The 44,563-nt window shown below is 71.0% G+C and carries 40 protein-coding genes and 2 pseudogenes; 22 read left to right on the top strand and 20 right to left on the bottom strand.

The genetic code is table 11. The features are described from left to right. The 3 genes from zwf to tkt form a co-directional block, all read right to left on the bottom strand. A partial coding sequence (gene zwf, locus D474_RS28885; protein WP_017614454.1) for a glucose-6-phosphate dehydrogenase occupies positions 1-1,329 on the bottom strand: 1,329 nt, incomplete at its 3' end. Between the two features lie 132 nt (positions 1,330-1,461). Then, positions 1,462-2,571: a transaldolase gene (gene tal, locus D474_RS0115465; protein ID WP_017614455.1), complete on the bottom strand. Its 1,110-nt coding sequence runs from the start codon at positions 2,569-2,571 to the stop codon at positions 1,462-1,464. 100 nt (positions 2,572-2,671) lie between these two features. Beyond that, complete coding sequence (gene tkt / locus D474_RS0115470) at positions 2,672-4,765, bottom strand: transketolase (RefSeq protein ID WP_017614456.1); 2,094 nt, start codon at positions 4,763-4,765, stop codon at positions 2,672-2,674. Between the two features lie 655 nt (positions 4,766-5,420). Between tkt and D474_RS0115475 the strand changes: the two genes are divergently transcribed. Then, complete coding sequence (locus D474_RS0115475; protein ID WP_017614457.1) at positions 5,421-6,395, top strand: heme o synthase; 975 nt, start codon at positions 5,421-5,423, stop codon at positions 6,393-6,395. A 168-nt stretch (positions 6,396-6,563) separates the two neighbouring features. Here the strand turns inward: D474_RS0115475 and D474_RS0115480 are convergent, their stop codons facing one another. Then, a complete protein-coding gene (locus tag D474_RS0115480; RefSeq protein WP_017614458.1) occupies positions 6,564-6,962 on the bottom strand; it encodes a hypothetical protein in 399 nt (132 codons plus the stop codon). 125 nt (positions 6,963-7,087) lie between these two features. Between D474_RS0115480 and D474_RS0115485 the strand changes: the two genes are divergently transcribed. Continuing rightward, positions 7,088-8,374 (top strand): PrsW family intramembrane metalloprotease, encoded by a 1,287-nt coding sequence (locus tag D474_RS0115485; protein WP_017614459.1) that lies wholly within the window; start codon positions 7,088-7,090, stop codon positions 8,372-8,374. On the opposite strand, the gene D474_RS0115490 is transcribed toward D474_RS0115485, so the two are convergent. The 6 genes from D474_RS0115490 to D474_RS0115515 all read right to left on the bottom strand — a co-directional run bounded on the left by D474_RS0115490 (position 8,310) and on the right by D474_RS0115515 (position 13,132). Then, positions 8,310-9,425, bottom strand: a complete 1,116-nt coding sequence (locus tag D474_RS0115490; RefSeq protein WP_026118520.1) for a COX15/CtaA family protein — start codon at positions 9,423-9,425, stop codon at positions 8,310-8,312. The genes D474_RS0115485 and D474_RS0115490 overlap by 65 nt on opposite strands. Positions 9,426-9,652: 227 nt before the next feature. After that, positions 9,653-10,405: a metal-dependent hydrolase gene (locus D474_RS0115495; RefSeq protein WP_017614461.1), complete on the bottom strand. Its 753-nt coding sequence runs from the start codon at positions 10,403-10,405 to the stop codon at positions 9,653-9,655. A 246-nt stretch (positions 10,406-10,651) separates the two neighbouring features. Further along, positions 10,652-11,272: a hypothetical protein gene (locus tag D474_RS0115500; RefSeq protein WP_017614462.1), complete on the bottom strand. Its 621-nt coding sequence runs from the start codon at positions 11,270-11,272 to the stop codon at positions 10,652-10,654. Positions 11,273-11,477: 205 nt separating this feature from the next. Then, positions 11,478-11,678, bottom strand: a complete 201-nt coding sequence (locus D474_RS0115505) for a hypothetical protein (protein WP_017614463.1) — start codon at positions 11,676-11,678, stop codon at positions 11,478-11,480. Between the two features lie 134 nt (positions 11,679-11,812). Continuing rightward, entirely contained in the window at positions 11,813-12,757 is a 945-nt protein-coding gene (locus D474_RS0115510) for an EamA family transporter (protein WP_017614464.1), read from the bottom strand. Between the two features lie 6 nt (positions 12,758-12,763). Beyond that, positions 12,764-13,132, bottom strand: a complete 369-nt coding sequence (locus tag D474_RS0115515) for a hypothetical protein (protein ID WP_017614465.1) — start codon at positions 13,130-13,132, stop codon at positions 12,764-12,766. 127 nt (positions 13,133-13,259) lie between these two features. On the opposite strand from D474_RS0115515, the gene D474_RS0115520 reads away from it, so the two are divergent. Next, on the top strand, positions 13,260-14,051 hold the full coding sequence (locus D474_RS0115520; protein ID WP_026118521.1) for an RICIN domain-containing protein: 792 nt from the start codon (positions 13,260-13,262) through the stop codon (positions 14,049-14,051). A gap of 45 nt (positions 14,052-14,096) precedes the next feature. Here the strand turns inward: D474_RS0115520 and D474_RS0115525 are convergent, their stop codons facing one another. After that, positions 14,097-14,927, bottom strand: coding sequence for an ABC transporter permease (locus tag D474_RS0115525; protein ID WP_017614466.1), 831 nt, complete (start codon positions 14,925-14,927; stop codon positions 14,097-14,099). After that, a complete protein-coding gene (locus D474_RS0115530) occupies positions 14,927-15,853 on the bottom strand; it encodes an ABC transporter ATP-binding protein (protein ID WP_017614467.1) in 927 nt (308 codons plus the stop codon). Before D474_RS0115530 ends, D474_RS0115525 begins: the two co-directional genes overlap by 1 nt. 324 nt (positions 15,854-16,177) lie before the next feature. Here D474_RS0115530 and D474_RS28890 point away from each other — a divergent pair. The 8 genes and pseudogenes from D474_RS28890 to D474_RS0115575 all read left to right on the top strand — a co-directional run bounded on the left by D474_RS28890 (position 16,178) and on the right by D474_RS0115575 (position 22,764). Continuing rightward, positions 16,178-16,929 (top strand): annotated as a pseudogene (locus tag D474_RS28890) (helix-turn-helix transcriptional regulator). Between the two features lie 19 nt (positions 16,930-16,948). Next, entirely contained in the window at positions 16,949-18,361 is a 1,413-nt protein-coding gene (sufB, locus tag D474_RS0115545) for a Fe-S cluster assembly protein SufB (protein ID WP_017614470.1), read from the top strand. A gap of 1 nt (position 18,362) precedes the next feature. Next, entirely contained in the window at positions 18,363-19,523 is a 1,161-nt protein-coding gene (gene sufD / locus D474_RS0115550) for a Fe-S cluster assembly protein SufD (RefSeq protein ID WP_017614471.1), read from the top strand. After that, entirely contained in the window at positions 19,516-19,851 is a 336-nt protein-coding gene (locus D474_RS0115555) for a non-heme iron oxygenase ferredoxin subunit (protein ID WP_017614472.1), read from the top strand. The genes sufD and D474_RS0115555 overlap by 8 nt, the downstream gene beginning before the upstream one ends. An 8-nt stretch (positions 19,852-19,859) precedes the next feature. Further along, entirely contained in the window at positions 19,860-20,621 is a 762-nt protein-coding gene (gene sufC / locus D474_RS0115560) for a Fe-S cluster assembly ATPase SufC (RefSeq protein WP_017614473.1), read from the top strand. A 3-nt stretch (positions 20,622-20,624) separates the two neighbouring features. Beyond that, positions 20,625-21,908: a cysteine desulfurase gene (locus tag D474_RS0115565; RefSeq protein ID WP_017614474.1), complete on the top strand. Its 1,284-nt coding sequence runs from the start codon at positions 20,625-20,627 to the stop codon at positions 21,906-21,908. Positions 21,909-21,928: 20 nt separating this feature from the next. After that, the gene (sufU, locus tag D474_RS0115570; protein WP_017614475.1) at positions 21,929-22,402 is read left to right on the top strand and encodes a Fe-S cluster assembly sulfur transfer protein SufU; all 474 of its coding nucleotides are present in this window, start codon (positions 21,929-21,931) and stop codon (positions 22,400-22,402) included. After that, positions 22,402-22,764 carry a metal-sulfur cluster assembly factor gene (locus tag D474_RS0115575; protein ID WP_017614476.1) on the top strand — a complete coding sequence of 121 codons (363 nt, stop codon included), beginning with the start codon at positions 22,402-22,404 and terminating at the stop codon, positions 22,762-22,764. Before sufU ends, D474_RS0115575 begins: the two co-directional genes overlap by 1 nt. A gap of 64 nt (positions 22,765-22,828) precedes the next feature. Here the strand turns inward: D474_RS0115575 and D474_RS0115580 are convergent, their stop codons facing one another. After that, entirely contained in the window at positions 22,829-23,578 is a 750-nt protein-coding gene (locus D474_RS0115580) for a DUF2470 domain-containing protein (protein WP_017614477.1), read from the bottom strand. 139 nt (positions 23,579-23,717) lie between these two features. Continuing rightward, on the bottom strand, positions 23,718-25,955 hold the full coding sequence (locus tag D474_RS0115585; RefSeq protein ID WP_017614478.1) for a hypothetical protein: 2,238 nt from the start codon (positions 25,953-25,955) through the stop codon (positions 23,718-23,720). Between the two features lie 679 nt (positions 25,956-26,634). On the opposite strand from D474_RS0115585, the gene D474_RS0115590 reads away from it, so the two are divergent. Beyond that, positions 26,635-27,525 carry an SGNH/GDSL hydrolase family protein gene (locus D474_RS0115590; protein WP_026118523.1) on the top strand — a complete coding sequence of 297 codons (891 nt, stop codon included), beginning with the start codon at positions 26,635-26,637 and terminating at the stop codon, positions 27,523-27,525. Between the two features lie 76 nt (positions 27,526-27,601). Here the strand turns inward: D474_RS0115590 and D474_RS0115595 are convergent, their stop codons facing one another. The 5 genes and pseudogenes from D474_RS0115595 to D474_RS0115620 form a co-directional block, all read right to left on the bottom strand. Continuing rightward, positions 27,602-29,041 (bottom strand): acyl-CoA carboxylase subunit beta, encoded by a 1,440-nt coding sequence (locus D474_RS0115595; protein ID WP_026118524.1) that lies wholly within the window; start codon positions 29,039-29,041, stop codon positions 27,602-27,604. 91 nt (positions 29,042-29,132) lie between these two features. Then, positions 29,133-30,344, bottom strand: a pseudogene (fabF, locus tag D474_RS31080) (beta-ketoacyl-ACP synthase II); the annotation flags it as partial. Between the two features lie 161 nt (positions 30,345-30,505). After that, positions 30,506-30,748, bottom strand: coding sequence for an acyl carrier protein (locus tag D474_RS0115610; RefSeq protein WP_017614483.1), 243 nt, complete (start codon positions 30,746-30,748; stop codon positions 30,506-30,508). Positions 30,749-30,843: 95 nt separating this feature from the next. Next, positions 30,844-31,800, bottom strand: coding sequence for a beta-ketoacyl-ACP synthase III (locus D474_RS0115615; RefSeq protein ID WP_017614484.1), 957 nt, complete (start codon positions 31,798-31,800; stop codon positions 30,844-30,846). 1 nt (position 31,801) lies between these two features. Further along, positions 31,802-32,710, bottom strand: coding sequence for an ACP S-malonyltransferase (locus D474_RS0115620; protein ID WP_026118525.1), 909 nt, complete (start codon positions 32,708-32,710; stop codon positions 31,802-31,804). Between the two features lie 333 nt (positions 32,711-33,043). On the opposite strand from D474_RS0115620, the gene D474_RS0115625 reads away from it, so the two are divergent. Next, the gene (locus D474_RS0115625) at positions 33,044-34,297 is read left to right on the top strand and encodes a PucR family transcriptional regulator (RefSeq protein ID WP_017614486.1); all 1,254 of its coding nucleotides are present in this window, start codon (positions 33,044-33,046) and stop codon (positions 34,295-34,297) included. 296 nt (positions 34,298-34,593) lie between these two features. Next, entirely contained in the window at positions 34,594-35,589 is a 996-nt protein-coding gene (locus tag D474_RS0115630) for an MFS transporter (protein WP_026118526.1), read from the top strand. 81 nt (positions 35,590-35,670) lie between these two features. Here the strand turns inward: D474_RS0115630 and D474_RS0115635 are convergent, their stop codons facing one another. Further along, positions 35,671-37,323, bottom strand: a complete 1,653-nt coding sequence (locus tag D474_RS0115635; protein WP_017614488.1) for an alkaline phosphatase D family protein — start codon at positions 37,321-37,323, stop codon at positions 35,671-35,673. A gap of 141 nt (positions 37,324-37,464) precedes the next feature. On the opposite strand from D474_RS0115635, the gene D474_RS0115640 reads away from it, so the two are divergent. The 8 genes from D474_RS0115640 (at position 37,465) to D474_RS0115675 (ending at position 44,267) form a co-directional block, all read left to right on the top strand. Beyond that, positions 37,465-37,872, top strand: a complete 408-nt coding sequence (locus D474_RS0115640) for a YjbQ family protein (RefSeq protein ID WP_017614489.1) — start codon at positions 37,465-37,467, stop codon at positions 37,870-37,872. Positions 37,873-38,077: 205 nt separating this feature from the next. Further along, complete coding sequence (locus D474_RS0115645; RefSeq protein ID WP_017614490.1) at positions 38,078-38,503, top strand: DUF3052 domain-containing protein; 426 nt, start codon at positions 38,078-38,080, stop codon at positions 38,501-38,503. A gap of 101 nt (positions 38,504-38,604) precedes the next feature. Then, positions 38,605-39,069 carry a peroxiredoxin gene (locus D474_RS0115650; protein WP_017614491.1) on the top strand — a complete coding sequence of 155 codons (465 nt, stop codon included), beginning with the start codon at positions 38,605-38,607 and terminating at the stop codon, positions 39,067-39,069. A 93-nt stretch (positions 39,070-39,162) separates the two neighbouring features. Continuing rightward, on the top strand, positions 39,163-40,116 hold the full coding sequence (locus tag D474_RS0115655; protein WP_017614492.1) for an ABC transporter substrate-binding protein: 954 nt from the start codon (positions 39,163-39,165) through the stop codon (positions 40,114-40,116). After that, the gene (locus D474_RS0115660; RefSeq protein ID WP_017614493.1) at positions 40,113-40,970 is read left to right on the top strand and encodes an ABC transporter permease; all 858 of its coding nucleotides are present in this window, start codon (positions 40,113-40,115) and stop codon (positions 40,968-40,970) included. Before D474_RS0115655 ends, D474_RS0115660 begins: the two co-directional genes overlap by 4 nt. Next, positions 40,967-41,773, top strand: a complete 807-nt coding sequence (locus D474_RS0115665) for an ABC transporter permease (RefSeq protein ID WP_040703694.1) — start codon at positions 40,967-40,969, stop codon at positions 41,771-41,773. The genes D474_RS0115660 and D474_RS0115665 overlap by 4 nt, the downstream gene beginning before the upstream one ends. After that, complete coding sequence (locus tag D474_RS0115670) at positions 41,770-42,585, top strand: ABC transporter ATP-binding protein (RefSeq protein ID WP_017614495.1); 816 nt, start codon at positions 41,770-41,772, stop codon at positions 42,583-42,585. Before D474_RS0115665 ends, D474_RS0115670 begins: the two co-directional genes overlap by 4 nt. Positions 42,586-42,593: 8 nt before the next feature. After that, positions 42,594-44,267 carry a thiamine pyrophosphate-binding protein gene (locus D474_RS0115675; RefSeq protein WP_051050989.1) on the top strand — a complete coding sequence of 558 codons (1,674 nt, stop codon included), beginning with the start codon at positions 42,594-42,596 and terminating at the stop codon, positions 44,265-44,267. The last annotated feature ends 296 nt before the right edge of the window (positions 44,268-44,563 follow it).

Raw genomic sequence — 44,563 nt, forward strand, 5'->3', positions numbered from 1 at the left:
GGCCTCGGTGAAGGACTGCCCGTAGGTGAAGTCCATGCTCACGTCGCGCACCTCCATGCTCGCCCCCGGCACCTTCGACCCGAAACGCAGCGTCACACCCTCGTCGGGCTGGATGCGCAGCACGAGCGCGTTCTGTCCCAGCTCGCTGATGTCCGAACGCGGGAACATCTGCTGGGGCGCGGCCTGGAAGACCAGCGCCACCTCCGTGACCCGGCGCCCCAACCGCTTCCCGGTGCGCAGGTAGAACGGCACCCCGGCCCACCGGCGGGTGTCCACCGCCAGCTTGAGCGCCGCGTAGGTCTCGGTGATGGAATCGGAGGGGATCCCCTCCTCCTCCAGGTACCCGGGCACCTGCGAACCGCCCTGCCACCCGGCCGCGTACTGCCCGCGCGCGGTGCCGGTCGACAGGTCCTCCGGGAGGGAGACCGCCGAGAGCACCTTCTCCTTCTCGGCCCGGATCGCGTCCGCGCTGTAGGAGACCGGTTCCTCCATCGCCACCAGCGCCAGCAGCTGGAGCAGGTGGTTCTGGATCACGTCCCGGGCCGCACCGATGCCGTCGTAGTACCCCGCTCGCCCGCCGACACCGATGTCCTCGGCCATGGTGATCTGCACGTGGTCGACGTAGCTACGGCTCCACAACGGCTCGAACAGGGTGTTGGCGAACCGCAGCGCCAGGATGTTCTGGACCGTCTCCTTGCCCAGGTAGTGGTCGATCCGGAAGACCGACGAGGGCGGGAAGACCTCGTCCACGACCGCGTTGAGCTCCTGGGCGCTGGCCAGGTCGTGTCCGAACGGCTTCTCGATCACCACCCGCCGCCACGGCGTCGTCCCACCGGGGCCCTCCCCCTGGCGGGGTTCGGCCAGACCGGAACGCTTGAGCTGGGTGACCACGGTCGGGAACAGCTTCGGCGGCAAGGACAGGTAGAACGCGTAGTTGCCGCCCGTGCCGCGTGCGGCGTCGAGCTCGTGCACCGTCGAGGCCAGCTCCTCGAAGGCCTCCTCGTCGTCCAGCTCGCCCTGGACGAACCGCACACCCTCGCTCAACTGGCGCCACACGTCCTCACGGAACGGCGTGCGCGCGTACTTGCGCACCGCCTCGTGCGCCTCGTGTGCGAAGTCCTGGTCCTCCCACTCCCGGCGGGCGAACCCCACGAGACCGAACCCCGGCGGCAGGAGTCCCCGGTTGGCCAGATCGTAGATGGCGGGAAGCAGTTTCTTGCGGGCCAGGTCGCCCGTGACACCGAAGAGCACCAGCACGCTGGGGCCCGCGATACGCGGCAGTCGGCGGTCCAGGGCGCCTCGGAGCGGGTTCGGTACCGCTCCCGGCATCACCGGTTCTTTCAAGCTGACTCACGCTTCCTGTCGAGAGTGGCCGGTGGACGGTGATCGGCCCCCGTGCCCGTGCCCCCGCGGTCGGGGACACGGGCACGGGGCGGGTACGGGAGGCGGTCGCCGAGAGGGTCAGGACAGGCTGTCGAGCTTGTCCGAGACACCCTTGAGCAGGCTGTCCCAGGAGTCGACGAACTTCTCCACGCCCTCGTCCTCCAGGACCCCGAACACCTCGGTGAGGTTGATCCCGGCGGCCTCCAGCGCGGCGAAGTCCTCCCGCGCCGACTGGTAGGTGCCCAGGACGGTGTTGCCCTCGATCACACCGTGGTCGGCCACCGCGTCCAGCGTCGCCTGCGGCATCGTGTTGACGGTGTCGCGCGCAACCAGCTGGGTGACGTAACGCGTGTCGTCGTAGCCCGGGTCCTTCACACCGGTAGAGGCCCACAGCGGGCGCTGCGGCTTCCCGCCCAGGTCGGCCAGAGCGCGCCACTCCTTGGAGTCGAAGGCCTGCTCGTGAGCCTCGTACGCCAGGCGGGCGTTGGCGATGGCCGCCTTGCCCTTGAGAGCGAGTGCCTCGTCGGTGCCGATCGTGTCCAGGCGCTTGTCGATCTCGGTGTCGACACGGCTGACGAAGAACGACGCCACCGACTGGATACGCGACAGGTCGTGGCCGTTGGCGCGGGCCAGCTCCATGCCTTCCATGAACGCGTCCATGACCTGGCGGTACCGGTCGAGGGAGAAGATCAGGGTCACGTTCACGCTGATGCCGTGGCCCAGCACCTGGGTGATCGCGGGCAGGCCCTCCACCGTTGCCGGGATCTTGATCATCACGTTCGGACGGTCCACCAGCCACCACAGGGCCTTGGCCTCGGCGACGGTGCGTTCGGTGTCGCGGGCCAGACGCGGGTCGACCTCCAGGGAGACCCGGCCGTCGACGCCTCCGGTGGAGTCGTGGACCGGGCGCATGAGGTCGGCGGCCCACCTGATGTCGTAAGCGGTCAGCATGCGCACGGCCTCGTCGACCGAGACCCCTCGCGCGACCAGGTCCTGGACCTGCTCGTCGTAGGCGTGGCCCTCCGACAGGGCCTTGTCGAAGATCGTCGGGTTGGAGGTCACGCCGACCACGCTGTGGGTCGACATCAGCTCGGCCAGGTTGCCCGAGCGCAGACGCTCGCGGCTGAGGTCGTCCAGCCAGACGGACACACCCGCCCGGCTCAAGGACTCCAGTGCCTCGTTGCTCATCTTTCTCGCGCCTTCCTCAACGGGCGGTGTCCGCCCTCGTCACAGGGGCGGGCCCCGCCGGAGTCCACCCGGGCGGGGCCCGTTACGGGCCGGTGCCGGGCTAGCGAGCGGCCTTGGCCGCGCTGTCGCGGACCGCCGCGACGACCGCCTCGGAGGTGATCCCGAACTTCTCGTACAGGGTCTGGTACGGGGCAGAGGCACCGAAGTGCTCCAGGCTCACCGACGAACCGGCATCGCCGACGTACTCGCGCCAGCCCAGGGCCACACCGGCCTCCACGGACACGCGCGTGCGCACCGATGCCGGCAGGACCTGCTCGCGGTAGTCCTCGCCCTGAGCCTCGAACCACTCCACGGACGGCATGGAGACCACACGGGTGGGCGTGCCGGCCTCCTCGAGCTCCTTGCGGGCCTCGAGCGCGATCGGGACCTCGCTGCCGGTGGCGATCACGATCGCCTCGGGGGAACCCCCGGAGGCCTCGGCCAGCACGTAACCGCCCTTGACGGCTTCCTCGGCCGGGGCGTACTCGCCGCGGTCCAGGACGGGCAGGTTCTGGCGGGTCAGCGCCAGCGCGGAGGGGCGGTCGGAGGTCTCCAGGACCTTGCGCCAGACCACGGCCGTCTCGTTCGCGTCGGCCGGACGGATCACGTCCAGGCCCGGGATCGCCCGCAGCGCCCACAGGTGCTCGATCGGCTGGTGGGTGGGGCCGTCCTCACCCAGGCCGATGGAGTCGTGCGTCCACACGTAGGTCACCGGAAGCTGCATGATCGCGGCAAGACGCACGGCCGGACGCATGTAGTCGCTGAAGACCAGGAACGTGCCGCCGTAGGGGCGCGTGGGGCCGTGCAGGGCGATGCCGTTGAGGATCGAACCCATACCGTGCTCGCGCACACCGAAGTGCAGCACCCGCCCGTGCGGGTTGCCCGGGAACATCGTGCTGGCCCGGTCGAAGGGCAGGAAGGAGGGCTCACCCTTGGGCGTGGTGTTGTTGGACCCCGCCAGGTCGGCCGAACCGCCCCACAGCTCCGGCAGCTCCGGCGCCAGGGCGCTGAGCACCTCGCCGCCGGCCTTGCGCGTGGCCATGCCCTTGGCGTCGGCCTCGAAGGAGGGCAGCTGCTCGGTCCAGCCCTCGGGGAGCTTGCCCGACTGCAGGCGGTCGAAGAGCTCACCGTGCTCGCCCGCGCCGCGGCGCCAGGCCTGGAAGGCGTTGTCCCACTCGCTGCGCGCCTCGCGGCCCCGGTCCAGGGCCTTGCGGGTGTGCTCGATGACCGCGTCCTCCACGTGGAAGGGCTCGTCGGTCAGGCCGAGGATCTCCTTGGTGGAGGTGATCTCGTCGGCCCCGATGGCCGCGCCGTGGATCCCGCCGGTGTTCTGCTTGTTGGGCGCCGGCCAGCCGATGACGGTGCGCAGGCGGATGAACGTGGGGTGCTGGGTCTCGGCCTTGCCGCGCAGGATCGCGCGGTAGAGCGCGTCGACGTCCTCGACGTACTCGCCGGTGGCGGTCCAGTCGACCTCCTCCACGTGCCAGCCGTAGGCGCGGTAGCGCTCGGCCACGTCCTCGCTGTGGGCGATGCGGGTGTCGTCCTCGATGGAGATCTGGTTGTCGTCCCAGATCATGATGAGGTTGCCCAGGTTCTGTGTGCCGGCCAGGGCGCTGGCCTCGTGGCTGACACCCTCCTGGACGTCGCCGTCGGAGCAGAACGCGTAGATGTGGTGGTCGAAGGGGCTGGCACCGGGGCCGGCCTCGGGATTGAACAGGCCCCGCTCGCGGCGGGCGGCCATGGCCATGCCGACGGCGTTGCCCACGCCCTGGCCCAGGGGGCCGGTGGTGGTCTCCACGCCGGGGGTGTGGCCGACCTCGGGGTGGCCGGGGGTGATGCTGCCCCACTGGCGCAGTTCCTTGAGGTCGTCCAGGCCGACGCCGTAACCGGCGAGGTAGAGCTGGATGTAGAGGGTCAGGCTGGAGTGGCCGACCGACAGTACGAAGCGGTCCCGTCCGACCCAGTCGGGCGCCGCCGGGTCGTGGCGCATGACCTTCTGGAAGAGGAGGTAGGCGGCGGGAGCGAGGCTCATGGCGGTGCCGGGGTGTCCGTTACCCGACTTCTCTACCGCGTCCATGGCCAGGGCGCGGACGGTGTTGACCGCGCGGAGGTCGAGGTCCGACCACTCCAGTTCTTGCGGGGTGTGGGCGTTCACGGACTGTCGTCTCCTTCTCGGGCACCCGTTCGCCCGGTGGGCGGGGTGGGTCGTGTGCGGGCGTGTCGGGGCCGTCGCCGCGCCGTCGGGGCCCGGGACCGGTGTGGACCGCGGGTGACGAGAGGGGTGTCGTCGAGGAGGGTGGGGCGCCTGTACCGCCGAGCGCCGCTCAGGTGCCCTGTCGGACGACGCCGCCGTGTGCGACGGCCGCCGAGGTCGGCGAAACCACGACGGGTTCGGCCAACTGTGAGCCTATCGTTCGTGGTCGGTGATGTCGTTGCCCGACACCTTGCTCTACCAGTCAGTAATATTGGCAGGGCCGCTCCACACGGTCCTGCCGGGGCTCTCCCAGCGCGGCGCGTGGCACGCTGGCAGCCGCTGGGGGCCTGTGCGACCCTGCTGTACACCCCGGGCCGCCGGACCAGGGTCTTTGGTTGTCGGGGGGCTGGTCCTCGGCGCGCGAGAAGTAGTACTACAGTATGTCGTTGACGGGGTTTTCCGCCGGTCCGGGCACCGCGCGGCCGTTCGACCCCGCGTGGCGAGCAGTGTCGAGAATCCCTAGAGTTGTCGAGGTATCCGCGTGTCTGAATCCGAGCCGGTACCCCCCGTGGGGCCCCGACTGCGGCGTAGCCGTCCGGCCGTGAGGACACGGTAGATGGCCCTCGCAGACCGAGCCCAGCACACGGCCCCCGCCGGCACTGACGACACGAGCCCCGAGGCTTCCCGCAAGGCCTCCCTGGGCGAGTACGTACGTGCCTACGTGGCCCTGTCCAAACCCCGCGTCATCGAGCTGCTGCTCATCACCACCATCCCGGTGATGTTCGTCGCGGCCGGGGGAGTGCCGCCGTTGTGGACCGCGGTCGCCACCCTCCTGTTCGGGACGATGTCCGCGGCCAGCGCGAACGCGATGAACTGTTACATCGACCGCGACATCGACCGTGAGATGCGCCGCACCCGGCAGCGTCCCGGCGCGATGCAGCTGGTCACCCCCCGCGGTTCCCTCGTCTACGGCCTGGTGCTGTCGATCGGTTCCACGGTCGGGTTCGCCCTCTTGGTCAACTGGCTCGCGGCGGCCCTGTCGGCCTTTGCGATCCTGTTCTACATCTTCGGTTACACGATGCTGCTCAAGCGGCGCACGGCGCAGAACGTCGTGTGGGGCGGCATCGCCGGGTGCATGCCCGTGCTCATCGGCTGGGTGGCCGTGACCGGGAGCCTGGCTTGGGCGCCGTTCGTGCTCTTCCTCGTGGTGTTCTTCTGGACACCGCCCCACACCTGGGCCCTGGCCATGCGCTACCGCGAGGACTATGCCGCCGCCAACGTGCCCATGCTGCCCGTGGTGGCCACCGACCGCCGGGTGCTGCTGGAGTGCGTACTGTACAGCTGGGCGACCGTGGCGGTCTCCCTCGTCTTCTGGCCGGTGGCCGGTACGACCGTCGTCTACGGCGGCGTCGCCCTGGTGCTCGGAGCGCTGCTGCTGGTACAGGCGCACCGCATGTACAACCGTTCCCGCGCGGGCGTGACCGGTGCCAAGCTCAAGACGATGGGCTTCTTCCACCTCACCAACGCCTACTTGGCCCTGCTGTTCGTGGCGGTGACGGTCGACCCGATCATCGCGGGCCTGATCACCTGAGCCCTTCCGCGCGCTTGCGTGTGGCCGCCGTCCGGGCCCTTCCGGAGGCGGCCACACGTGTGTACGGGGACGGTCACCGATGGGGACGGTGAACTCACCGAAGGGGTCTGACTTCGGGTGGACGTGCACCTCGTGGGCGGCGTCGACGGCCGCCTCCCGGGCCGTCCCTCAGCGGCGCCAGGCGAGCGCTGCCGACCACGCCACCAGGCCGGTCAGCACCACAGCCATCGGCACGTGCGCCTGCAGTACCCCGAAGGTGCCGGTCGCCGCCTGCGCGAGCCCCAGCAGGAGGGCCGGCACACTGATCACCAGCAGCGCGGGCGCACCCCTGCGGGCACGGCCCGGCCCCCACCACAGCCACGCAGCCGCGCCCAACTGCACGGCGGCGACCGCGTGCATCACGAACGCGCCGTAGTAGTGCAGGTACAGCGCCTCCATGCTGATGGGCGTCGTGACCAGGTTTCCGGCGGTCACGCCCTCCCACAGGATCACGGCCAGGTGCGCGAGCACGGCCGTCCGCAGCAGGGCCAGGGCGGCCGGGGTTTTCGAGGGTGCGTTGGTCTCCATCGTCTGCCTTCCGGTCGGGTGCGAGCGGGGTCCGACGGTCCCGCGGAGGCGGTGTGGCCCGGACCACCGTCGGGGTACGGGGTCCGGGCCGCTCACCAGGGTCCTTCCTACTACGATCGGTGCCCATGCCCCGTCTCGACACCAGAGCCATTCTGCAGGGACGCAACTCCCGGCGCTCGACCGCCCTCCTGGTCGGTACCACCGTCAGCGTCGTGTGCATGGCCGGAATGTTCGTCTATCTGTGGATGCTCGCCATGGCCGGGGGAGCGGCCGCCGGCATCGACGGGGCCACCGGGTTCGTCGTCAGCCTCCTGGCGGCCGTCGTCCCCGTCAGCGTGCTGATCCCGCTCATCCTGCTGCTGGACCGCCTGGAACCAGAACCCCGTTCCGTGTTGTTCTTCGCCTTCGCCTGGGGAGCCGGTGTGGCTGTCGTGGCCTCCCTCGTGCTCAACGCCTGGGGGCTGCGCAGCGTCGCGGTGCCGCTCTTCGGTCCCGACACCGGCGGCATGATCGCCACCTCGGTCGTCGCGCCGGTCGTGGAGGAGAGCGCCAAGGGGCTGGTGCTGCTGCTCCTGCTCTGGCGGCGCCGCCACGAGATCGACACGTACACCGACGGCGTGGTCTACGCCGGCATGGTCGCCACCGGCTTCGCCTTCACCGAGAACATTCTGTACTTCCTCGGCGCGTTCTTCGAGGGCAACCTCGCCGCGACCTTCGTGCTGCGTGGGATCGTCTCCCCCTTCGGCCATCCGGTCTACACCGCCATGATCGGGATCGGGGTGGCCTACGCGGCGATGCACACCGCGCGGACGCGGGCGCTCGCCCCGGTCGCCGGCTGGGCAGCGGCCGTTGGCCTGCACGGCATGTGGAACGGTGCTGCCCAGACCGGGTGGACCGGGCTGGGCCTGGCCTACGCGGTGGTTCTCGTGGCGGCCCTCGGGATCGTGAGCCTGTCGGCGCGCGACCGGCGGGCCCAGGTCGCCGCGATCGGGCGCTACCTGCCCCCGTACATGTCGACCGGTCTGGTCACCCGGGCCGACATCACCATGCTCGGCTCCATGCCCGAGCGGCGCGAGGCCCGGGAGTGGGCCTCGCGCAACGCCGGTCCGAAGGGGCGTGCGGCGATGAAGGAGTACCAGCTCGCCGCGACGGAGCTGGCCCTGCTGCACCAGAAGATCGACGCCGGGCGCCCCCGCGGGGACTGGAAGGTGCGGCGCGATTCCTACCTGGCGCTCATGCACGTCTCCCGGGACACGTTCCTGGGCCGTATGCACCAGCCGGTCACGCCGGGGTGGGCGGAGAGCCCCACGGACTCCGGGTTCCTGCGCCGCTCCGACTTCGCTCAGGTCATTGCCCAGGCGCGGGCTCAGCAGGGGTACGAGCCCCGTCATGCTCCTCGGGGGGGTTCGTGACGGTTCCGCCGGGCGCTTCCAATCGGGTGGTGGAGAAGTACAGGCGCGCGATCGCGATCCAGGTCAGGGCCGAGCCGAGCACGTGCAGCACCACCAGGGACTCCGGGAGGGCCAGGGCGAACTGGGTGTAGCCGATGGCGCCCTGCACGATCACGAGCCCGACCAGGGTCAGGGAGGCCACGCGCACCGGGCGGGCAGCGCCGGTGCGCAAGGCCAGGAACGCGGCGACCACGGCGGCCACCAGCGTCAGCCAGGCCAGGCCGGAGTGCACGGGCGTGATGATCTCCAGGTTCAGGTCCCAGCGGGGCGCCATGGCGTCGCCGCCGTGCGGGCCGGTGCCGGTGACCACGGTTCCGGCGATGAGCAGCAGGAACCCGACGACGACCAGGGCGACGGAGATCGCGTGCAGGAGCGGGTTCACCGTCACCCGCGGCTTGCCTTCCGGCTCGAGGATGCGCACGTAAAGGGCGACGGTGATGAAGACCATCACCATCGACAGCAGGAAGTGGGAGGAAACCGCGGCGGGGTGCAGGTCGGTCCAGACGGTGATGCCGCCGACCACGCCCTGGCCGAGCACGCCGACAGGGATGATCCCGGCCAGGATCGTCAGGTTGCGTCGGCGCGGGACCGAGCGGAGTACGGCGACGAGGGTGATCACACCGACCGCGAGAACCAGGAAGGTCAGTGTGCGGTTGCCGAACTCGACGGCGGCGTTGAAGGCCGCGTGGCCGGTGTTGACCGGCACGAAGCTGTCCGGTGTGCAACGGGGCCACTCTGAGCAGCCCAGTCCCGACTCGGTGACGCGCACGGTGGCGCCGGTGACGGCGATCCCCGCGTTGACCGCGATGTTGCCCAGGGCCCAGGCCCGCAGGGACCGCGTGGTGGGGGTCCAGATGGTGCGTGCGAGGAAGACCAGGGCGATGACCCCGGCGGCCGCCAGGGCGATCTGCCAGCCCCACAGGGGCATGCCCAGGACGACGATGTCGTCGAGGTCCACCGCTGCCGGGGGAAGGGTGCTCTGGGCCGTCGCGGCCGCCGGGGAATCAGACATACGACAGACTGTAGTACACCGAGTGCGCGTCAGTGACGCGGCCCTACCGTAGTCGCCACCTGCAAGGACGTGGAGGCTCCACGCGGGATCTACGACGTAAAGAAGAGGCTTCGGTTCACCCTGGCCACACAGGGGGGCGGGCGCTGATGTGATGTGGGCTCCTCGACCGGACCAGACCCGGTCGCAGAACACTCCGCCCCGATCGGGGCGCTCCCCGGCCGGGCGGGTCAGGCGGGCGCGGTGGCGGCCACCGCGAGCACGACCGGCAGGCCCGCGGTCGAGGCCCAGGCGATGCCGGTCTCCACCCGGCTCCGTCCGGTGTGGAGGGTGAGCGGGGCGTGGAACATCCACCAGCGTTTTCCCCGCACTCCGAACGGCCACGCCAGCGGCACGCCCGACGGGGTGAGCCAGTCGCCGAGCACGTGGGTCAGCGAACCCACGAACACCACCAGGCCCACCAGCCAGAAAACGGGGCCGGAGCCGGTCGCGAACAGCAGGGTCGCCGCGGCCGGCACGAACGCGGTCACCGTCGCCACCCGCTTGCGCAGACGCGCTGTTCCGACGAACGTCCACGCCCCCGTCACCGTCGCGAGCCCGAGCGCGGACATCGCCAGGACCACGAGCGCGGCGCCCCACGGCACGAGCGAGATCAGCGCGGCGAGGACACCGAAGGCCAGGCACCCGGGGAGCGTGTGCGTCAGGAACCGGTGACCCCCGTCCTGCGGTCGCCGCCGCTCGGTGGGGGTGGAGGTCCCCCGGTACACCGCGCGCGAGAGGGCCTGCACACCCACCGCGACCCACTCGGTCACCCAGCCCAGCGACCGGCCCACGGCGCTGCCCGGGGTGTCCAGGTCCGGCAACAGGGCCGCACCCGCGCCGACCGCACCGCACACGAGTCCGTGCACGGGGTCGGAGGTGACCAGGAGCCCGGTGACCCCTCCGGTGAGCAGGCCGGTGGCGGCGTGGCTGGTGCCCATCATCTCGGCAGCACTCTCCAGGAAGGGACGCAGGGGCGGGGCGAACTCCGGAGATTCTCCCGGATACGCCGACCCGCACAGAACGGAGGTGCCACAGGCCTCCGGAACGCGGATGGTCGGCCTCCCGCCCATGGAAGCCAGGAGATCCACCCCCGAGGGGCAGTCGGACCGGGAGGCGGCGTGCTCGCGCTGCCTGGAACCGTCCGGGGCGCGCCGCCCGGCCGGGGTTGACCGCCCCCGGAAACCCCGTCAGTGCTGGACGGGCGCCTCGTGCACGGTCTCGCCGTGGGGCGCCTCGAGCAGTTCCACGGAAGCGGGGGTGAACGAACCGGGGACGCTGATGGTGCCCGACGTGGTCTGTCGGGGCAGCAGGGTGAGGGTGCTGATCTGGTCCTCGGCGGCGCCGGCTCCGTCGGCGGAGCCGTGCCGGTCCCCGGAGGCGTCCACGAGCACGAAGTGGGAGGGACTCACCTCGAGCTCGCCGTCGGTGCGGTTGGCGACGGCCACGTGCACGGTGGTGTGTTCGGCGACCTGACCGTGCTCACCGTCCCGACCGGCACCTGGCGTTGCCACGGTGGTGTAGCCGGGGCTCTGAGTGCTGTCGGTGCCGCTGTCGGGGGTGGCGGGGACGAACTCGGCCGGTGCCACGGTCAGGCCGACGGGCGCATCGGGGTCCTCGGTGGGCACGGCTTCCTCGCCGAGGCTGCTCTCGGCCCGCTCGGGGGTGTCGTGGGAGCCGGGGAGGGGCGGGGGCCAGGGATCCGTTGCGATCGAGGCCAGGGAGACCGTGCCGAGCGCGACGGCGCCGGCGAACGCGGTCAGGCCCAGTGTGCGGCCCGGGGCCGCGGTTCGGCGTGGTGGCTTCGGCACGGTTGCGGGCCCTCCTGGTCGGAGCGCCTCTGGCGCTCCGTCTTCGACCGGATCTTCACAGAGAGTAACGACGGTGCCTGTGGGTGTGGGGGAGGGTGCGGAGGTTCGGCGGGGCGTGGGAGCGGCGGTCCGGCGGGAGGGGCCGTGGACACGAAGAGGGGACGGCGGGTCGAACCGCAGGACCGCCGTCCCCCTTGGACTGCTCTTAGGTGTTGGCGTTGCTGATGCACTGGTTGAGCAGGTCCAGGTCGAGGTTGATCAGACCGAGGGTCTGCTGCTCCTGGACGCAGGCCTGGACCACGTCGGTGTCCCATTCCTTCTCGTGGGCGGAGGCGGTGCCGATGCCGGCGCCGACGAGGCCCGCAGCGAAGAGACCGGTGATCGCGAACTTGGCGGCCTTGCGCATGTCATCCCTCTCTGGGTTGCTACAGCGATGTGGGCTCGATGCCCACACAGCAGATAACCGTTCGGTTACGGTTCGAAACCCTCAGTGAGAAAATGCAGGTCCGACGGGGTCAGAATTTGGGAGAGCATGCCCTGTTATGTCGCCCGGGAAGGCGGCGTCCCGGCGTCGGGAGGCGGGGTTTCGGCCGTGCCCTTCGTTCCCTCGTCGTCGTTCCGTGAAGAGGTCCGGGTCGAACCGGCGCTGGCCGCGATCACACAGGCCACCGCGATCCACTGCCACACGGTCAACATCTCGCCGAGGAGTACCAGGCCCACCAGAGCGGCCGCGGCCGGCTGGAGGCTCATCAGGATCCCGAACACCCGCGGGGGCATGCGGCGCAGGGCGGTCAGCTCCAGCGTGTAGGGCACGACCGAGGACAGCACGCCCACGGCCAGTCCGATCAGGACCAGGCGCCAGTCGAGCAGAGCGGCCCCGCCCTCGGCGATCCCGGGCGGGCCCAGCAGAATCACGCCCACGACGCTGCCGATGGCGAGCCCGGACGCGCCGCTGAAACGCTGTCCGGTCGCCGCGCTGAGCAGGATGTACCCGGCCCAGGCCACCGCCGCGAGGGCGGCGAACAGCACGCCCACCGGATCCAGGTCGGCGCGTTCCATGCCCAGCGCGACCACCCCGGTCCCGGCCAGGGCCGCCCAGAGCAGGTCCACCCGTCGGCGAGAGCCCAGGATCGCGATCATGAGCGGGCCCAGGTACTCGATGGTGACCGCGATACCCAGGGGGATGCGGGCGAAGGCCTGGTAGATGAAGACGTTCATCAGTGCCAGTGCTGTGCCGTAGCCGACCACGACCGTCCAGTCCCCGCGTGTGCGCGCCCGCAGGGCCGGCCGCACCAGAACCACGAGGAGCACCGCCGAGGTGACCAGTCGCAGCCACACCACCGCCGTGGGCGGAAGCTGCTCGAACAGGCCCTTCGCGACGCCGGCGCCGGTCTGCACGGACACGATGCCGATCAGCACGAGCCAGGTCGCGGGGACGGCCTCGGCGGCCGAGCGCAGGGTCAGGGGTGTTCCGGAGGAGCGCATCACGAGTCATCCTACGTTTTCGGTGACCCGGTCCTCCTCCTGCCCCGTGGTCTCGTCGGTCGCGCGCCGCCGGCCCGAGCTCGGGTCCACCAGCGCCCACAACAGCATCAGCCAGGCCAGTGCCACCACCCCCGGCTGCAGGAAGGTCATGACCAGCCCGATCGCGGTCAGATCGCCCGCGCCCGAGGTCACCTGTCCCGCGATCCACAGGAACGGCAGGGCTGCGGCCAGCAGGTTGGTCGCCAGTGCTGCCCAGGCCAGGACCCGGCGCCGCGGTGGGCGCCACAGCAGCAGGGCACCGCCCGCGGCGAACAGGAACAGGGGTGGCCCCAGGTGGCGGACCAGTACGAACCAGGGGACTCCGATGGCTTCCATGGGGCCCGAGGCTACCGAGCGCACGCGGCCCACACGGATCACGGCAGAAGCCGCGAAAGGGCGCAATTACAGTGAGATGGTCCCGGTGTGCCCGAGCCCGTCCGTTTCCCCGCTGGAGCCCCCGCCGATGTCCTCACCCCACCCCAGTCCCGACGACGCCGAAGAAGAAGGCCGGGTCCCGCGCTGGCCCATGGTGGCCGGCGCACTGGCCCTGCTGCTGGGTGTGACCGTGGGCGGCTACACGGCAGGGGCGGCCGTCAACGAGCTGGAAGCCGTCGAGGAGGAGGAACTGGAGGTCTCCTCCGGCATCCTCGTCGATCCTCCCGGCGGCCCCGAGGAGGACGATGAGGTCGAAGAGGAGCCCGGCCCCGAGCCCTTGCCCGAGGGGGTCGAACCCGGCACACCCCACGTGCTGCAGAACGTGCACGGCGACCGCGTGATGGACGTGGCCGGCGGTTCGACCGACTCCGGTGCGCACATTCACCTGTGGGACCGCCACGACGAGGAGAATCAGCAGTGGCGCCTGCACCCGGTCGACGACACCCACGTGGAGATCGAAGGGGTCGAGAGCGGCCTGCTCCTGGAGATCGCCGAGGCCGAGGACGATCCGGGCGCGGTGCTCGAGGAACGCGACGGTGAACCCCGCCAGCACTGGATCGCGGTGGAGATGCAGGACGGGGCGGTGCGCCTGGTCAACCGGGAGTCCCGCAACGCCCTGGAGGCCGAGGCCGGCGACCCGGAGAACCGTTCGCCGGTCGTGGAGGCCGCTGACGCCGGCCGGTCCCACCAGCAGTGGCGCCTGCTGCCCCTGGACGCCCCGCCGGAGGACGGCCCCGGCCAGGACGGCGGCGGTGACGGGCGCGGAGGCCAGGGAGAAATGGACGACGACGGGGGCGACGAGCGCCGCACACCCCGGTAGGCCCGCCCCCCCGCGGGGCTTTCCCGGCGGAGGGGCCCGCCGCTGTCACTCCCAGCGGAAGAGCCGTGCGGCGAGCAGCCCGCACACGGCAGCCCACACGGCCAGGACCACGAACACGCCCAGGGACGGCAACGAGCCGTCCACCAGGGCAGTGCGCAGACCGGAGCTGAGTGCGGTGATCGGCAGGGCGGAGACCGCCTGCTCCATCGGCCCGGGGAAGGTGCTGGTGGGGAACAGGACGCCGCCCAGGCCCAGCATGAGGACGTAGACCAGGTTCGCGCCGGCCAGGGTCGCCTCGGCGCGCAGGGTCCCGGCCATGAGCAGAGCCAGCGAGCTGAACGCGGCTGTGGCCAGCAGCACCGTCACCAGAGCGCCCGCGACGGACCCTGGGGTGAGTGCGGGCGACCACCCCAGGGCCAGCGCCACCGCGCACAGCACCACGGCCTGGATCGCCTGGATCACCAGGACAGCGAGGGTCTTGGCGGCCAGCAGCCCGAACCGGGACAGCGGTGTGGCCCCCAGGCGCTTGAGCACGCCGTAGCGGCGTTCGAACCCGGTTCCGATGGCCAGGCCGGTGAAGGAGGTCGACATGACCGCCAGCGCCAGCACACCGGGGGTGAGCACGTCCACGCGAGCGCCCTCGCCCATGTCCAGGACGGGGGTGACGCTGAAACCGATAAGCAGCAGTACCGGGATGACCATGGTCAGCAGCAGCTGCTCTCCGTGGCGCAGCATGATCCGCAGTTCCATGCCGGCCTGCGCGAGCACCATGCGCCCCAGGGGGGCGGCCTGGGGGTCGGGCCGGAAGAGCGCGGCGTCGGTGCCGTTCGTTCCGGTCCGGTCGGCGGTGGAGGTGGTGAAGGTGTGCTCGGTCATCAGTCCCGCAGTTCCCGGCCGGTGAGTTCGAGGAAGACGTCTTCGAGGGTACGGCGCCTGACGCGCAGGTCCTCGGCCATGACGCCGGAGGAGGCGCACCAGGCGGTGACGGTGGCCAGAAACTCGGGTCCGGCGCCGTCGGGGTCGTCGGGGCGCACCACGTGGTTGTGGCGGTCGCCCGCGGGTGTGCTGGTCACGGTGGAGCCGGGGGGAAGGGCCTCGCGCAGGGCGTCGGTCCCCAGGGGAGCGTGGGTGGAGAAGCAGACCTCCCGGTGGCCGCCGGTGAGAGTGTCGGGGGGGGCCTCNCCGCGGTCGATGATGACCACGTGGTCGGAGAGGCGTTCGGCCTCCTCCATGTGGTGGGTGGTGAGGATGACCGCGACCCCGGCCTCGCGCAGGGTGGAGACCAGGTCCCAGGTGGCCATGCGGGCCTGGGGGTCGAGCCCGGCGGTGGGTTCGTCGAGGAAGACCAGCTCGGGCCGGCCGATGACCGCGCAGGCCAGGGACAGGCGCTGCTGCTGTCCGCCGGACAGGCGCCGGAAGGGGGTGCCGGCCACCGAGGTCAGGCCCAGGCGGGTCAGGAGCAGGTCGGGATCGATGGGGCGGGCGTGGAAGGAGGCCATCAGGCGCAGCCACTCGCCCGCACGCGCGCCGGTGGGCACGCCGCCGGACTGGGGCATGACCCCGACGCGTGGTTTGAGGGTGCCGGCATCGCTCTGCGGGTCCATACCCAGGACGCGCACATGTCCGCCGTCGGAGTGGCGGAAACCCTCACAGATCTCGATGGTGCTGGTCTTGCCCGCGCCGTTGGGGCCCAGCAGTGCGGTCACCGCCCCCCGCCGCGCGGTGAACGTGAGGCCGGTGACTGCTGTGGTGGCGCCGTAACGCTTGACCAGGTCGACGACCTCGACCGCGGCTGTTTCCATGGGGCCCGAGTCTACGTGCGGCTGGGGGGAATCGCTCACCGGGACCGCGTCGGAGAGCTTCGGGGAGGGTCGGTCAGCACAACCGGACGTCCGGATCTTGGCACCGTTGTCCCAGAATGTGAGCGCCGGGAATGTTCTGGGACCGTGCGGTCTTCCATCTTCAGGTGTGTTCGTCCCGCGAATTCCCACTTAGGCAAGGCTCCCCTTCGTGATCAAACCCATGGGAGCAGGTTTGCCTAGCCGGGTCGATTTACGCCACACTGATGTTGTCTAATCAATTCACGCACTCCGACGAGTCGTGCGACGTGACGATGGGGGGACCGTATGCCGGATGCGTCCAGTATGCCCGGCCCCCTGAGCGGGTCCGAGCGCGGGGCCGAGACCGGCACGCGCGCGCGGGTGGCACGGATCGTCATGGAGAAGGGCCCGATCACCGCCGCCGACCTCGGCGAGCGCCTCGGGCTCACCCCGGCGGCCATCCGCCGCCACCTCGACAACCTGACCAGCGAAGGCATGGTCGAGGGCCGCGACGCCCGGCCCCACGGCGGCCGCCGCCGCAGGGGGCNGCCGGACGCGACGCCTTCGTCCATGCCTACGACGACCTCGCCTCCAGCGCACTGCGCTTCCTCGCGCAGACCGCCGGCCCCGAGGCCGTCGGCGAGTTCGCCCGCAGTCAGGTCGCCGACCTGGAGAGGCGCTACGAGCCCCTGCTGGACTCGGTCCCGCCCGAGGAGCGGGTCCACCTGCTGGCCCAGGCGCTGTCCAACGACGGCTACGCCGCCACCGCGGGCCGGGCGCCCGCACCCGGGGGCGGCGACCAGCTCTGCCAACACCATTGCCCCGTCGCGCACGTGGCCGCGGAGTTCCCGCAGCTCTGCGAGGCCGAGATCGAGGCCTTCGCGCGGCTCCTGGGCACCCCGGTGCGCAGGTTGGCCACCATCGCCCACGGCGACGGTGTGTGCACCACGCACGTCACCCCTCGGGATGACACCGCGAGCGGGGAGGGCCACACCCCCGCGACCAACAGCGTCCGCCGTCCGGCGGACGGAGGATCGCACTATCACAAGGACGTCTGAGTCCAGGAGGAGTCCGCGCATGACGTCTATCGCGCACCCCGAGCTCGAAGGGCTCGGAACTTACGAGTACGGCTGGGCCGACTCCGACGAGGCCGGAGCCACGGCCCGTCGCGGCCTGAACGAAGAGGTCGTCCGCGACATCTCCGACAAGAAGGACGAGCCGGAGTGGATGACCAAGCTCCGCCTCAAGTCTCTCAGGCTCTTCGACAAGAAGCCGATGCCCACCTGGGGCGCGGACCTGTCCAACATCGACTTCGACAACATCAAGTACTTCGTGCGGTCCACGGAGGAGCAGGCCACCTCGTGGGAGGACCTGCCCGAGGACATCAAGAACACCTACGACAAGCTGGGGATCCCCGAGGCGGAGAAGCAGCGCCTGGTCGCCGGTGTCGCCGCGCAGTACGAGTCCGAAGTCGTCTACCACCAGATCCGCGAGGACCTGGAGGAGCAGGGCGTCCTCTTCCTGGACACCGACACCGCGCTCAAGGAGCACCCGGAGATCTTCGAGGAGTACTTCGGCTCCGTCATTCCTCCGGGTGACAACAAGTTCTCCGCGCTCAACACCGCCGTGTGGAGCGGTGGGTCCTTCATCTACGTTCCCAAGAACGTGCACGTGGAGATCCCGCTGCAGGCCTACTTCCGGATCAACACCGAGAACATGGGCCAGTTCGAGCGGACCCTGATCATCGTCGACGAGGGCGCCTACGTCCACTACGTCGAGGGCTGCACCGCACCGATCTACAAGTCGGACTCGCTGCACTCGGCCGTCGTCGAGATCATCGTCAAGAAGAACGCCCGTTGCCGTTACACGACCATCCAGAACTGGTCGAACAACGTCTTCAACCTGGTCACCAAGCGCGCCGTCGCCGAAGAGGGCGCGACCATGGAGTGGATCGACGGCAACATCGGCTCCCAGGTGACGATGAAGTACCCGGCCGTCTACCTCATGGGCGAGCACGCCAAGGGCGAGACCCTGTCGATCGCGTTCGCCAGTGAGGGCCAGCACCAGGACACCGGGTCCAAGATGGTGCACTGCGCGCCCAACACCTCGTCCAAGGTGGTCTCCAAGTCGGTGGCCCGCGGCGGTGGCCGCTCCTCCTACCGGGGACTCATCCAGGTCCAGGAGGGCGCACACCTGGCCAAGTCCTCGGTCGAGTGCGACGCGCTGCTGATCGACACCGTCAGCCGTTCGGACACATACCCCTACAACGACATGCGCGAGGACGACACCGAGCTCGCGCACGAGGCGACCGTCTCGAAGGTCAGCGAGGACCAGCTCTTCTACCTGATGAGTCGCGGGATGGAAGAGGAAGAGGCCATGGGCATGATCGTGCGCGGGTTCGTCGAGCCCATCGCGCGTGAGCTGCCCATGGAGTACGCGCTGGAACTGAACCGACTGATCGAGCTTCAGATGGAAGGAGCGGTTGGTTAAGTTGACCAGCCCGAGCACCGAACCCAAGGCCCACAGCCACGGCCTGGGGGAGATCCCGTTCTCCAAGCTTGCGACCCACGGGTCGTTCGACGTGAACGACTTCCCCGTGCCCAATGGCCGCGAGGAGGAGTGGCGCTTCACTCCGCTGCGCCGCCTCAAGGGCCTGCACGACTTCAAGGGCGAGGCCGACGGCGTCGACCGCCTCGACGTGGACGCCCCCGAGGGCGTCACCGTCGAGAAGGTCGGCCGTGACGACGAGCGCCTGCGTACCGCCGGCCTGCCCGCCGACCGGGTGACGGCCCAGGCCCACAGCGCCTTCGAGGAGGCCACGGTCCTGACCGTCGCCAAGGGCACTGCCCTGGAGCGTCCGGTCACCATCGAGCGCCAGGCCCAGGGCGGCACGCGCTTCGACCAGTACCTCATCGAGCTCGAGCCGATGGCCGAGGCCGTCGTGGTCCTCAAGCAGACCGGTACCGGTGTGCGCGCGGGCAACCTCGACCTGCACGTGGGGGAGGGCGCCCGCCTGACCCTGGTCAGCGTGCAGGACTGGGAGCAGGACGCCGTGGATGTCACCCAGCACAACGCCCAGGTCGAGAAGGACGGCACGTTCAAGTCGATCGTCGTCACGCTCGGCGGTGACCTGGTGCGCCTGTCCCCGAAGGTGGCCTACAAGGACCGCGGCGCCAACGCCGAGCTCCACGGCCTGTACTTCACCGGTGACGGCCAGCACCACGAGCACCGTTCGCTCATCGACCACAACCTGTCCAGCACCCGCTCGCGCGTGGAGTACAAGGGCGCGCTCAGCGGCAAGGACGCCCACGCGGTGTGGATCGGTGACGTGATCATCGGCGAGGGCACCAGCGGCACCGACTCCTACGAGCTCAACCGCAACCTCCAGCTCACCGACGACACCCGTGTCGACTCGGTCCCGAACCTGGAGATCTTCACCGGTGAGGTCGAGGGCGCCGGGCACGCCTCCGCGAGCGGGCGCCTGGACGACATCCACCTCTTCTACCTGCGTTCGCGCGGGATCCCTGAGGAGGAGGCCCGTCGTCTGGTCATCCGCGGTTACTTCCTCGAGCTGATCAACCGCATCCCGATCGAGGAGCTGCGCGACGAGATCATGGGCAAGGTCGAGCAGAAGCTGGCTTCCCATGAGTGAGTCCGGTCGCTGGGTCAAGCTCGCCGAGCTCGACGAGATCCCCGAGGAGGGGACTCTGGGCGTCGAGACCGACGACGAGACCCCGATCGCGCTTGTTCGCACCGAGGGCGAGGTCTTCGCGGTTCGGGACGTGTGCTCCCACGCCGAGGTCGCCCTCTCCGAGGGCGAGGTCGAGGACGGCACCATCGAGTGCTGGCTGCACGGGTCCTGCTTCGACCTGCGCTCCGGATCCCCGATCAACCCGCCCGCGACCAAGCCGGTCCCCACCTACGACGTGAAGATCGACGGCGACGACGTGCTCGTCTCCCTCGACGAAGAGAATTCCTGAGGCTTGACATGACGAAGTTCGAAATCCGCGGCCTGCGCGCCGACGTCCTCATCGGCGAGGACGAGCGCCAGGAGATCCTCAAGGGCGTTGACCTGACGGTCAACTCCGGCGAGACCCACGCCATCATGGGCCCCAACGGCTCCGGCAAGTCGACCCTGGCCTACGCGATCGCCGGCCACCCGCGCTACGAGATCACCGAGGGCGAGGTCCTGATCGACGGGGAGAACGTCCTCGACATGGAGGTCGACGAGCGCGCCCGTGCCGGTGTGTTCCTGGCCATGCAGTACCCGGTCGAGGTCCCGGGTGTGTCCATGTCCAACTTCCTGCGCAGCTCGGTCACCGCGGTGCGCGGCGAGGCCCCCAAGCTCCGCCAGTTCTCCAAGGAGCTGCAGGGCGCCATGAAGAACCTCTCGATCGACTCGGGCTTCGCGGCCCGCGGCGTGAACGAGGGTTTCTCCGGCGGTGAGAAGAAGCGCCACGAGATCCTTCAGCTGGAGCTGCTCAAGCCGAAGGTGGCCATCCTCGACGAGACCGACTCCGGTCTGGACGTGGACGCGCTCAAGATCGTCTCCGAGGGCATCAACCGCTCCAAGGAGACCCACCAGATGGGCACCATGCTCATCACCCACTACACCCGGATCCTCAACCACGTGAAGCCGGACTTCGTGCACGTCTTCGCCGGTGGCCGCATCGCCGAGTCCGGCGGTCCGGACCTGGCCGACACCCTGGAGTCCGAGGGCTACGAGCGTTTCGTGAAGGCGGGCGCGTAACCGATGAGCATGCGCGAGCTGGAGCGGCTCGACGTCGAGGCGGTCCGGAAGGATTTTGCGATCCTCTCCCGGACCGTCCGCGACGGACGCCGCCTGGTCTACCTCGATTCCGGGGCGACCTCGCAGAAGCCCCGACAAGTACTGGACGCCGAAAGGGAGTTCTACGAACGCCACAACGCGGCGGTGCACCGGGGCGCGCACCAGCTCGCGGAGGAGGCGACCGACGCCTACGAGGCGGCCCGTGAGACCATCGCGAACTTCATCGGGGCGAGCAGCGGTGAGGTGGTCTTCACCAAGAACGCCACCGAGGCCGTCAACCTGGTGGCCTACGCGATGAGCAACGCGGCCACCGCCGAGCCGGCGCTGAGCCGTTTCCAGGTCGGTCCTGGGGACGAGATCGTCGTCACCGAGATGGAGCACCACGCCAACCTGGTGCCGTGGCAGCAGCTGTGCCAGCGCACCGGGGCGACGCTGCGGTGGTTCCCGGTGACCGAGGACGGGCGCCTGGACCTGACCGACATCGGTGAGCTCGTCAACGAGCGCACCCGTGTGGTGGCCTTCGCCCACCAGTCCAACGTGCTGGGCACGGTCAACCCGGTGCAGACCATCACCGCCCGGGCCCGCGAGGTCGGTGCCCTGGTGGTGCTGGACGCCTGCCAGTCCGTGCCGCACATGCCGGTGGACGTGGGCGAGCTGGACGTGGACTTCCTGGCCTTCTCCGGGCACAAGATGCTCGGCCCCAACGGCATCGGCGTGCTCTGGTCGCGCCGTGAGCTGCTGGAGGCCATGCCGCCCTTCATCACCGGCGGGTCCATGATCGGCGTCGTCCACATGGACCGTTCCACTTGGGCCGAGCCCCCGCAGCGCTTCGAGGCGGGGGTGCCGATGGCGCCGCAGGCGGTCGGTCTGGCCGCGGCCTGCGACTACCTGACCTCCATCGGCATGGACCGGGTGGCGGACCACGAGCACCGGCTGACCGAGTACGCGCTCGACAAGGTCGGTTCCATCGAGGGTGTGCGCATCGTGGGCCCCACCGAGACGGTGGACCGCGGTGGGGCGGTGTCGTTCGTCGTGGACGATATCCACCCGCACGACCTGGGCCAGGTCCTGGACGACCGGGGCGTCGAGGTCCGGGTCGGGCACCACTGCGCCTGGCCGATGCACCGCAAGCTGGGTATCGTCGCCACCACGCGTGCTTCGTTCTACCTCTACAACTCGTTCGAGGACGTGGACGCGCTCGCGGAGGCCATCCGGGATGCCCAGAAGTTCTTCGGGACCCGGCCCTAGGACAAGGATTCTGCCTGACCATGCAGTTGGACGCGATGTACCAGGAGATCATCCTGGACCACTACCGGAACCCGCACAACAAGGGGCTGCGGGATCCGCACGACGGGGAGGCGCACCACATCAACCCCACGTGCGGGGACGAGGTGACGCTCCGGGTCTCGTTGACCCCCGCCCCCGGCGGTGAGCTCGACGAGAAGGCCACTGTCGCCGATGTGTCCTACGACAGTATGGGGTGCTCCATCAGCCAGGCGAGCACCTCGGTCCTGACCGATCTGCTGATCGGCCGGACGGTCGCCGACGGGATGCAGACCCTGGACGCGTTCACCGAGCTGATGCAGTCCAAGGGCCAGGGCGAGCCCGACGAGGACGTCCTGGAGGACGCGGTGGCCTTCGCCGGGGTGTCGCAGTACCCCGCCCGCATCAAGTGCGCGCTCCTGGGCTGGATGGCCTGGAAGGACGCGGTGTCGAAGTCTTTGGACAAGGAAGGCGTCTGATGAGCGAGAACGAGACGACCACCACCGAGGCCCCTGCGGAGGCCTCCCCCGAGCAGGAGCAGCTCGCCGAGGAGATCGCCGAGGCGCTCAAGGACGTGATCGACCCCGAGCTGGGCATCAACATCGTCGACCTGGGCCTGCTCTACGGCGTCAACGCCGACGACGCCTCCATCACGCTGGACATGACGCTGACCAGTGCGGCCTGCCCGCTGACCGACGTCATCGAGGACCAGGCCAACAGTGCGCTCGACGAGTTCGAGCGCGAGGTCAAGATCAACTGGGTCTGGATGCCGCCGTGGGGTCCGGACAAGATCACCGACGACGGCCGTGACCAGCTGCGGATGCTGGGCTTCAACGTCTGAGGTGAGCATTTCGTGCGACGGGCCGGGACCTTCGGGTCCCGGCCCGTTCGTGTGTGAGGGGCGCTCAGTGCAGGAGGCCGGCCATCTGCTGGACCTCGTGGGCGACGTCGTCGGGGGTGCGTGCGGGGCGCCGGAAGCAGATGCGTACGTCGTGATCTCCGTCGGGGCCCTCCAGCCGCAGGCGCAGTCCGTGGCGGTCCACACCCAGCGGGCGCGGGCGGCCCTGGGGGAGCGGCTCGGGGCAGTGCGCGACCAGGCCCCAGAGCACGTCGGGGTGGCTGTCCTCGAGGTGGCGCAGCCAGGGGCCCTCCCAGCGGCCGAAGGGGTCGGCCGGGGCGCCGGCGAACTCCGCGGGGGTGATCAGGTGGCAGCCGTCGTGGTCGGAGTGCACGACCAGGTCGGGCGCCAGGGCGACCATGGTGCGGCCGTGGCCCAGATCCAGGAGGCGTTCGTCGGGGTCCCGGTCGGAGACGGCCAGGGCGAGGTTGCGGGCCTCGGATCTCGGTGGCACGCGCAGGGTCCCGTTGATCCACAGCAGGGAGCGGGTGCTGTCGCGCAGGTCGACCGGGGCGGTGTCGGTGAACTCGAGTGTGGCCTCGAGATTTCCCGAGCCGATCTCGGCCAGGACCAGGTGCCGGTCGGGCACCAGCAGCGTGACCTCGCCCTGAGGAGTGGTGTGGCAGACGGGCCCGGTCAGGTGCAGTGACCTGTCGGAGCTGGTCACCGTGGCCGGGTTGGGTCGGGACAGGACGGAGCGTGCCCGTTCGGCGGGGGAGGGGACCGAGAGGTTCGTGGACGGAAGCAGCAGGATCACCTCAATTCTATTAGGTAAGGCTAACCTATATCTTTTCTGCTCGCACCGGAACCCCCAGGTGGTCACGCGAGCACGCACACAGAAGGCCCCCGGAACCGAGCTCTGGGTTCCGGGGGCCTCGCGTTGTGCCGGGAGGGAGTCAATGCGTGGCGAAGAGCCCCGCGTGCAGCTCCTGGGCGATGTCCTCGTCACCGCGCCGCGACAGCTGTTCCAGCAGCGACTGCGGGTCCGGCGGAGCGCCCGGGTCGGAGTCGGTGATGCGCCGCGACAGGATCTGCAGCGCCTCCTCGGTCGAGGCGGGGGCGGTGTAGCCGCTCAGGTGCAGGGCACGGGCGGCCGGGGAGAACCCGCTCATGTCCATGGCCGGGAGCTTGCGCGCGTCCAGGCGGTCACCGGAGACGGTGATGAACATGCGGTCCCCGGGCTGGGCGGCCTGGCGGCGCAGCAGGGGGCGCAGCGAGTCGAAGGCGGGCTGGTCGCGCCAGACCAGGACCAGCAGGTCGGCTCCGGGAGCGGTCAGGCACAGCAGGCGTCCCGGCTGCAGCCCCAGGTGGGTGGCGTAACCCGTGGGCACGGCCACGGGGGCGCCGTTGAGGTGGTCGGCGGTGATGTCCACGCGGTGCCACCAGCGTCCGTCCGGGGCGCGGAAGCAGCGTGCGGCGGTGGAGGGGTCCCCGGCGTCGGTGAACCGGACGGGCTCGGGCTGGGCCGGGGGCGGGGAGGGCGGCGCCGCGGCCGCGGGCTGCGGAGCCGACTCGGGTCTGTGCTGGACCGGCTGCGGCTCCGCCTGCTGGGGTGGCTCCTGGGCCTCGGGGCGGCGGCGTATCGGCAGCCCGTTCTGTGTGGTGGCGCTGTCCTCGCCCTGGGGTTCGGCGGGCCCGGCCTGGCTCTCCACGGGCACGGCCGGGTCGACGAACACCTGGCCGTCCCGGATGTTCACGCCCGGGGTGCTCAGCAGCCAGGCGCGCAGTTCGGGCTGGCGGATCCCGATGCGGGCCAGCCGGTTGCCGGCCTCGGTGAGGTTGGGGGCGTCCCCGACCATCTCCCGCGTCTGTGTGCGCAGGTGGTTGGGGTCGTCGGCGATGAGCCAGCCGTTGTACATGCGGCGGTCGGTGAACAGGGTGATGATCACGCGCCACATCGGGGTCTGCAGCGTCGGCACGTCCACGGGGTGGTCGGCGTGGGCGTTGATGAGCCGGTCGATGGTGGTGGCGGTGCCCAGCTGTTCGGAAAGGTCGCGCAGGTGCTTGGTGATCGATGCGCCCTCGGCCGAGTTCAACCAGTTCAGAAGGCGTTCTTCCACCTTGCGCTGGGCCGAGCGGATCTCGCGCACGTCCACCGAGATCTGTTCGGCGAGCACGCGGATGCTGATGGGGTCGGTCGCGAACAGGCGCTCGGCCGCGACGGTGCGCTCCAGTTCGGGCCAGGAACGGATCATCTGCTCGACCTGGTCGACCAGCGGGTGCTCGCCCAGGACGGGGGGCGGGGCGGCCTCCTCGGCGTCGGTGCGCATGGCCTTGGGCGGCCCGAAGCTGGGGCGGCGCAGGGTGCGTCCGGGGCCCAGCAGGGAGCTGCGGAACTGTGAGCGCAGGTCGGTGGCGCCGGTGTCCTCGACGGCCGGTTCCGGGGCTGGGCCGCCGTGTGCGGCCTCGGGGATCATGGCTGCGGAGCTGACCATGCCGCCCACGGGGGCTTCCTCAGCGGCCTCCTCCTCGCGGTCGCGCTGGGCCCGCAGTGCGCGCAGGGTCCGGATGGCACGGGTGGCCGGGGTCTGGGGCGGGCCGTCGGGCTCACCGGTGTCGGTGTCGGGGGGCGTGCCCTCGGTGTTGGTGGCCCCGCTCAGGTAGTCCAGGGCGTCGCGTACGTGCTCGGGCGCGGAATCGGGCAGCCAGTTCGAGATGGTGCGCACGGCCTCGAGCATGAGCGCGGGAGAGGGCACCGGCCCGCTGGGAAGTTCGCCGCAGGGGCGCAGGGCGCGCCAGGCGACCGTGCTGACCACGTCGATCAGACGGCACTCGCGCAGCGCCCAGGTGCTGATCTCCTGGGGGCAGGCGTTGACGAGGTGGCCCCAGCCGCCGGCGGCAGAGACCACGGTGCTCACCGGTTCGGCGAGCTCGCCGGCCTCGACCCACTGCCCGCGCAGGCTGGGCAGGAACTCGGCCAAGGGCACGTGCCCCCACTGCTCGACCGCCAGGCGCGCCAGGCTGTGCGCGAGCCAGGGCGGGCCCGCGATCTCCAGGACGCGGGCGACGGGCAGGGAGTGCCACCAACCCTCGATGAGCCGATCGTGGTGGAGCAGGGGTGCCACATCCGGCGACTTCGACCAGCGCAACGCGGGCGCCAGGTCGACGAGGCAGATCGGAGAGACGGCGTTCATCCGCTGGGGACCTCGACCTCCTGGTGTCTGCACGTGAATTCGGGAGGAACCGCACGGGCCTTCGGTTCGGTGCACCACAGTACGCGTCCCGAGTCGGTCGGTGGCAGGCGAGGACGAGGGGCCGCCACCGGTGCTCCTGGGAAGGGCACGGCGGACCGGGGGACAGGGGTGCCGTGAGCACTGCCCGAGATCGTACGTGCCCGGGAAGCGCATCGGTACCCCCATGATCCCGTGTGCTGCGCCGTCGCGCAGGCGAACACGGTGTGTGATGTCCCCAGTGGCGGGAGTTCTCGCAGCGTGCGGTACATTCTGCTGTGCTCTACCTCATATCGGGCAATCGACATGTCAGGGGCGGTCCGGCGCCGCCCCGTGTCCTCCCGGCATCGTCGCGCGCACGCGTGAAACGGGAGAGGCCGCGGGTATGCTTGTCGGGCACTGTCCTCGACCGAACACCCTTCGGCCGGGTGGCCCGGAGCGGGCCGACCAGGGGTCGACGGTGTTCGAACGCGGGTCGGCGGCCCAGGGCGACCCGTACCGAAGGATGTGCCGCAACCCACGCACCCTCAGTCCTGCGCGAGCGTGGTGCGGTCGAGCCGGATGATTGGTTGACGTGACAGACCTTGACTTGAATCCCCCACTGTCGGCGCGCGTGGGCAGACCGGAGCCGATCCGGACCTACGTGGCCCTCGGCGACAGCATCACCGAGGGGATGGAGGACAACAGCGGGCCCGGGGGCGAGTACCGCGGGTTCGCCGACCGCCTGGCCGAGCATCTGGGGACCCTCGCCCCGGACTTCCGGTACGCCAACCTGGGTGTGCGCGGGCGCCGCATGCACCACATCTTCGGCGAACAGCTCGAGAAGGCGCTCGAGTGGAAGCCGGACCTGGTCACCGTGCTGGCCGGCGGCAACGACGTCCTGCGGCCGGGCAGCAACCTGGACGCCCTGGCCGAGCACTTCGAGTGGGGCGTGCGCCAGCTGCTCGACGCCGGCCTGCGCGTGGTCATCATCTCCGGCCACGACACCGGCTGGATCCCCGTGCTGCGCTACTACCGGGGCCGGATCGCGATCTACAGCATGCACATGCGCTCGGTCGCCGAACGCACCGGTACCGAGATCGTCGACCTGTGGGCGCTCAACGCGCTCAACGACCCGCGCGCGTGGAGCGAGGACCGCCTCCACCTGAACGGGACCGGTCACCAGGTCGTCGCGGCCCGCATCGCCGACCTCATCGGATTCCCGATGGGTCCCCGCGAGGCCTGGACCGACCCGTGGAGCACCCCGCCCCAGCAGCTGCCGCGGATCCTGCGCCGCCGTGAGAACCGGCGCTGGGCCCGCCAACACCTGGTGCCGTGGCTGCGCCGCCGCGCAATGGGCCGCTCCTCCGGGGACGGTCGAATGGCCCGCCGCCCGCAGCTGGACTATCTCTACGACGAGGCCACACGCGAGCGGGTGGCCCGCGACCTGGCCGCCCAGGACGGTGAGGACACCCATGGCCCCGCGGCCACGCAGGCCGAGGAGGCGCCCACGATCAGCCCGTCGGGTACCAAGGGTCCCGGCCCGCGCGACTGACCCCGGACACAGCGGTGCCCGCGCCTCCTCGGGAGCGCGGGCACCGTCGTTCTTCCGGCCGCCGGGGCCGCAGGTCCTAGAGCGGGATGTTGCCGTGGGCGCCGCGGCTGTCCGGGGTCTGTTCGATCACCTGGGCCAGGGCGGTGCGGGTGTTCTTGGGTTCGACGACCTCGTCGACCACACCGAGCTCCTGGGCCCGGGGCAGACCGCCGGCCTCTCGTTCCTGTTCGGCCGCCAGGCGTTCCTCCAGCGCGGGGCGTTCGGACTCGGGGACGGCCGCGAGTTCGCGGCGCTTGAGGATGCGCACCGCCGCTACCGGTCCCATGACCGCGACCTCGGCCGTCGGCCAGGCCAGCACCCGGCTCGCCCCGAGCGCACGTGAGTTCATCGCGATGAAAGCGCCGCCGTAGGACTTGCGGGTCACCAGGGTCACGCGCGGGACCGTCGCCTCGGCGAAGGCGTGCAGGAGTTTGGCGCCGCGGCGCACCACGCCGTCCCACTCCTGGTTCACGCCGGGCAGGTAGCCGGGCACGTCCACCAGGACCACCAGCGGCACCCCGAACGCGTCGCACATGCGCACGAAACGCGCGGCCTTCTCCGCGGACCTGGAATCCAGGCACCCGCCCAGACGCAGCGGATTGTTGGCCACCACGCCGACGGTCCGCCCGCCCAGGCGGCCCAGGGCGGTAACCATGTTCGGCGCGTACTCGGCCTGCAGTTCCACGGCGCCGTCGCCGAGCGGGGTGTCGAGCACCCCGTCCACCAGGGGTTTGACGTCGTAGGCGCGCCGGGCCGACTCGGGCAGCACGTACCCCAGGTCGATGTCGTCCACCTGGGCGGGCTCCATCTCGCCCTGTCGCCCCAGCAGGAGGGCCAGGTCGCGGCCGCGGACCATGGCCGCGCGGTCGTCGGGTGCTGTGACGTGGACCACGCCGCTGCGGCGCCCGTGCGCGTCGGAGCCGCCCAGTTCCTCGGCGGTGATCTGCTCGCCGGTGACGCTCTCCACGACCCCGGGGCCGGTGACGAAGATCTTGCCGCGGTCGGACATGACCACCACGTCGGTCAGCGCCGGACCGTAGGCGGCACCGCCGGCCGCCGGGCCCAGCACGACCGAGATCTGCGGGACCACACCGGAGGCGCGGGTCATCACCGCGAAGACCCGGCCCACCGCGTGCAGGCTCTCCACTCCGGCCGCGAGCTGGGCACCCGAGGAGTGCCACAGACCCACCACAGGGACGCCCTCGCGCACCGCGTGTGCGTAGGCGGTCTCCATCGCCGCGCACCCGGCAGTGCCCATCGCCCCGCCCTGGATCCGGGCGTCGTTGGCGAAGGCGACCGCGGGCAGGCCGTCGATGAGCCCGGTGGCCGCCACGGCGTCGATGCCCGGGCCCTCCTCGGTCAGCAGCTCGACCGTGCCCCGGTCGAAGAACCGCGAGAGCCGCACACTCGGCTGACGCGGATCGGGGTCGCCGGCCTGCTCCGTGGCCGGACGGGCGCCGTTGTCGATCACTGTCACTGCGTGGTGCTCCTTCGCGGGTACGGGGCCGTGCCTGCGGGGGCGGGAAAGAAGAAGGGGCGGGCACCCGCCTGAGCGGGTGCCCGCCCNTGTTGTGGCCGCCGAACCCGAAGGACTCGTTGAGGGCCGCCACATCGCCGGCGGGCATCTCCTCGGGTTTGCCGCGCACGATGTCCACGGCCGTCTCCGGATCGAGCTCGTCGATGTTGATGGTCGCCGGGATGAGGCCGTTGTACAGGGCCTTGACGGTGGCGATGGACTCCACCGCGCCGGCGCCGCCCAGCAGGTGGCCGGTCATCGACTTGGTGGAGGTCACCCGAACGCTGTCGGCGGCCGCGTCCCCCAGAGCCGTCCGGATCGCGCGTGTCTCGCCCACGTCGCCGGTCGGGGTGGAGGTCGCGTGCGCGTTGACGTGCTTGACGTCGTCCGGCTTGAGGTCGGCGTCCTTGAGCGCTTCGGTGATCGCGCGCGCCTGGCCGCGGCCCTCGGGGTCGGGCTGGACGATGTCGTAGGCGTCGTCGGTGTAGCCCACACCCGCGGCGCGGGCGTAGACGCGGGCACCGCGCGCTTCGGCGTGCTCGGCCGACTCCAGGATCAGGATGCCGGCGCCCTCGCCCATGACGAAACCGTCGCGCTCCTGGTCCCAGGGGCGGGAGGCGCCCTCGGGGTCGTCGTTGCGGGTCGAGAGGGCCCGCATGGACGCGAAGGAAGCGATGTTGAGCGGGTGGATCGCGGCCTCGGTGCCGCCCGCGATGACCACGTCGGCACGGCCCGAGCGGATCATCTCCACCGCGTCGGCGATGGCCTCGGCGCTGGAGGCGCAGGCGCTCACGGGCGCGTGGGCCCCGGCTCGGGCGCTGTACTCCAGAGCCACGGCGGCGGCTGGGCTGTTGGGCATGAGCATGGGCACGGTGAACGGGGAGACCCGCTTCCAGCCCTTCTCACGGAAGGTGTCGTACTGCTCCAGGATCGTCAGGATGCCGCCGATCCCGCTGGAGACCACCACGCCCAGGCGGACGGGGTCGATCTCCGGGCTTCCGGCGTCCTCCCAGGCCTCCTGGGCGGCGATGAGAGAGAATTGCTGGGTCCGGTCCAGACGGCGCAGGCGCGGCTTGGGGAGCTTCTCGGACGGCTCCTGTGCGATCCGGCCGGCGAAGTGCACCGGGAGGCTCTCGTGCCAGTCCTCGGGCAGCATGCTGATACCGGAGCGGCCGTCGAGGAGCGCGGACCATGTGGTCGCGACGTCACCCCCGAGGGGGGTGGTGGCCCCGAGGCCGGTGACGACGACATCGGTCTTGGACATGATCCGATCGCCCTTCTCGTGGGTCGTTCCCGGTCGCTGGCCGGGAGGCGGTGGGTGGTGTGCGACGAGGAGTTCTGTGCGGGGCCCGGGGCCGGGTCACGGCCGCCCGGGTCCCCGGGGTCCCGTGCGCCCGGGCGGGGTCGCCAGGGCGCACGGACACGCTACTTCTGGATGTAGTTGATGACGTCCTGGACCGTCTTGAGGTCCTTGAGCTGGTCGTCGGGGATCTCGACGCCGAACTTGTCCTGCGCGGCGACGGCGATCTCGACCATGGACAGGGAGTCGATGTCCAGGTCGTCCACGAAGCTCTTCTCCGGGGTGACCTCGGAGGGCTCGGTGCCGACGATCTCCTCGACGATCTCGCCCAGGCCCTTGAGGATGTCCTGCTCGCTGTGCTCGGCCATGTCAATCTCCTTCTTCGGTGTCGGTGTTTCGGCGTCCCCGCCGCACGGGGACGGAACGGGTCCGGATGCCGTGCGGTGACGCTCGGGCTGTGGGGTCAGGGGATGCGGATCACCTGTGCGGCGTAGACCAGCCCCGCCCCGAAGCCCAGGGTGAGTACGGTGCTCCCCGAACGCAGCTCCCCGCGCCCGATCATGCGCGAGAGCGCCAGCGGGATGGACGCGGAGGAGGTGTTGCCCGCGGTGACGATATCGCGGGCCACCAGCGCCTGGGGAGCGCCCAGCTTCCTGGCGATCGACTCGACGATGCGCAGGTTGGCCTGGTGGGGAACGAAAGCGGTGATCTCGCTCGGGTCGACCCCGGCCCGCTCCATCGCCTCCAGGGCGACCCTGTGGAGCTCGGTCGTGGTCCACCGGAAGACCGCCTGGCCCTCCTGGTAGAGGTACTTGTGCTCGCGCAGGTGGATGGTGTCGGCGCGCTCACCCGAGGAACCCCACACGACCGGGCCGATGCCCTGCTCCTGGTCGGCCGAGACCACTGCTGCGCCCGCGCCGTCGGCGAAGATCACACAGGTGGCGCGGTCGTCCCAGTCGACCCAGTCGCTGAGCTTCTCCGAGCCCACGACCAGGACGTTGCGCGAGGTGCCGGCGCGCACGGAGTCCGAGGCCAGCCCCAGCGCGTAGCAGAAGCCCGCGCAGGCGGCGTTGACGTCGAAGGCCCCGGGGGCGGCGACACCGAGCCGGGCGGCCACGGTCGCGGCGGCGTTGGGGATCTGGTCGTGCGAGGTGCACGTGGCCACGATCACCAGATCGATGTCCTCGGGGGAGAGCCCGCTCGCGGCCACGGCCTTGCCCCCGGCCGCCACGGCCATGCTCTCCACGCTGTCGTCGGGGCCCGCCACGCGCCGTTCCTCGATGCCCACACGGCTGCGGATCCACTCGTCATTGGTGTCCACACGCTGGGCCAGGTCGTGGTTGGTGACCACGCGGGCGGGCTGGTACTCGCCGAAGGAACGGATCACCGCTCCGCCCGGCGCGCTGGGGGCGTTCAACATGTCAGCCTTCCTGATCGGAGCCCGCGGGGGCTGCGGTGCCCGCGTGCTCCTTGATGATGGCGGCGGCCCGCTCCAGATCGTCGGGGGTCTTGACCGCGTGGAGCTCGACACCTCGCAGCGCGCGCTTGGCCAGCCCGGTCAGAGTGCCCGCCGGTGCGAGTTCGATCATGGCGGTCACGCCGAGGTCGGCGAGGGTCTCGGTGCAGGCCTGCCAACGCACCGGCGAGGAGATCTGCGCAACGAGCCGCTCGAGGTAGTCCGACCCCTGTTCGACGACCGCACCGTCGGAGTTGGAGAGAAGGCTCACCGACGGATCATTGGTGTCCATGTGCGCGGCGGCGGTGCGCACGCGCTCCATGGCAGGGGCCATGTGCTCGGTGTGGAAGGCGCCGGCGACCGGGAGAGGACGCAGCCGGGCCCGCTCGGGCGGGTTCTCGGCGAAGGCGTTGAGCTGCTCGGTGGTGCCGGCGGCCACGATCTGCCCGGAACCGTTGTCGTTGGCGGGCGTGAGGCCCGCAGCTGCGATCGCGGCCAGCACGTCCTCGCGCTTGCCGCCCATGACCGCAGTCATGCCGGTCTCGGTCCGGGAGGCGGCCTCGGCCATGCCCCGGCCGCGCTCGGCGACCAGCGCCAGCGCGTCGTTGGGGGTCAGCACCCCGGCCAGGGCGGCGGCTGTGAACTCGCCGACGCTGTGGCCGGCGACGGCGTCCACGAAGGACCCGTTGGCCGGGAGGGGGGCCTCGGGGCCCGAGAGGGAGCCCAGCAGCGCGGTGGCGGTGGCCAGTCCGGCGCTGACGAGGAGGGGCTGAGCGACGGCCGTGTCGCGGATCTCGTCCGCGTCGGCGGTGGTGCCGTAGCGCACCAGGTCCAACCCGGCCACCTCCGACCACGCCTCGAACCGCGGGGCCATGCCGGGCAGTTCGAGCCATGGGGAGAGGAAACCGGGTACCTGGGCGCCTTGGCCGGGAGCAACGATGACAAGCACGACATCCACCTTGCCCTGTAGGAGATCACCAGTCGGATGGGGACGGACACGAACTTCGCTCCGTCCCGTTTGTGGACCCTCCACAAAACAGAGTCGCCCCGTGTCCCCCGGGGCCGTCATGCGGAGGGCGCACACCCCTGACGTTACGCGGCTCGCGCGTGCGCGCCTGCCCGGGTACGCGGTCCGGCCTCCCCCGGTTGGCCGCGGACACCAGGGCTGGTCCGACCCTGTGCCCGGCAGGGATGCCACCCTGGAGGTGTGAACGATCAACCCCACCGCCCCCGGGACCAGCAGGGCACGGAATCCTCGGAGGCCGCACTCGCGCAGGACGGCGCCGATGCGCGGCGGGCCGAGACCGCGCGCCGCCTGGAACGGTCCATGGGCCGCCTGGGCACGGCGGCCGTGGCGAGCATGGAGGAGCGCCTGCCCTGGTTCCGCCGCATGTCCGCGGAGGACCGCTCCTGGATCGGCCTCGTCGCCCAGTCCGGCGTGGCCGCCTTCGTCGACTGGTTCCGCAACCCCGTGCGCGGGCGCCCGGCCATCACCGTGGAGGTCTTCGGAACGGCCCCGCGCGAACTCACGCGCTCGGTGACGCTGCAACAGACCGTCGACATGATCCGGGTGGTCATCGACGTGGTCGAGGGTCAGGTCGACGAGCTCGCCGCCCCCGGAGGCGAACACCAGCTGCGCGAGGATGTGCTGCGCTACACCCGCGAGGTCGCCTTCAGCTCGGCCAAGGTCTACGCCCGCGCCGCCGAGGCGCGCGGTGCCTGGGACGCGCGTCTGGAGGCTCTGATCGTCGACGCGCTGCTGCACGGAGACCACCAGGACGGCCTGCAGACCTGGGGGTCGTCGCTGCGTTGGTCACAGACCCCGGTCATCGCGATCGCCGGCGACAGCGGCGAGGAGGACGGCAACAAGGTCCTGGACGACCTGCGCGGTGCGGCCCGTAGGCTCGGCCACGACGTCATCGCGGGGATGCAGGGCGACCGGGTCGTGGTCGTGGTCGGTGTGGGCAGTACCTACCCCGAGGGGGAGCTGCCCGCGGCGGCTGCCGAACCCCTGGCCGGCCTGTTCGGCCCCGGGCCCGTGGTGGTCGGGCCGGCCGTGCCCGACCTGAGGACGGCGGGGGCCTCCGCGCGCGCCGCGGTGAGCGGTCTGCGCTCGGCGGTGGCCTGGCCGGACGCGCCCCGTCCGGTGCTGGCCGAGGACCTGCTGCCCGAGCGGGTGCTGCAGGGGGAGGCCGGTGCGCGCCGCCAACTCGTCGAAGAGGTCTACAAACCGCTTCTCGGCGCGGGATCGCCGTTGTTGGACACCCTCTCGGTGTACCTTGAACACGCGTCCTCCCTGGAGGCGACGGCACGCATGCTGTTCGTCCACCCGAACACCGTCCGTTACCGGCTCAGCAGGATCGCCGAGCTGACCGGCCACACCCCGTCCGACGGTCGAGGATCCTTCGTCCTGCGCATAGCGGTGGCGTTGGGCCGTCTCGACACGACGGAGCGTGGTTGACCAGAACCACTCCGGCCCCGGAAGCGTCCTACGAGGCAGACGTGATGCGATCGTTGCCCGAGTCTTCTGTCCGCTTAGCGCGGCTTCATCGGCGCCGGGTAGGTATGTGACAGACCGTACGCGCCCGGGGACTACGCGAAAAGGGATAGCTTTGTGGCGAGCGGTTCACCGCCGGCACTGCGGTGAACCGGACGTGGACCTCGGGCGAGGGCTTCCGCACCGCTGCCGTCACGACGTTCTTGGGGGTCAACACTGTGGTCGAACGACCGGGGACAGGGGGCCGGATACTGCGGCCCGTGATCAACTACGTGCTGGAGCCGACGCAGGAGGGCCAACTGCGTCGCCGCGTCCTCTTCTGGCTGCCCGCGCCGCTGCCCGTCCTGGGGCTGGTCGCCCTGCTGGTGGGCGGGGCGCTCTCGGCGTCCGGGTGGACCATTCTTCTCGCGGCGAGCGTGGGTGTGGGCACGCTGCTGCTGGCCGTCATCGTCCAGCCCACACCTCTGCCGGAGGGGCTCACGCCCCAGGTGTCCGCGCGTCGTTCGCTGCACCGGTTCCGCCAGTTCACCGGGTTGCGCATCGCCCTGGCGCTGGTCCCGGTGTTCATCGGCGCGGCCGCCTCGATCATGGGCGGCGGCATGTACCCGCTGTTCGCGGCGCTGGCGCTGGCCTGGCCGCAGATCCTCATGGCGATGCCGACCTTCTTCACCATCACCCGCGCCCGCAGGGCGATGGAGGCCTGGGGCACCACGGCCTACCTGTGGCACGCGCTCTCGCGCCCGTCCAAGGTCACCTGGCCCCTGGTGACCTCCGGGCGGCGGATCTGGCGCCAGTGGCGCGAGGACCGGGCCAAGGCCCGTGCGGTCTCGCGCCGCGAGGCGGAGCTGCGCCGTTCGGAGAGGGCCGAGCGCGACCAGGCCCGCGACCCCGAGGTCGTGATGCCGCACCCGGACTCGGTCACCACCGCGCGCATCCCGTCGCTCCCGGCGGACCAGGGTGAGCAGGAGGCCTCCGAACGCGGCGACGAGTCGGCGGAGCAGCAGGAACGGGGTGGGACCACCGGGGAAGGCGACGGCGCCGCCGGGGGTGGTGGCGACGAGGTCGAGCCCACGGCCGAGATGCCCGCGCTCGACGGGGACACCCCCGTGGCCGGGAACCCGGCCGCCGCGACGGGCACCGGTTCCGAGCGCACCTCGGGCACCGTGCTGGAGCGGGGCGGGGCCCTGTCCCAGAGGGTGCGCCGTACGCGGCGCGGTTCCCAGTCCACGCGCCGCCCGCACTCGCACAAGCCCTGAGCGCTTCGACCCTGAGGACACCCGTGACGCGGCCCGCCGGAACCGGCGGGNNCCTCGTGGGAGGGAGAACCGGCCCGAGGGCTACAGGGCGGAGCTGAAGCGCACGTCAGGCAGGCAGTCGGGGCCGCCGTTGGGGCAGTGGTACCAGCGGGCCTCGGCGCTGCGCCCCTCCAGCCGGACCTCTCCGATGGTGTTGCCGAAGTAGGGAGCGCCCTCCAAGGACCAGCGCAGCGCCGGGGGCGCCACCCGCGCCAGTCGGGACATGACCCGCCCGGCCACGCGGAAGGGCCAGGTGGTCGACAGCCAGGCCGCACGGCGCAGGTGCGAGGGCAGCCGATTGCACAAGGGCGAGGAGACCAACTGCGTCACACGGGTTCCGGGGGCCTCACCCTTGCTCGGCAGGGCCCGCGCCATGTAGGAGAAGTGCACGTCGCCGCTGAGCAGCAGCACGGTCGCCGGTGCTGGGCCGCGCTCACCGCGGGCCACATCCAGCACCGCCTCGGCCAGGCGTGCGAAGGAGTACTGGAACGCGCCCCAGTGCTCCAGGTCGAGCTCCTGGCGCAGGCGCTCGGCCGGGGCGCGCACCCTCTCTCCCCACGCGCCCGCGCACACGGCCTCGTTCCAGGCCTCCAGGTGGTGCACCGCGGGCGGGAGCAGGACCGGGACGGTGGAGACCACCACGATGTGGTCCGGCCCCCCGGTGAGGTGCTCGTCGAGCCACTCGTGGCCCGAATCCCCCAGGATCGAACGCGAACCGTCGGACGGATCCCCCTCGCCCAGGGAGCGCCCGCAGCGGGTGTCGGCCATCAGGACCCGTACCGTGCCCACATCGACGCGGTGGCTCCAGCGGTAGGAGTCCGGTGTCTCGTGGGCTCGCCACGCGAACTCGTCGACCGTGCCCCCCGCATCGCCCGTGCACTCGCGCACGCGGTTCCACCAGGGGTCCTTCTCCCGCGCCTCGGGGGAGAGGTTTCCCAGGTGCTGGTAGACCCAGTACGCGCCCAAGCCGTGGGTGACACGCTCGGGCCACCAGGGGAGTTCGTCCATGGCGCGCCGCCAGGCGGCCGACGTGTTCCAGTCGTCGCGCACGTCGTGGTCGTCGAAGACCATGAGCGTGGGAACCGTCGACAGCAGCCAGCGCACCTGCGGGTCGCTCCAGGCCCGGCGGTACAGCTCCGCGTACTCGCCGAAGCCCACGACCTCGCCCTCGGGGGAGGAGTGTCCCTCCTCACGTGAGGCGCTCAGGTGTTCGCGCATCGGTTCGGGCACCTCGTCGGCGTAGACCTGGTCGCCGATCAGCAGGAGCAGCAGGTTCCCCTCGGGCGGTTCCTCGGCCAGGCGCCGAGCGGTGGCGCGCAGCATGTCCGGACCGTGGTCGACCACCCCTTCGGGGGTGTCGCCCGTGGGCACGTGGCACGAGCCGTACAACAGCCGGGTGGAGGCTTCGGGGTCGGTCGTGCGCACCACACTCGGGGGCAGGGAGGAGGTGGGGTCGGGCCACACGCGGTCGTCGTCGAGGAAGACCTCGTAGGGCAGTGCCGACCCGGGAGGAAGGCCCTCGATCTCGCACACGGCGTAATGGTGGCCGTGCACGGAGAACGTCCGGGCGGTGGCGGTCGTGTGCCCGTCCACGCGGACCCGGACCCTGCAAGGGGCGTCGGTCTCGACCCACACGGTGGCGGTGGTGGGTCCCACGTGCCGCAACAGGGGTCCCAGACGCAAAGAGACAGTCATGGTTTCCCCTCCTTTTTCCCAGGTTCGCACACCGGAGGAGGGGGCCGGTACTCGCCGCCGCGGCCGTTCGGAAGCCGCTGACGTCCACAGTCGTGACGCCCGATGGTTGCACGAAGGGCCGGGCTGCGCGATGGTGGCGCTATGCGGACACAGATCCTCGAACTGCACACGGGAGGGTCGGAGAGCATCACCGACATCACCTCCCAGTGCGCGGACTTCGTCGCCGGCGCCGGCGACGGACTTCTCAACGTGTTCGTCCCGCACGCGACCGCGGGCGTGGCGATCATCGAACTCGGGGCAGGTTCCGACGACGACCTGCTCGCTTCCCTGGACGACCTGCTGCCGGCCGACGACCGGTGGCGCCACAAGCACGGCTCCCGCGGCCACGGGCGGTCCCACGTCATGCCGGCCTACGTCGCGCCCCAGACCACGGTCCCCGTGATCGGGGGCGCGCTCGAGTTGGGTACGTGGCAGTCCGTCGCGGTGGTCGACCTCAACGTGGACAACCCCGAGCGCCGGGTGCTCCTGTCGTTCCTGACGTCCGCGTGAACACTCGGTGCCCGCGCGGCACCTGGGCGGAGGGTTCGCCCGCGCGTTGACGGGACATGCCACTACCGTGTGAACTAGGCCATCAGCGATGGTGACGGACCCACACAGCGGGTGGAACGCCCGGCATCGTTGAGGAACGAGCTGCATCGGGCGCCACCGCTCGAGCAGAACAGATTGACAAAGAAACCAGTGGAGGAGAACTTTCGTGAGCGCGACCGCGGGCCAGGCACAGAGCGAACGCGGCTTGGCTGACCGACTCGGATTCAAGCCGGGTCAGGTGGTGCAGGAATTCGGCTTCGACGACGACGTTGACGAGGGCCTGCGCGCTTCCATCGTCGAACTCACCGGTGAGGAACTGGTTGACGAGGACTTCGACGGCGATGTCGACGCGGTACTGCTGTGGTGGCGGTCCGACGAGGAGGAGGAACTCACCGACGCGTTGATGGACACGGTCACCCTGATCGCCGACGGCGGCACCATCCTGGTGCTGACGCCCAAGGCCGGGCGCGACCTGCACGTGTCGCCCAACGACGTGGCGGACGCCGCCAGTACCTCCGGCTTGTCCCAGACCAGCGCGGTCAGTGTCGGCTCGGACTGGTCGGGTACCCGACTGGTCGTCCCCAAGCGGTAACGGGCCTCGACGCGACCGACCCACCGGTGCCGCGCGCCCCAGAACAGGGCGGGCGCGCGGCGCTGAGCGGCGCCCGCACGCAGCGAACACGAACGAGAGCATTGACGAGCATCCTCGAGGGCGCCCCGGCGCCCGACTTCTCCCTGGACGACCAGCACGGCCGAACGACGTCCCTGTCGTCCCTGCGAGGCGCCCCCGTCCTCGTGGTCTTCTACCCGCTGGCCTTCTCCGGTGTGTGCTCGGGCGAGCTCGCCGAGCTGGCCGAGCTGCACCCCCTTCTCGCCGAGACCGGGACCCAGGTGCTCGCGGTCTCGGTCGATTCCGTCTTCGCCCTGCGCACGTGGTCGGACCGGGAGGGTTTCCCGTTCCGCTTGCTGTCGGACTTCTGGCCCCACGGCGCCGTCGCCGAGTCCTACGAGGTCTTCGACGCCGAGCGCGGTGTGGCCCGCCGCGGCTCCTTCCTGATCGACGCCGACGGTGTGGTGCGCTGGAGCGACCACACCCCCGTCTCCGAACCGCGCGACATGGCCCGCGCCCTGGAGCGCTCCCGCGTCCTGACGGCCTGACGGCCTGACAAGCGGGGGTTGACGCCGTGTGTGGCGTGGATTACGTTCGCGGCAGGAACACGCGTTCGACAGGCGCACACAAGAGGAGACTCGATGCGTCGCAGATCCCTCGCCGCGGCCGCCGCCGCGACGACGCTCCTGGCCGGCGGGTGCGGTGACGGTGAGACCGACGACGGGCTCACCGAGATCACCGTCGGCGCCATCCCCATCATCGACGTGGCCCCCCTCCACCTCGGCATCGACCAAGGCTTCTTCGAGGAGCACGGCCTCGACGTGACCGTGCAGAACACCAGCGGCGGCGCCCAGGCGGTGCCCGGTGTGGTCTCAGGCGACTTCGACCTCGCCTTCGGCAACATCACTTCCCTCGTCGTCGCCCTGGACCAGGGCCTGCCGATGCGCTCGGTCGCCAACGGGGTCGCCACCACCGGGCAGCAGGGCGAGGACTTCGGTGCCGTCGTCGTGCCCGAGGACAGCGACGTCACCGACGTGTCCGAACTCGGCGACGCCACCATCGCCGTCAACAACCTCGAGAACATCGGCGACACCTCCGTGCGCAACTCCGTTCGCGAGGCCGGCGGTGACCCGTCCGGGGTGGAGTTCCTCGAGCTCGACTTCCCCGACATGCCCGCCGCACTCGACCAGGGCGAGATCGATGCCGCCTGGGTCGTCGAACCCTTCCTCGGCGCGGCCCTGGACGGTGGCGCCACCGAGCTGGCCTCCAACTTCGCCGACGTGCACGACGAGCTCACCATCGCCGTCTACTTCACCTCCGAGCAGACCCTGCAGGAGGACCCCGAGACGGTGGAGGCCTTCGCCGACGCCATGGCCGCGTCCCTGGCCTACGCCGACGACCACCCCGACGAGGTCCGCCGCATCATCGGCGACTACACCGAGATCGACGCCGACCTGATCGACACCATGCGCCTGCCCGCGTTCCCACCCGAACCCCACACCGACTCGGTCCAGGTCCTCGCCGACCTGATGGAGGAGGACGGACTCGTGGAGGACACCCCCGACCTCGGTGAGCTCTTCGCGGAACAGCCGTGACCACGTCCCCGACCCGGGCCGGGCTCGGCCGTGCGCCGGTCAGCGCGCCCGTGGGGCCGCGCCCGCCGGGACGGGGCAGTGCCTCGGCGCGCACGGTCTCGCTCGGCCTGTTCGGGATCGTGCTGTCCCTGCTGGCCTGGGAACTCCTGCCCCGCACCCCCGCCACGGACCCTCAGTACCTGCCCCCGGCCTCGACCGTGCTGGCCACCCTCGCCGAGCGCGCCGCCACCGCGCAGTTCTGGGGAGCGGTCGGCGACACCGTCCTGGCGTGGGGGCTGGGCCTGGTGATCGCCTCGGCCGCCGCCACGCTCCTGGGCCTGGTGGTGGGATCCGTGCCGCTGCTGCGCGCCTACACCGCCTCGACCGTGGAGTTCCTCCGTCCCATCCCCTCGGTCGCCCTGATCCCACTGGCGATCCTGCTGTACGGGACCGACATCCGTTCGACGCTCCTGCTGGTCGTCTACGCCGCGTTCTGGCAGGTCTACGTGCAGGTGCTGCACGGGGTCGCCGACGTCGACCCCGTCGCCGAGGAGACCGCACGCAGCTACAGGCTCGGCCGCCTGGCCCGCATCCGGTACCTGATCTGGCCGACCGCGATGCCGTACCTGCTCACGGGACTGCGTCTGGGCGCGGCCGTGGCCCTGATCCTGACCATCACCGCCCAGCTCGTCATCGGCAGCCCCGGCCTCGGACAGGAGATCGCTGTGGCCCAGTCCAGCGGTGCGCCCGACGTCGTCTACGCGCTCATCGTGGCCACCGGGGTGCTCGGCGTGCTCGTCAACACCGGGGTGCGCGCGGTGGAGCGCCGGGTCCTGCACTGGCATCCCTCGGTGCGCGGGGAGGTGCCCGCGTGAGTACGAACCCCCGTTCGGTGAGCGCGCCGGCCCGTGCGCTTTCCTTCCTTGCCCGACTCCTGCTGCTGCCCGCCCTGCTCGTGGGGGTGTGGTGGTGGGCGGCGTCCGGTGAGGGGAGCTTCTACCTGCCCACCCCGGGCACCGTCGCGACCACCTTCGGCGAGGTGTGGCTCTCCGAACGCTTTCTCACTGACGCGCTGCCCAGCATCGGCCTGCTGCTGACGGGGTTCGCCCTGGCCGCGGTGCTCGGTGTTGGTGCGGGGGTGGCCCTGGGCCTGTCACGCACGCTGCGGGATCTGACCGAACCGGTGCTCGAGTTCCTGCGTGCGGTGCCGCCACCCGTCCTGGTGCCGCTGCTCATGCTCCTGGTGGGACTGGACAGCACCATGCGCGTCGCCGTCATCGCCTCCGGGTGCGTGTGGCCGGTGCTGCTCAACACGATCGAAGGGGTGCGCTCCGTCGACCCGGTGCTCTCCGACACCTGTCGGGTCTACCGGATCCGAGGACGCCGACGCCTGACCACCCTGGTGCTGCGCTCGGCGAGCCCGCAGATCATGACCGGGTTGCGCCAGGCGTTGTCCATCGCGGTGATCCTCATGGTCATCAGCGAGATGTTCGCCAGTTCCAGCGGGCTCGGGTTCGCCGTCGTCCAGTTCCAGCGCGGGTTCGCGATCCCCGAGATGTGGACCGGGATCGTGCTGCTGGGCCTGCTCGGCGTGGCCCTGTCGCTGCTCTTCGGGCAGGTCGAGAAACGGGTCCTGAGCTGGCACCGGGGCCTGCGCGCGACCGCGCGAGGGGGATGAACCGTGACATCCGCACGCACTCTCAGGAAGGCCCGGACGTGCTCGACGTGAACGGACTGCGCAAGACCTACGCCTCGGCGGGCCGCGCCGTCGAGGCCGTGCACGACCTCACTTTCCGCCTTCGTGCCGGGGAGCTGGCCTGCCTGGTGGGCCCGTCGGGGTGCGGCAAGACCACGCTGCTCAAGTGCGTGGCCGGGTTGCTGGCCCCCACCGGCGGCACCGTGGCCGTCGCCGGGCACCCCGTGCACAGCCCTCCGCCCGACATGGCGGTGGTCTTCCAGGAGTACGGGCGCAGCCTGTTCCCGTGGCTGACCGTGCGCGGCAACGTCGAACTGCCCCTGAAGGAGAAGCGCCTGCCACGGGCGCGCCGCAACGCGCTGGTGGAGGAGGCGCTGGAGGCCGTGGGCCTGGCCGCCTCGGCGAGCTCGCACCCGTGGGAACTGTCCGGGGGCATGCAGCAGCGTGTGGCCATCGCACGCGCCATCGCCTACGAGCCCCGGGTGCTGCTCATGGACGAACCCTTCGCCGCGGTCGACGCCCAGACCCGCGCCGACCTGGAGGACCTCGTGCGCGGGCTGTGGCAGCGCTTCGACATGACGGTCCTGTTCGTCACCCACGACATCGACGAGGCCGTCTATCTCGGACAGCGTGTACTCGTTCTGTCATCGGCACCCACGGTCGTGCAGGACGACATCGAGATCGACCTGCCCGAGCAGCGCGACCAGCTGACCACGCGTTCCGCGCAGCGCTTCACCGAGCTGCGGGCCCGGGTGCACGGGCAGATCCAGCAGGCCAAGCGGGCGAGCACGTAGGGGCGAGCATGAATACAGGAGAGCCGGACCCGCAGTGTGGGACGCAGAGGAGCAGGCGAACGCCGACCGTGCGCGAGGCGACCCTGGAGGTGCTGCACGAGTACGGCCTGACCACGCTGTTCGCCAACCCGGGCTCCACCGAGGTCGACTTCCTCACCGACCTGCCGGAGAGCCTCACCTTCGTGCTGGCTCTGCACGAGGGCTCGGTGGTGGGCATGGCCACCGGGTGGGCGCTTGCCCGAGACCGCCCCGCCCTGGTGCAGCTGCACACCACGGCGGGGCTCGGCAACGCCGTGGGGGCCCTGGCCACCGCACGTGTGAACCGGGCGCCGCTGGTGGTGCTCGTGGGCCAACAGGACCGCAGGCACCTGGCCCTGGAACCCTTCCTCACCGGGGACCTGCACGGCCTGGGCGGCGACTATCCGGTGCACGTGGCCGAACCGGCCGTGCCCCAGGACGTGCCCGGAGCCGTGGCCCGCGCCCACCACGAGGCCGTACGCGGCCAGGGGCCGGCGCTGGTGGTGGTGCCCCAGGGCGACTGGTCGGTCCCCGCGTACCCGGAGGAGACCGGAACCGCGCCGGCCGAACGTGCGGCCGCGGCCCGGGTGGTCTCCGCTTCCGGGGTCGAGGACGGCGACGTGCACGACCTGGCCGTCCTGGTCTCCGGGGCCCGCCGCCCGGCCCTGGTCACCGGTGCGGGGAACGACAGCGCGCAGGGGTGGACGGCCTTGGTGGCGTTGGCCGAGCATCTGCAGGCACCGGTGTTCCAGGAGAGCTTCGGGGCCCGGGCCGGGTTCCCCCAGGACCACCGCCTCTACGCCGGGGTGCTGCCGGCCGACCGCGAGCGGCTGCGTGCGCTTCTGTCCGGGCACGACGTGGTGCTGGCGGTGGGTGCGCCGGTCTTCCGCCAATACCAGTACAGTCCCGGGCCGCTCGTGGAACCCGGGACCCGCCTGGCACTGATCAGCGACCGCCCGGCCGAGGCCCACCGCAGCCCGGTCGAGCTCGCCGTCCTTGCACCGCCTGCCCCCGCGCTGAGGGCCCTGGTGCGGCACCTGCCCGAGCGGTCCTGTGCGGAGGCGCCGGGGGAGACCGGGGGATCGCAGGCCGGGACCGCGAAGGACGAGCAGGCCCCGACCGCCCCGGGCCCGGGGCCCAGGGGTCCCCTGCGCGCGGCCGGGGTCATGGCGGCGCTGGGCGAACGCGTCGACGCCGACACCGTGATCGTGGAGGAGACCCCTTCCAGCCGCCCCGACCTGCACCGGCTCCCGCCCNTGGGCGGCCTCGGGTTCGCCCTGCCCGCGGCCGTCGGGATCCGTATGGGCGTGCCCGACCGGCCTGTCGTGGCCGTGGTCGGGGACGGGTCGGCGCTGTACCAGGTCCAGGCCCTGTGGAGCGCGGCCAGGTACTGCACGGGTGTGCTGTTCCTCGTCCTGGCCAACGGGCGTTACGCCATCATGGACCGTCTCGCCGAGGCCCGCGGTGGCAAACCCCCGTGGCCCGCCTTCGACCAGGTCTCGCTGTCCGTCCTGGCCGCCGGCCTGGGGTGTGCCTCCCGGCGAGTGAGCTCGCACGAGGACCTGGCCGCCGCGCTCGACGAGATCGTGCCCACTCTGCGCGGCCGCACCGAACCCGTCCTGCTCGACGTCGCCGTGGCCCCCGACCCGGAGTTCCGGCCCTGACCCGGGCGCGCAAGCGTGGCTCCCCACCCCTGGTGCCGAGTGAGGGCGGTGGCGTAGGTTACCGATCCGAGCTCGTGTCCGTGATACGCACGAACGGGCGCCTTGCGACCACACCCCTCCCGGCCGGCCGGGGCGCCCACACCTGCCGTCCCCAACCCCGAGGAGCACCGATGTCCCTGCTCGACCCGCAGGAATGGACCGACCGGGTCTTCACCGGAAGCTGGACCCCCGCACGCGGCGGTACCGCCCCTGTGACCTCACCCACGACGGGGGAGGCGATCGGCAGCATCGGCTCG

The organism is Nocardiopsis salina YIM 90010 (assembly GCF_000341025.1).
Classification (GTDB): domain Bacteria; phylum Actinomycetota; class Actinomycetes; order Streptosporangiales; family Streptosporangiaceae; genus Nocardiopsis; species Nocardiopsis salina.

What these genes read in the sequence shown, in the direction of transcription:
- D474_RS0115485 (WP_017614459.1), top strand. Translation starts at nt 7,088, where the DNA reads ATGCCCCGTCTCGACACCAGAGCCATTCTGCAGGGACGCAACTCCCGG.
- D474_RS0115475 (WP_017614457.1), top strand. Translation starts at nt 5,421, where the DNA reads ATGGCCCTCGCAGACCGAGCCCAGCACACGGCCCCCGCCGGCACTGAC.
- sufB (WP_017614470.1), top strand. Translation starts at nt 16,949, where the DNA reads ATGACGTCTATCGCGCACCCCGAGCTCGAAGGGCTCGGAACTTACGAG.
- D474_RS0115555 (WP_017614472.1), top strand. Translation starts at nt 19,516, where the DNA reads ATGAGTGAGTCCGGTCGCTGGGTCAAGCTCGCCGAGCTCGACGAGATC.
- D474_RS0115505 (WP_017614463.1), bottom strand. Translation starts at nt 11,678, where the DNA reads ATGCGCAAGGCCGCCAAGTTCGCGATCACCGGTCTCTTCGCTGCGGGC.
- D474_RS0115575 (WP_017614476.1), top strand. Translation starts at nt 22,402, where the DNA reads ATGAGCGAGAACGAGACGACCACCACCGAGGCCCCTGCGGAGGCCTCC.
- D474_RS0115490 (WP_026118520.1), bottom strand. Translation starts at nt 9,425, where the DNA reads ATGTCTGATTCCCCGGCGGCCGCGACGGCCCAGAGCACCCTTCCCCCG.
- D474_RS0115670 (WP_017614495.1), top strand. Translation starts at nt 41,770, where the DNA reads ATGAACCGTGACATCCGCACGCACTCTCAGGAAGGCCCGGACGTGCTC.
- D474_RS0115565 (WP_017614474.1), top strand. Translation starts at nt 20,625, where the DNA reads ATGAGCATGCGCGAGCTGGAGCGGCTCGACGTCGAGGCGGTCCGGAAG.
- D474_RS0115620 (WP_026118525.1), bottom strand. Translation starts at nt 32,710, where the DNA reads ATGGCCCCGCGGTTCGAGGCGTGGTCGGAGGTGGCCGGGTTGGACCTG.
- D474_RS0115640 (WP_017614489.1), top strand. Translation starts at nt 37,465, where the DNA reads ATGCGGACACAGATCCTCGAACTGCACACGGGAGGGTCGGAGAGCATC.
- D474_RS0115655 (WP_017614492.1), top strand. Translation starts at nt 39,163, where the DNA reads ATGCGTCGCAGATCCCTCGCCGCGGCCGCCGCCGCGACGACGCTCCTG.
- sufU (WP_017614475.1), top strand. Translation starts at nt 21,929, where the DNA reads ATGCAGTTGGACGCGATGTACCAGGAGATCATCCTGGACCACTACCGG.
- D474_RS0115615 (WP_017614484.1), bottom strand. Translation starts at nt 31,800, where the DNA reads ATGTTGAACGCCCCCAGCGCGCCGGGCGGAGCGGTGATCCGTTCCTTC.
- D474_RS0115635 (WP_017614488.1), bottom strand. Translation starts at nt 37,323, where the DNA reads ATGACTGTCTCTTTGCGTCTGGGACCCCTGTTGCGGCACGTGGGACCC.
- D474_RS0115495 (WP_017614461.1), bottom strand. Translation starts at nt 10,405, where the DNA reads ATGATGGGCACCAGCCACGCCGCCACCGGCCTGCTCACCGGAGGGGTC.
- D474_RS0115525 (WP_017614466.1), bottom strand. Translation starts at nt 14,927, where the DNA reads ATGACCGAGCACACCTTCACCACCTCCACCGCCGACCGGACCGGAACG.
- D474_RS0115585 (WP_017614478.1), bottom strand. Translation starts at nt 25,955, where the DNA reads ATGAACGCCGTCTCTCCGATCTGCCTCGTCGACCTGGCGCCCGCGTTG.
- tal (WP_017614455.1), bottom strand. Translation starts at nt 2,571, where the DNA reads ATGAGCAACGAGGCACTGGAGTCCTTGAGCCGGGCGGGTGTGTCCGTC.
- D474_RS0115610 (WP_017614483.1), bottom strand. Translation starts at nt 30,748, where the DNA reads ATGGCCGAGCACAGCGAGCAGGACATCCTCAAGGGCCTGGGCGAGATC.
- D474_RS0115515 (WP_017614465.1), bottom strand. Translation starts at nt 13,132, where the DNA reads ATGGAAGCCATCGGAGTCCCCTGGTTCGTACTGGTCCGCCACCTGGGG.
- D474_RS0115480 (WP_017614458.1), bottom strand. Translation starts at nt 6,962, where the DNA reads ATGGAGACCAACGCACCCTCGAAAACCCCGGCCGCCCTGGCCCTGCTG.
- D474_RS0115510 (WP_017614464.1), bottom strand. Translation starts at nt 12,757, where the DNA reads ATGCGCTCCTCCGGAACACCCCTGACCCTGCGCTCGGCCGCCGAGGCC.
- sufC (WP_017614473.1), top strand. Translation starts at nt 19,860, where the DNA reads ATGACGAAGTTCGAAATCCGCGGCCTGCGCGCCGACGTCCTCATCGGC.
- D474_RS0115520 (WP_026118521.1), top strand. Translation starts at nt 13,260, where the DNA reads ATGTCCTCACCCCACCCCAGTCCCGACGACGCCGAAGAAGAAGGCCGG.